General features: G+C 71.2%; 52 protein-coding genes (2 of these 52 cut by a window edge). 19 read left to right on the top strand and 33 right to left on the bottom strand.

The genetic code is table 11. From position 1 onward, the window contains the following. From rocD to ACFC1I_RS19875, 5 genes are all read right to left on the bottom strand, one after another. Positions 1-603 carry the start of an ornithine--oxo-acid transaminase gene (rocD, locus tag ACFC1I_RS19895; protein ID WP_376013520.1) on the bottom strand. The gene continues 624 nt to the left of window position 1, outside the view, so the window shows 603 of its 1,227 coding nt (coding positions 1-603); the start codon lies at positions 601-603; its stop codon lies off the left edge, out of view. 23 nt (positions 604-626) lie between these two features. Next, complete coding sequence (gene ddaH, locus ACFC1I_RS19890; protein ID WP_376013517.1) at positions 627-1,511, bottom strand: dimethylargininase; 885 nt, start codon at positions 1,509-1,511, stop codon at positions 627-629. A 139-nt stretch (positions 1,512-1,650) separates the two neighbouring features. Further along, complete coding sequence (locus ACFC1I_RS19885) at positions 1,651-2,715, bottom strand: NAD(P)-dependent alcohol dehydrogenase (protein ID WP_376013514.1); 1,065 nt, start codon at positions 2,713-2,715, stop codon at positions 1,651-1,653. 1 nt (position 2,716) lies between these two features. Then, positions 2,717-2,932 (bottom strand): helix-turn-helix transcriptional regulator, encoded by a 216-nt coding sequence (locus ACFC1I_RS19880; protein WP_341996274.1) that lies wholly within the window; start codon positions 2,930-2,932, stop codon positions 2,717-2,719. Continuing rightward, positions 2,932-3,366, bottom strand: coding sequence for a hypothetical protein (locus ACFC1I_RS19875; protein ID WP_376013511.1), 435 nt, complete (start codon positions 3,364-3,366; stop codon positions 2,932-2,934). Before ACFC1I_RS19875 ends, ACFC1I_RS19880 begins: the two co-directional genes overlap by 1 nt. A gap of 97 nt (positions 3,367-3,463) precedes the next feature. On the opposite strand from ACFC1I_RS19875, the gene ACFC1I_RS19870 reads away from it, so the two are divergent. After that, positions 3,464-4,129, top strand: coding sequence for a DUF4386 domain-containing protein (locus ACFC1I_RS19870; RefSeq protein ID WP_376013509.1), 666 nt, complete (start codon positions 3,464-3,466; stop codon positions 4,127-4,129). Between the two features lie 125 nt (positions 4,130-4,254). Continuing rightward, positions 4,255-5,271 (top strand): LacI family DNA-binding transcriptional regulator, encoded by a 1,017-nt coding sequence (locus ACFC1I_RS19865; protein ID WP_376013507.1) that lies wholly within the window; start codon positions 4,255-4,257, stop codon positions 5,269-5,271. Between the two features lie 3 nt (positions 5,272-5,274). On the opposite strand, the gene ACFC1I_RS19860 is transcribed toward ACFC1I_RS19865, so the two are convergent. The 8 genes from ACFC1I_RS19860 to ACFC1I_RS19825 form a co-directional block, all read right to left on the bottom strand. Then, positions 5,275-6,276, bottom strand: coding sequence for an arabinan endo-1,5-alpha-L-arabinosidase (locus ACFC1I_RS19860; protein WP_376013505.1), 1,002 nt, complete (start codon positions 6,274-6,276; stop codon positions 5,275-5,277). Next, on the bottom strand, positions 6,273-7,784 hold the full coding sequence (locus ACFC1I_RS19855; protein ID WP_376013503.1) for an alpha-N-arabinofuranosidase: 1,512 nt from the start codon (positions 7,782-7,784) through the stop codon (positions 6,273-6,275). The genes ACFC1I_RS19860 and ACFC1I_RS19855 overlap by 4 nt, the downstream gene beginning before the upstream one ends. An 89-nt stretch (positions 7,785-7,873) precedes the next feature. Then, positions 7,874-8,554: a YesL family protein gene (locus tag ACFC1I_RS19850; RefSeq protein WP_376013502.1), complete on the bottom strand. Its 681-nt coding sequence runs from the start codon at positions 8,552-8,554 to the stop codon at positions 7,874-7,876. Further along, a complete protein-coding gene (locus ACFC1I_RS19845; RefSeq protein ID WP_376013499.1) occupies positions 8,551-9,855 on the bottom strand; it encodes an arabinan endo-1,5-alpha-L-arabinosidase in 1,305 nt (434 codons plus the stop codon). Before ACFC1I_RS19845 ends, ACFC1I_RS19850 begins: the two co-directional genes overlap by 4 nt. 1 nt (position 9,856) lies before the next feature. Further along, a complete protein-coding gene (locus tag ACFC1I_RS19840; RefSeq protein WP_376013497.1) occupies positions 9,857-10,816 on the bottom strand; it encodes a carbohydrate ABC transporter permease in 960 nt (319 codons plus the stop codon). An 8-nt stretch (positions 10,817-10,824) separates the two neighbouring features. Next, positions 10,825-11,730: a carbohydrate ABC transporter permease gene (locus tag ACFC1I_RS19835; RefSeq protein WP_376013494.1), complete on the bottom strand. Its 906-nt coding sequence runs from the start codon at positions 11,728-11,730 to the stop codon at positions 10,825-10,827. A 119-nt stretch (positions 11,731-11,849) separates the two neighbouring features. Next, positions 11,850-13,181: an ABC transporter substrate-binding protein gene (locus ACFC1I_RS19830; protein WP_376013491.1), complete on the bottom strand. Its 1,332-nt coding sequence runs from the start codon at positions 13,179-13,181 to the stop codon at positions 11,850-11,852. A gap of 232 nt (positions 13,182-13,413) precedes the next feature. Then, the gene (locus ACFC1I_RS19825; RefSeq protein WP_376013489.1) at positions 13,414-17,169 is read right to left on the bottom strand and encodes a bifunctional proline dehydrogenase/L-glutamate gamma-semialdehyde dehydrogenase; all 3,756 of its coding nucleotides are present in this window, start codon (positions 17,167-17,169) and stop codon (positions 13,414-13,416) included. 164 nt (positions 17,170-17,333) lie between these two features. Between ACFC1I_RS19825 and ACFC1I_RS19820 the strand changes: the two genes are divergently transcribed. From ACFC1I_RS19820 to ACFC1I_RS19805, 4 genes are read left to right on the top strand one after another with little or no spacing between them, the layout of a single operon-like run. Then, complete coding sequence (locus tag ACFC1I_RS19820) at positions 17,334-18,239, top strand: LysR family transcriptional regulator (RefSeq protein WP_376013487.1); 906 nt, start codon at positions 17,334-17,336, stop codon at positions 18,237-18,239. A 9-nt stretch (positions 18,240-18,248) separates the two neighbouring features. After that, positions 18,249-18,914, top strand: coding sequence for a hypothetical protein (locus ACFC1I_RS19815; protein ID WP_376013484.1), 666 nt, complete (start codon positions 18,249-18,251; stop codon positions 18,912-18,914). After that, positions 18,904-19,473: a hypothetical protein gene (locus ACFC1I_RS19810; RefSeq protein WP_376013482.1), complete on the top strand. Its 570-nt coding sequence runs from the start codon at positions 18,904-18,906 to the stop codon at positions 19,471-19,473. The genes ACFC1I_RS19815 and ACFC1I_RS19810 overlap by 11 nt, the downstream gene beginning before the upstream one ends. After that, the gene (locus ACFC1I_RS19805; protein WP_376013479.1) at positions 19,458-19,982 is read left to right on the top strand and encodes a hypothetical protein; all 525 of its coding nucleotides are present in this window, start codon (positions 19,458-19,460) and stop codon (positions 19,980-19,982) included. Before ACFC1I_RS19810 ends, ACFC1I_RS19805 begins: the two co-directional genes overlap by 16 nt. On the opposite strand, the gene ACFC1I_RS19800 is transcribed toward ACFC1I_RS19805, so the two are convergent. Further along, the gene (locus ACFC1I_RS19800) at positions 19,886-21,244 is read right to left on the bottom strand and encodes a hypothetical protein (protein WP_376013477.1); all 1,359 of its coding nucleotides are present in this window, start codon (positions 21,242-21,244) and stop codon (positions 19,886-19,888) included. The genes ACFC1I_RS19805 and ACFC1I_RS19800 overlap by 97 nt on opposite strands. Before the next feature lie 111 nt (positions 21,245-21,355). Further along, positions 21,356-21,907 (bottom strand): hypothetical protein, encoded by a 552-nt coding sequence (locus ACFC1I_RS19795; RefSeq protein ID WP_376013474.1) that lies wholly within the window; start codon positions 21,905-21,907, stop codon positions 21,356-21,358. Positions 21,908-22,132: 225 nt separating this feature from the next. Here ACFC1I_RS19795 and ACFC1I_RS19790 point away from each other — a divergent pair, with 225 nt between their 5' ends. After that, positions 22,133-24,085, top strand: coding sequence for a diguanylate cyclase domain-containing protein (locus tag ACFC1I_RS19790; protein WP_376013471.1), 1,953 nt, complete (start codon positions 22,133-22,135; stop codon positions 24,083-24,085). On the opposite strand, the gene ACFC1I_RS19785 is transcribed toward ACFC1I_RS19790, so the two are convergent. Beyond that, positions 24,077-24,379, bottom strand: a complete 303-nt coding sequence (locus ACFC1I_RS19785; RefSeq protein ID WP_376013468.1) for a hypothetical protein — start codon at positions 24,377-24,379, stop codon at positions 24,077-24,079. The genes ACFC1I_RS19790 and ACFC1I_RS19785 overlap by 9 nt on opposite strands. A 43-nt stretch (positions 24,380-24,422) precedes the next feature. Between ACFC1I_RS19785 and ACFC1I_RS19780 the strand changes: the two genes are divergently transcribed. Further along, a complete protein-coding gene (locus ACFC1I_RS19780) occupies positions 24,423-24,680 on the top strand; it encodes a hypothetical protein (RefSeq protein WP_376013465.1) in 258 nt (85 codons plus the stop codon). 21 nt (positions 24,681-24,701) lie between these two features. Here ACFC1I_RS19780 and ACFC1I_RS19775 read toward each other — a convergent pair whose 3' ends face one another. Continuing rightward, a complete protein-coding gene (locus tag ACFC1I_RS19775) occupies positions 24,702-25,490 on the bottom strand; it encodes an EAL domain-containing protein (protein WP_376013462.1) in 789 nt (262 codons plus the stop codon). A 171-nt stretch (positions 25,491-25,661) separates the two neighbouring features. On the opposite strand from ACFC1I_RS19775, the gene ACFC1I_RS19770 reads away from it, so the two are divergent. Further along, positions 25,662-25,973 carry a hypothetical protein gene (locus ACFC1I_RS19770; RefSeq protein WP_056371885.1) on the top strand — a complete coding sequence of 104 codons (312 nt, stop codon included), beginning with the start codon at positions 25,662-25,664 and terminating at the stop codon, positions 25,971-25,973. A gap of 67 nt (positions 25,974-26,040) precedes the next feature. After that, entirely contained in the window at positions 26,041-26,349 is a 309-nt protein-coding gene (locus tag ACFC1I_RS19765; protein ID WP_376013459.1) for a hypothetical protein, read from the top strand. Positions 26,350-26,352: 3 nt separating this feature from the next. On the opposite strand, the gene ACFC1I_RS19760 is transcribed toward ACFC1I_RS19765, so the two are convergent. Then, complete coding sequence (locus ACFC1I_RS19760) at positions 26,353-26,913, bottom strand: acyl-CoA thioesterase (protein WP_376013456.1); 561 nt, start codon at positions 26,911-26,913, stop codon at positions 26,353-26,355. Positions 26,914-27,108: 195 nt separating this feature from the next. Between ACFC1I_RS19760 and ACFC1I_RS19755 the strand changes: the two genes are divergently transcribed. Both ACFC1I_RS19755 and cofE read left to right on the top strand, forming a co-directional pair. Beyond that, a complete protein-coding gene (locus tag ACFC1I_RS19755) occupies positions 27,109-27,615 on the top strand; it encodes a GNAT family N-acetyltransferase (RefSeq protein ID WP_045299709.1) in 507 nt (168 codons plus the stop codon). Positions 27,616-27,714: 99 nt separating this feature from the next. Then, on the top strand, positions 27,715-28,521 hold the full coding sequence (gene cofE, locus ACFC1I_RS19750; RefSeq protein WP_376013452.1) for a coenzyme F420-0:L-glutamate ligase: 807 nt from the start codon (positions 27,715-27,717) through the stop codon (positions 28,519-28,521). A 129-nt stretch (positions 28,522-28,650) separates the two neighbouring features. Here the strand turns inward: cofE and ACFC1I_RS19745 are convergent, their stop codons facing one another. The 3 genes from ACFC1I_RS19745 to ACFC1I_RS19735 are packed head-to-tail and all read right to left on the bottom strand — an operon-like array spanning position 28,651 to position 31,495. After that, on the bottom strand, positions 28,651-29,535 hold the full coding sequence (locus ACFC1I_RS19745; RefSeq protein WP_376013449.1) for a DUF4097 family beta strand repeat-containing protein: 885 nt from the start codon (positions 29,533-29,535) through the stop codon (positions 28,651-28,653). Further along, a complete protein-coding gene (locus ACFC1I_RS19740; protein WP_376013447.1) occupies positions 29,532-30,242 on the bottom strand; it encodes a LuxR C-terminal-related transcriptional regulator in 711 nt (236 codons plus the stop codon). The genes ACFC1I_RS19745 and ACFC1I_RS19740 overlap by 4 nt, the downstream gene beginning before the upstream one ends. After that, the gene (locus ACFC1I_RS19735; protein WP_376013444.1) at positions 30,230-31,495 is read right to left on the bottom strand and encodes a histidine kinase; all 1,266 of its coding nucleotides are present in this window, start codon (positions 31,493-31,495) and stop codon (positions 30,230-30,232) included. Before ACFC1I_RS19735 ends, ACFC1I_RS19740 begins: the two co-directional genes overlap by 13 nt. Positions 31,496-31,725: 230 nt before the next feature. Between ACFC1I_RS19735 and ACFC1I_RS19730 the strand changes: the two genes are divergently transcribed. Then, positions 31,726-32,406 carry a pentapeptide repeat-containing protein gene (locus ACFC1I_RS19730; protein ID WP_376013442.1) on the top strand — a complete coding sequence of 227 codons (681 nt, stop codon included), beginning with the start codon at positions 31,726-31,728 and terminating at the stop codon, positions 32,404-32,406. A gap of 36 nt (positions 32,407-32,442) precedes the next feature. Here the strand turns inward: ACFC1I_RS19730 and ACFC1I_RS19725 are convergent, their stop codons facing one another. Genes ACFC1I_RS19725 through ACFC1I_RS19715 form a run of 3 tightly spaced genes read right to left on the bottom strand, consistent with a single transcriptional unit; the run spans position 32,443 to position 36,057 of the window. Continuing rightward, positions 32,443-34,299: a cytochrome b/b6 domain-containing protein gene (locus ACFC1I_RS19725; protein WP_376013439.1), complete on the bottom strand. Its 1,857-nt coding sequence runs from the start codon at positions 34,297-34,299 to the stop codon at positions 32,443-32,445. A 5-nt stretch (positions 34,300-34,304) separates the two neighbouring features. Further along, positions 34,305-35,270, bottom strand: a complete 966-nt coding sequence (locus tag ACFC1I_RS19720; RefSeq protein WP_376013436.1) for an electron transfer flavoprotein subunit alpha/FixB family protein — start codon at positions 35,268-35,270, stop codon at positions 34,305-34,307. 10 nt (positions 35,271-35,280) lie between these two features. Then, entirely contained in the window at positions 35,281-36,057 is a 777-nt protein-coding gene (locus ACFC1I_RS19715; protein ID WP_376013433.1) for an electron transfer flavoprotein subunit beta/FixA family protein, read from the bottom strand. Positions 36,058-36,235: 178 nt separating this feature from the next. Between ACFC1I_RS19715 and ACFC1I_RS19710 the strand changes: the two genes are divergently transcribed. Further along, positions 36,236-36,772, top strand: coding sequence for a MarR family winged helix-turn-helix transcriptional regulator (locus ACFC1I_RS19710; protein WP_376013430.1), 537 nt, complete (start codon positions 36,236-36,238; stop codon positions 36,770-36,772). Positions 36,773-36,778: 6 nt separating this feature from the next. On the opposite strand, the gene ACFC1I_RS19705 is transcribed toward ACFC1I_RS19710, so the two are convergent. From ACFC1I_RS19705 to ACFC1I_RS19695, 3 genes are read right to left on the bottom strand one after another with little or no spacing between them, the layout of a single operon-like run. Then, positions 36,779-37,555, bottom strand: a complete 777-nt coding sequence (locus ACFC1I_RS19705; protein WP_376013427.1) for an enoyl-CoA hydratase-related protein — start codon at positions 37,553-37,555, stop codon at positions 36,779-36,781. Positions 37,556-37,575: 20 nt separating this feature from the next. Then, positions 37,576-38,475 (bottom strand): 3-hydroxyisobutyrate dehydrogenase, encoded by a 900-nt coding sequence (gene mmsB / locus ACFC1I_RS19700; RefSeq protein ID WP_376013424.1) that lies wholly within the window; start codon positions 38,473-38,475, stop codon positions 37,576-37,578. Between the two features lie 22 nt (positions 38,476-38,497). Next, complete coding sequence (locus ACFC1I_RS19695) at positions 38,498-39,670, bottom strand: acyl-CoA dehydrogenase family protein (RefSeq protein ID WP_376013421.1); 1,173 nt, start codon at positions 39,668-39,670, stop codon at positions 38,498-38,500. A gap of 208 nt (positions 39,671-39,878) precedes the next feature. On the opposite strand from ACFC1I_RS19695, the gene ACFC1I_RS19690 reads away from it, so the two are divergent. Next, positions 39,879-43,799: a choice-of-anchor I family protein gene (locus ACFC1I_RS19690; RefSeq protein ID WP_376013419.1), complete on the top strand. Its 3,921-nt coding sequence runs from the start codon at positions 39,879-39,881 to the stop codon at positions 43,797-43,799. Positions 43,800-43,857: 58 nt separating this feature from the next. On the opposite strand, the gene ACFC1I_RS19685 is transcribed toward ACFC1I_RS19690, so the two are convergent. Further along, the gene (locus ACFC1I_RS19685; RefSeq protein ID WP_045299682.1) at positions 43,858-44,190 is read right to left on the bottom strand and encodes a YciI family protein; all 333 of its coding nucleotides are present in this window, start codon (positions 44,188-44,190) and stop codon (positions 43,858-43,860) included. 181 nt (positions 44,191-44,371) lie between these two features. On the opposite strand from ACFC1I_RS19685, the gene ACFC1I_RS19680 reads away from it, so the two are divergent. Both ACFC1I_RS19680 and ACFC1I_RS19675 read left to right on the top strand, forming a co-directional pair. Further along, positions 44,372-44,551, top strand: a complete 180-nt coding sequence (locus ACFC1I_RS19680) for a hypothetical protein (protein WP_376013416.1) — start codon at positions 44,372-44,374, stop codon at positions 44,549-44,551. 39 nt (positions 44,552-44,590) lie between these two features. Then, complete coding sequence (locus tag ACFC1I_RS19675; protein WP_376013413.1) at positions 44,591-44,962, top strand: bleomycin resistance protein; 372 nt, start codon at positions 44,591-44,593, stop codon at positions 44,960-44,962. A gap of 56 nt (positions 44,963-45,018) precedes the next feature. Here ACFC1I_RS19675 and pulA read toward each other — a convergent pair whose 3' ends face one another. Then, positions 45,019-51,030 carry a pullulanase-type alpha-1,6-glucosidase gene (pulA, locus tag ACFC1I_RS19670; protein WP_376013411.1) on the bottom strand — a complete coding sequence of 2,004 codons (6,012 nt, stop codon included), beginning with the start codon at positions 51,028-51,030 and terminating at the stop codon, positions 45,019-45,021. 348 nt (positions 51,031-51,378) lie between these two features. Here pulA and ACFC1I_RS19665 point away from each other — a divergent pair, with 348 nt between their 5' ends. Continuing rightward, complete coding sequence (locus ACFC1I_RS19665) at positions 51,379-52,254, top strand: Ltp family lipoprotein (protein WP_376013408.1); 876 nt, start codon at positions 51,379-51,381, stop codon at positions 52,252-52,254. Positions 52,255-52,393: 139 nt separating this feature from the next. After that, positions 52,394-52,624 carry a DUF1232 domain-containing protein gene (locus ACFC1I_RS19660; protein WP_376013405.1) on the top strand — a complete coding sequence of 77 codons (231 nt, stop codon included), beginning with the start codon at positions 52,394-52,396 and terminating at the stop codon, positions 52,622-52,624. A gap of 3 nt (positions 52,625-52,627) precedes the next feature. Here ACFC1I_RS19660 and ACFC1I_RS19655 read toward each other — a convergent pair whose 3' ends face one another. The 4 genes from ACFC1I_RS19655 to ACFC1I_RS19640 all read right to left on the bottom strand — a co-directional run. Beyond that, on the bottom strand, positions 52,628-53,395 hold the full coding sequence (locus ACFC1I_RS19655) for a hypothetical protein (protein WP_376013402.1): 768 nt from the start codon (positions 53,393-53,395) through the stop codon (positions 52,628-52,630). A gap of 227 nt (positions 53,396-53,622) precedes the next feature. Then, the gene (locus ACFC1I_RS19650) at positions 53,623-54,801 is read right to left on the bottom strand and encodes a thiolase family protein (RefSeq protein ID WP_376013400.1); all 1,179 of its coding nucleotides are present in this window, start codon (positions 54,799-54,801) and stop codon (positions 53,623-53,625) included. 135 nt (positions 54,802-54,936) lie between these two features. Next, entirely contained in the window at positions 54,937-56,025 is a 1,089-nt protein-coding gene (locus ACFC1I_RS19645) for a phosphotransferase family protein (RefSeq protein WP_376013397.1), read from the bottom strand. Further along, a protein-coding gene (locus ACFC1I_RS19640; RefSeq protein ID WP_376013396.1) for an acyl-CoA dehydrogenase family protein crosses the window boundary here: on the bottom strand, positions 56,022-56,361 show its 3' portion. It continues 869 nt past the right edge of the window; 340 of the gene's 1,209 nt are visible here — the last part of the coding sequence; its start codon lies off the right edge, out of view — the gene reads right to left on this strand; its stop codon occupies positions 56,022-56,024. Before ACFC1I_RS19640 ends, ACFC1I_RS19645 begins: the two co-directional genes overlap by 4 nt.

Genomic DNA, 56,361 nt, shown 5'->3' with positions numbered 1-56,361 from the left:
CTCGATGAGCACGGCGACGGTGTCGGCCGTGATCGCGGCGTCGATCACCGCGGCGTCGCCGAACGGCACCGAGATGAACCCCGGCGTGAACGGGCCGAAGCCGTCACGCGCCTGCGGGTCGTCGCTGAAGCCGACGATCGTGGTGGTGCGTCCATGGAAGTTGCCGTGCGCGACGACGATCTTCGCCGCGTCCGGAGCCACGCCCTTCACCCGGTAGCCCCACGCGCGGGCGACCTTTATGCCGGTCTCGACGGCCTCGGCGCCGGTGTTCATCGGCAGCACGAGGTCCTTGCCGCAGAGCTCGGCGAGCGCGGCGGCGAAGGGGCCGAGGCGGTCGTTGTGGTACGCGCGGCTCGTGAGCGTGAGGCGGTTCAGCTGCTCCTGCGCGGCGGCGAGGATCGCCGGGTGCCCGTGCCCGAAGTTGAGGGCCGAGTAGGCCGAGAGCAGGTCGAGGTAGCGCTTGCCCTCGACATCGGTCACCCACGCCCCCTCGCCGCGCGAGATCACGACCGGCAGCGGGTGGTAGTTGTGGGCGACGTGCTCTTGTTCGGCGGCGATGATCTGGCCCATCGCGGCGTCGAGGGAGGTGGAGGCGGCGGTCATGATGTCTCCTCTTCGGTGATCGCTCAGCGTCGCAGCTCGAGCGTGCAGCACTTGATGCCGCCGCCGCCGAGCAGCAGCTCGGACAGGTCGACGAGCACGGGATTGTAGCCGCGCTCGCGCAACTGCGCCTCGAAGCCCGTCGCGCGCGGCGAGATGATGACGTTCAGGCCGTCGCTGGCCGAGTTGAGGCCGAACACGGCGCCGTCGGCGTCCGCGACGCGGATCGCGTCGGGGTAGCGCTCGGCGAGGATCGCCTGGCTGCGCTCGTCGAACGCGTGCTCGAGGTACGCGATGTTCGCCTTCTCGACGCCGCCCGGGCCCTGCACCGGATCGAGCACCGAGATGGCGGTGTCGAGGTGATAGAACCGCGGGTCGACGAGGGTGAGGCTCACGACCTCCTTGCCGAACACGTCGCCGAGCTCGCGATGGCTGTCGCCGGTCGAGCGGAAGCCGGTCCCGGCGAGGATCGTGTCGCCGACGAGCAGGAAGTCGCCCTCGCCCTCGTTGACCTCGACGGGCTCCGCGACCTCGAAGCCGTTGTCACGGAACCAGTCCATGAACGCGGGCCCCTCGGGCACGCGCTCCTGGAAACGGAACTTCGCGCCGTACGCGACGTTGTCGATGACGAAGCCGCCGTTGGCCGTGTAGACCATGTCGGGCAGGCCCTCGATCGGGTCGATGAGGTGAACCTCGTGGCCGAGCGCGACATAGGTGTCGTAGAGCGCCTGCCACTGGCGCACCGCGAGGGCGGTGTCGGTGGGGTTCGCCGGCTCCATCCACGGATTGATGGTGTAGCTGACCGTGAAGTGCTCGGGGCGGCACATCAGGTAGCGGCGGATCTGCTGGATCCGGCCGGAGGCGACCCCGGCGTCGGGGGCGGTGGCGGGCGCGGTGTTCTGCGTGGACATCTTGCTCCTGTAGAGGCGCGGCGGACGCTGTCCAGAGGCCCGGCGGAGCTGGAGAAGCCATCAACCGGGCACGCCTCGTCCATTGTCTCACGGTCGCTGTCCACGGCCTGGGAATGGGGACGTGGATGCCGCGGCCCGGTCACTCCGCGAGGACGACCACCTTGCCCGCCACGTGGCCGGCGGCGACGTGCGCGAGCGCGGCGCCCGCTTCGGCGAACGCGAAGGTGCGCTCGATGACAGGGCTCAGGCGCCCTGCGACGGCGAGCGCCATGAGCTCTGCGAGCACGTCGGCCTTGGCGACGGCGGCGAGCGGGCGCACCGGACGCTTCGCGCCGATGGAGAGGATGGATGCTGCGGCCAGCCGCCCGATCGGACCCAGCACGCGCCCGCCCTCGCCCGACACGAGCACCACGCGTCCACCGTCGCGCACGAGTCGCCGCAGCACCCGCAGCGGCGCGGTGCCGGCGATGTCGATCACCGCGTCGAACCGCCCCTCCCCGAGTTCGGGCGATCCCGGCTGCACGGCGCGGTAGTCGAAGGTGCGCGCCGCGCCGAGGCCCTCGACGAGCGCGCGGTTGCGCTCGCCGCACAGCGCCCAGACCTCGGCGCCGCGCCCGGCGGCGAGCTGCACCGTGAACGTGCCCACCCCGCCCGACGCCCCGATCACGAGCACCCGCTGCCGCGACGAACCCGGGGCAGAGGAACCACCCGGGGCCGAGGCATCCGCCACTCCCCCGAGGGCCAGCGCCTGCCACGCCGTTCCGCCCGCGATCGGCAGGGCCGCCGCGACCACGGGATCGAGCTCCGCAGGACGACGCACCAGGCGCGCGACCGGAGCGAGGGCGTAGCGCGCGAGCCCGCCGCCGGCGGGAAGCTCGCACACGACCTCGTCGCCGACCGCGGCCTCCGTCACGCCCGGGCCCAGCGCGACGACGGTGGCCGCAGCATCCATCCCCCTCACCGCCTGGCGCGGACGGCGGAGGCCGAAGGCGAGGCGCACGAGGAGCGGCTCGCCGCGCATCACGCGGATGTCGCCGTTGTTGAGGCCCGTCGCGCGCAGCCGGAGCAGCACCTGGCCGCGCCCGGGCGCCGGCACGTCGGCGGTCTCGAGGGCCACCGCGTCGGCCTCGCCGTAGCGATGCTGGCGCCACGCCGACATCGAATCGGCGCGGAGGGCCGCAGCCCCGGGAAGCGTCTCGGACATGTCATTCCTCCGGGTAGTCGAAGAGGTCGTCGAGCCCGACGCCGAAGGCGCGGGCGAGCTGGAAGGCGAGCTCGAGGGTCGGCGAATACCGGCCCTGCTCGATGGCGATGAGGGTCTGGCGGGTGACGCCCACCCGGCGCGCGAGCTCGGCCTGCGTGATCCCGGCCGCCTCGCGTACGGCGCGGATGGAGTTCTGGACCTTCGTGGGCTTCACCATCAGACGAGCCCCCGGCGGTAGGCGATGACGCTCGCGATGCCGCCGACGATCGACGACAGCGCGAAGCCGAAGTACATGGTGTTGGCGATCCAGAACCAGTCGGCCTCGAACGCGCACAGGACGAGCACGCCGAGCCCGGCGATGATGAGGAACGCCTGGCCGACGCGGGTCGACATGTGCGCGATGTCGCGGTCGCGCTGGTCGGATTTGCCCACCCCGTCGGGGTCGAACATGCCCGCGAGGATGCCCCACACGATGCTCAGGACGATGGCGCCGACGATGCTGGCGCCGATGATCCACAGCATGATCGGCACCCAGTCCACGTCGGTCAGCGGACCGCCGCCTGCCGCCTGCAGCACGAGGACGACGTAGACGATCGTGCCGATCACGCTGACGATCAGGCTCGCCCAGATGTTGCGCTCTTCGTAGACCATGGCCCCTCCCGGGGTGTGTAAAAGATTCTTGACACTGAAGATAGGGCGGGTCTACCGTGCGTGTCAAGAATCCTTTACATCTCCGGAAGGAACCGACATGCCCTCGCTCATCCGCACCGCCCGCTGGACCGGCGGCGCCTACCTCGCCCTCGCCGTGCTCGGCGGCCTCGGCTTCCTGCTCGTGCGACCACTCGCGACCGAGAGCCCCGGCTACGCGCAGCTTGGCATCGCGTTCGAGCTCGGCGTGGTGATCACCCAGTCGCTCGCGGCCGTCGGCTTCTTCGCGCTGTTTCGCGAGGACCGGCCCGTCGCCGCCTTCGCCGTCGCCGTGTTCGGCATGGGCAACGCGCTCGCGGTGCTGGGCAGCGCCGCCCTGCTCACGGCCGCGTTAGCGGTCTCACTCGACCCCTCGAGCGCGACGGGGACGAATGCTGCGCCCCTGCTGCGCGTCGTCGCCGATGCGTTCTGGACGGTCGGCGCGGTGTTCTTCGGCCTGTGGCTCGTTCCGATGGGCTGGTTCGCCGTGTCGACCCGGCGAATGCCCCGCATCCTCGGCTGGATCCTGGTCGCCGGCGGCGTCGGTTACGCCCTCAATGCGGTGCTGTCTGCCGCGCTCCCCGGCACGGCGGACGCCGTGGCGGATCTGATCGTCATCCCGGCCACCGTCGGAGAGCTGTGGATGGTGGGCTACCTGCTGATCATCGGCATCCGGCCCGTCCGCACCTCGACTCGGGCACGCGTCGCGCACGCCGTCGCCGGCTGACGCAGATGCCGATCGATTGATCCGGATGCCTCGACTCGGCCACAATGAGGGTCGCAGCGCGGTGGAGCGACTACAACGTTGTAGACTCGGAGCACGCCGGGATCTCGGCGAGGGGGGATGTGACGATGGCCGCCACACTGCACGATGTCGCTCGCCTCGCGGGCGTGTCGATCAAGACGGTGTCGAACGTCATCAACGACTACCCGCACATCCGCCCTACCACCAAGGAGCGCGTCGAGGCCGCGATCGCGGAGCTGGACTACACGCCCAACCTCACCGCCCGCAGCCTCCGCTCCGGCCGCACCGGCTCGATCGCCCTGGCTGTACCGGATCTCGCCCTCGCCTACTTCGCAGAGCTCGCCGCCGCGGTGATCGCCGCGGCCGAGGCATCCGGTCTCGTCGTCACCATCGAGCAGACGGGCAGCGGGGGCCGCCAGCGCGAGCTCGACCTCCTCACCAGCCCCCGGCGCAAGATGAGCGACGGCCTGATCTTCAGCCCGCTCGAGATGAGCCAGGACGACGTCGCCCACCTGGACGTCGACTACCCGCTGGTGCTCCTCGGCGAGCGCATCTTCGAGGGCCCCACCGACCACCTCACGATGCGCAACGTCGAAGCGGCCCGCGCGGCGACCGAGTACCTCATCGACTCCGGCCGCCGGCGCATCGCGATCGTCGGCGCGCACGAGGGCGAGCTGATCGGCTCGGCCGCGCTGCGTCTGCAGGGGTATCGCGAGGCGCTCGAGGCGCACGGCATCCCGTTCGACGGACGGCTGATCGGTCCGTCGATCGAGTGGCACCGCGCGAACGGCGCGCGATCGATGCGCGAGATCATCGAGCGCGACGTGCAGTTCGACGCCGTGTTCGCCCTCAACGACACCCTCGCATTCGGCGCGATGCGCGCCCTGCAGGAGGCCGGGCTGCGCGTACCCGACGACGTCGCGGTGATCGGCTTCGACGACATCGACGAGGCGCAGTACTCGATCCCCTCGCTCACCACCGTCGACCCCGGCAGCGACTGGATCGCGCGCACCGCGGTCGCGACGCTCATCGAGCGCATCGCGGGCCTCGACGCTCCGCCGCGACTGCTCCTCGCCGACTTCGAGATCGTGCAGCGCGAGTCCGCGCCCGCCGTCGCCCGCTGACCGTCAGTCCTGCGGCGGCCACGCCACGCTCGGCCAGCCGTCCCGCCACCTGAGCGGCAGCAGTCCGAGGCGGAACTGGCCGTCGAGGTCCGCGTCGTAGAAGTGGAAGGCGAGCCGCCCTCCCGAGACCGACTGGCCGCCCGGACCCACCCGCGTGCCGTCCGAGGCGAGCAACGGCGTGCCGCCGTCCTCGAGGAGCGGGACGCCGTCGGCGTCGACGTACGGCCCGGTCACCGATTCCGAGCGCCCGACCGCGATCGAATAGGTGCTGTCGACACCCTTGCAGCAGAAGTCCTTCGAGACGAACAGGTAGTAGAAGCCGTCGTGCGGCAGGATGTACGGCGCCTCGACGGCGTTGGGCGGCAGCTGACGATCGGCGATCCGCAGCGGTTCGGATTCGTCGGCCCGCAGGCCGGTCGGCCACTCCAGCGGCACCATGCGGATGCCGCTCCAGAACGAGCCGAACGCCATCCACGGGTCGCCGTGCGCGTCCTCGACGATGCCCGGGTCGATCGCGTTGAAGTCGGTGTCCCCCGACTCGATCACGACGCCCCGGTCCACCCACTCGTAGCCCGGGTCGTCGGGGTCGAGCGTCGTGTTCGTGGCGAGAGCGATGAGCGAGGTGTTCTTCCCGAACGTCGACGCCGAGTAATAGAGGTACCACGTGCCGTCGTGCTCGTAGAGCTCCGGCGCCCACAGGTTGTCGACGCCGGGCACCGCCTCGACGAGCCAGGCGGGCTTCTCGTCCCAGACGGTGCCGGCATCCTCCCAGTCGGCGCCGTCGACCGACCGGCGGATCTGGATGTTCCCGTCCCCGATCCGCCCGTTGCCCGTCGAGTACACGAACGACGGCTCGCCCTCCTCCCCCGCGACGTACGCGGGGTCGTGCACGAACGTGTCGCCTGTCGGCTCGGGCACGGCGGGCGCGCCCGCGCATCCGGTCGCGATCGCGAGAATCGCGAGGACGGATGCTGCGGCCGCCGCCCGCCGGGCCACCGGGGTCATGCGAGGGCGATGGCCGACCACGACACCGGCGGCAGCGTCATGGTCACGGTGCCGTCCTCGAGCACGACGCCGTCGAGGGTCTTGAGGCCCACGCGCTCCTGGTCGGCGAGCGTGTTCTTGGCGTACACGTCGTCGTCCCACAGCGTCACGGCCTCGGCGACCGTGCCGACGCCGAGCTCGGAGACGTCCACCGTGACCTCGACCGCGTCGGTCTGGCTGCGGTTCACGAGGAAGACCGCTGCGGCGCCCTCGTCGGCGGTGACCACCGCGTCGACGAGGGGTGCGTCGCCGTACACGGCCGTCTGGTAGGTGCCGGCGTCGATGCGGGGCTTCAGCACCTCGCCGCGCGCGAGGCGCGACGTCACCGAGAACGGGAAGAACGTCGTCTGGCGCCACGCCGCTCCGCCCGGCTCGGTCATGATCGGCGCGATGACGTTGACGAGCTGCGCGAGCGACGCCGACGCCACCCGGTCGTGGTTCTTCAGCAGCGTGATCATGAGGTTGCCGAGCACGACGGCATCCGCCACCGAGTAGACGTCTTCGAGCTGACGCGGGGCGATGCGCCACTCGTCGTTGACCTCGTCGGAGGCCTGGTGCTCATCGAGGTACCAGATGTTCCACTCGTCGAACGAGAGCTTGATCTTCTTCTTCGACTTGAGCTTGTTGCCCACGTGGTCGGCGGTAGAGACGACCGTCTCGATGAAGTACTGCATGTCGATCGACGAGGCGAGGTACGAGGCGAGGTCACCGCCGCGCTCCTGGTAGTACGCGTGGCACGAGATGAAGTCGACGTGCTCGTACGCGTGCTCGAGCACGGTGCGCTCCCAGTCGCCGAACGTCGGCATCGCCGAGCCCGACGACCCGCACACGACGAGCTCGAGGCTGCGATCGGCCGCCTTCATCGCCTGCGCGGTGCGTGCGGCGATCTTGCCGTAGTCGTCAGCCGTCATGTAGCCGGTCTGCCAGGGGCCGTCCATCTCGTTGCCGAGGCACCACATGCGGATGTCGTGCGGCTCGACGGTGCCGTTCGCGATGCGCTGGTCGCTGAGGGCCGTGCCGGACGGGTGGTTGCAGTACTCGAGCAGGTCGAGGGCCGCCTCGATGCCGCGCGTGCCGAGGTTGACAGCCATCATCAGCTCGGAGCCGGTGAGCTTGAGCCAGCGCGAGAACTCGTCGACGCCGACCTGGTTGGTCTCGAGCGAGTGCCATGCGAGGTCGCGGCGCACGGGGCGCTTCTCGCGGGGGCCGACGCTGTCCTCCCAGCGGAAGCCCGACACGAAGTTGCCGCCGGGGTAGCGGATCGTGGTCGAGCCGAGCTCGCGCACGAGGTCGACGACGTCGAGGCGGAAGCCGTCCTCGTTCGCGGTGGGGTGGCCGGGCTCGTAGATGCCGTCGTAGACGCAGCGGCCGAGGTGCTCGACGAACGAGCCGAAGATGCGGCGGTCGATCGGGGCGACGACCGCCTCGCGGTCGACCGAGATGCGGGCGGTGGTGGGTGACGTGGTCACGTTTCTCCTCCAGGGGCGGGCCGGCTGCGGGCAGCACGGCAGGGACGTTCCGGCGCGGGGCGCGCCGCAAGCGGTGGGGTGCGGGGCGGTCAGCGGGTGACGGATGCCCCGGCAACAGGCACGGGCTCACGCCGGCGGTCGCCGGCACGAGGGTGGTCGGGGTCGAGGGCGGCGAGGCGGTGGTCGACGAACCACCCCGCGACGAAGAGGAGCACGGCGAACCCGGCGAGCGGCACGAGCATCGGCAGGAGCGCGAGCGCGGCGCCGACCGCACCGAGGCTCACGAGCATGACGACGCTCATCATGGGAGAGGTGAACAGCAGCACCGCGGCGTAGCGCAGCACCGCGCCGGCGGTCTCGTCGTAGCGCACCGCGACCGTCAGGGCGCACGCGAACACGAGCGCGGCGACCGCCCCCGCGACCCAGGTGAATCCGGCGAGGGCTGCCGCGGCCACGCCGTCGAGCACCGGGAGCACGGCGGTGTCGGCGACCAGCAGCACCGCGACGATCCCGAACGGCAGGCCGATGAGGTTCGCGCGCCAGAATCCGGCGCGGTAGACGGCGGCGAACTCGCGCACGAGCCCGGTGTCCCCTTCGCCGTCGCGCAGCCGCGTGAGGCACGCGGTCGCGGCGAGCGCCGCCGGCGCGAGCCCGAGCACGACGAGACCGACCAGCGTGCCCGCGACGAAGAGCAGGTTCACGACGATGAGGGCGGCGACGACCCGCAGCCATGCCATGACGCGCCCGGTCCAGCCGTACTCCGCGATCATGACGCCACCGCCTTCGAGCCGGTCCAGACGACGCCGTCGGCATCGAGCCCCGCGAACGCGAGCACGGGCCGCTCGGCGACCGGGTCCCAGGCGCCGAAGACGACCGCGTCGAGCACGACATCGCCGCCGTCCGCCCGCACGATGAGCGGGGTCGTCACGGTCTGCCCGTCGGTGTGCGCGGCACCGACCACGCGCAGGGGGACGGATGCCTCGACCCCTCGCCGCGCGGGATCCAGGCGAACCACGTTCCATTCGCCGTCGACGCCCTCGGCGTCGGGCAGACGCTCGGCGTCGTACCCGGCGAACGGGTGCGGCGAGACCAGCGGCCAACCCGAGGCGGTGAGGTGGATGCGGCGGATCTGCGCCTCGTGCCGCGTCGGGTCGTCGGCCAGGCGCACGTGGTGCACGACGAACAGCCGCTCGCCGTCGCGGAACACGGAGTTGTGGCCAGGAGCGATCCAGGCCGTGCCGCCCGGGAACGCGTGACCGCCGAGGATCTTCGTGCCCACGGCATCCGGGGCATCGTCCGCGGTGTCGGTGAGGGCGCGGCCGTTCACGTCGACGTAGGGGCCGGTGACCTCGTCGGCCACCGCGACGCGCACGCTGTAGCTGTCGAACAGCGAGTCGTACGAGACGAACAGCACGTACCGGTCCTCTTCGGGGCGGTACACGATGTAGGCGCCCTCGACGGCGCCGTCGACGCTGGCGGGACGCCGGGCGATGAGCGTTCCGGTCTCGCCGGGGTGCTGGGCGAACCCGGTCTCGGGGTCGAGCGGGAGGATGTGGATGCCGCCGAAGAACGAGCCGTAGGTGAACCACGGGCGCCCGGCGCGGTCGAAGACGACGGCGGCGTCGATGGCGTTGTGCCCGTCGACGTCGTGGGTGGTCGTCACGACGGGACCGGCGTCCGTCCAGGGACCTGCCGGGGAGGCGGCCGTCGCGAGTCCGATGACGGACGTGCGGGAGCCGAACGTCGAGGCCGAGTAGTACATGTGCCAGCGGGGCGACCCGTCGGCCGTGGGCCAGCGCACGACCTCCGGCGCCCACAGGCCCTCGGCGCCGGTGTGCGCGAGCGCCGGCGCGGGCACGCCGTCGAGGGCGGTGCCCACGAACGTCCAGGCGACGAGGTCGGGCGACGTGCGCACGTGGACCCCCGCGGGGATGTCGTCGACGCCGACGGCGGCATCGGTCGAGAACATGTACCACTGGCCGTCGTCGCCCTGGACGACGGTGGGGTCGTGCGCGTTGCGCGCACCCCAGGTGGTGGGGTCGGCGGTCGCGGGTGCGGTCGGAAGCGACATGTCAGCCCTTCGCCCCGGTGAGAGCGACCGACTCGATGATCTGCCGCTGGAAGATGATGAACACGGCGAGCACCGGGATCAGCGCGATGAACGACGCCGCCATGATGAGCGGGTAGTCGGTCTGGCTCGCGTAGGTCGCGTTGAAGCTCGCGATGACGAGCTGCAGGGTCTGCTTCTCGGGCGAGTTCAGGTAGATGATCGGCGCGAGGTAGTCGTTCCACACCGCCATGAACCACAGGATGAACTGTGCGGCGATCGCCGGCCGGATGGCCGGGAAGATCAGCGTGAAGAAGATCCGCAGGTAGCCGGCGCCGTCGATCTTCGCCGCCTCGATGATCGAGTCGGGTACCGAGTCGAGATACTGGCGGATGAAGAAGACCATCACGATGTTGCCGAAGACGCCGGGGAGGATCAGCGGCCACAGGGTGTCGACCATGCCGAGGTCGGCGAAGAGCTTGAACTGCGGGATCATGATCGTCGGGAACGGGATCATGATCGCCGAGAGCAGCATCAGGAACAGCAGGTTCTTGGCGGGCAGGCGCAGCTTCGCGAACGCGAAGGCGGCGAGCATCGAGGTGACCGTGCCGATGATCGTGACCGTCGCCGACACGATGATCGAGTTCACGATGCCCGACAGCAGCGGACCGGCCGACCACACGCGCACGTAGTTCTCCCACACCACCGGATCGGGGATCCACTGCGGCGGCAGGGCGAAGACGGCCTCGCGGGTCTTGAGCGACGTCGAGAACGTCCACAGCAGCGGCGCGATCATCACGATGCCGCCGATCGCGAGCACGGCGATCAGCACGATGTTCACGAGGCGGCGCGAGGCGGACGCGCGGCGGGTGACGCCGGCGGTGTTGCCGGTCGGGCGCCCGAGGCGGCGCTTCGGGAGGCGGCGGCTCTTGCCGGTGACCTCCGCGTCGAGCGCGGACAGGGTGTCGGGAGTGGTGAGCGTCATGATGGGCCTCAGTCGATCGAGAACTGGAAGCGGCGGTTGAGCCGGAACTGGATCGCGGTCACGACGAAGACGAGGAGCCCGAGGACCACCGACATCGCTGTCGCGTAGCCCATCTGCAGGTAGTTGAACGCCTTCTGCCAGATGTACCAGACGATCGAGGCGGAGCTGAACTCCGGGCCGCCGGTGGGGGTCATGATGTTGATCTCGATGAAGATCTGCGCGCCGCCGATGATGCTCGTGACGACGAGGAAGAACGTGACGGGGTTGAGGAGCGGCACCGTGATGTGACGGAACTGCCCCCACGCGCCGGCGCCGTCGAGCGCGGCGGCCTCGTAGAGGTGGCGCGGCACCGACTGGAGCGCCGCGAGGTACAGGAGCATCGAGTAGCCGAGGCCCTTCCACACCGCCATGATGATGATCGCCGGCTTCACCGTCGCCGCGTTCTGCAGCCAGTTCGGGCCGTCGATGCCGAACAGCGCGAGCACCTGGTTCACGAGGCCGAAGTCGCCGTTGTAGGCCCACTGCCAGAGGATCGCGACGGCGGCCAGCGACGAGATCACCGGCACGTAGTAGACCGTGCGGAAGAAGGTGGTACCGCGCATCTTGCGGTTGAGCGCGAGGGCGAGCAGGAGCGACAGGATCAGTCCGATCGGGATGCCGATCATGTAGAAGATCGTGTTGCCCATGGCCTGCCAGAAGTACGGGTCGGCCACCATCTCGACGAAGTTGTCGAGCCCGTTGAACACCGGCTCGCTCAGGCCGTTCCACTTCGTGAACGACGCGTACACCGAGAACACGAGCGGGTAGCCGGTGAAGGCCAGGAACCCGATGACCGGGATCGCGACGAACGCGAGGGCGGCGCGGTGCTCGCGGCGGTGCAGCCGCGAGCGGCGTGCGGTTGTCGTCGTCGACATGAGAGACCTCGTTCTCTTCAGAAGCAGGAGAGGGACGGATGCTGCGCCCCGGCGCGGCCGGAGTGTGCGGCGCGGCGGCGGGCCGCAGCATCCGTTCCCGATATCAGGCTTCGGCCGGCTCAGCCGATTCCGGCGTCGGCGTTGGCCTTGTCGAGCATCTCCTGCATGCGCGGCTGGACTTCCTCGAGGTAGTCCGCTGCAGTCTGCTCGCCGTCCAGGACGGGCTGGATGTTCTTGAACAGCTCGTCGTACCACTCGGGCGAGTACGTGGTGTTCGCCGGGAGTGCGCGGCCGTAGTCCTGGACGATGTCGAGGAACTCCTGCTTGTTGTCGGGCGGGAGCGTCGAGGCGGTCACCCACTCGTTGGCCATGTCGATGAGGTTCGGGATCTGCACACCCGCGTCGACGAGCGACTGCTGCGCCGTCGGGTCGGTCGACAGGTAGATCGCGAGCTTCGCCGCGGTGTCGGGGTCCTTCGTGCTCTCGCTCACGGCGATGCCGAGGGTGCCCGTCCAGGTCGCCGTCTCACCGGTGGCGCCCACCGGGTACGGGATGAGGTCCCAGTCGAAGTCGAGCTTCTCGTACACGGGCACGTCCCACGGGCCCACCGGGAAGAAGCCGATCTGCCCCTGCATCCAGCGCTGGTAGGTGTCGAGCGTCTGGGCGTCGGCGGTCGACGGCGTGACGCCCTCGACGTTCGACAGGTCGGCGAACCACTGCAGCGCCTCGGCGAACTCGGGGCTGTCGACGGTGACCTCGGTGCGGTCCTCGTTCAGCCAGTCCCCGCCGTTGGACCACACGAACGGCTGCAGGTTCCACTGCACGTTGAGTCCGGTGCCCCACTGGTCGAGGGTGCCGTCGCCGTTGGTGTCCTGCGTGAGCTGCTTCGCCACGTCGACGAACTGGTCCCACGTGTACGGGGTGTCCTTGTCGGGGAGCGGGATGCCGGCCTTCTCGAACATCGTGCGGTTGTAGCCGAACGAGAACGGGCCGACGTCCTTGGGCATCGCGTAGATCGAGCCCTGGCCCATGAGCTTGCCGTCGAAACGGTAGCTGTCGACGCCGTACTGCCAGACGTTGTCGAGGTCGAGGTCCTCGTCGTTCTCGACGTAGTCGGTGATGTCCTTGATGATGCCGGTCTTGACGTAGGCCTGCACGCTGCCCGGGTCGATGTAGAAGACGTCGGGCACCTGCTTGCCGGTGATCGCCGCCTTGAGCTTCGTGCTGTACTCGTCGGCGGTCGTCATGATGATCTTGACGTCGACGTCGTTGTCCTTCTCGAACTGCTCGATCGCCGCGGTGTAGGCCGCCTTCTCGGCGTCGCTGCCGCGGAACATGAAGGTCAGCTGCTCGGTGCCGCCGCCGGAGCTGCCGGAGCAGCCGGACAGGATCAGACCGCCGGCGGCGAGCATCGCCGCTGCGGCGACGACCGACTTCCGTGACTTCGTCATCACGTTTCCTCTCGTAGTGCTGTGGTGACCAGCCTGCGGGATCCGAGGATCGATCGCCGCTGATCGGTGGGGGGCCTTCGTTGATTTACAACGTTGGAATTGCTTGGTGGAGAACAGTGTGCGCCGCGAGCCGAGGCGCTGTCAAGCCGAATGACGAAGAAACTTCTAACGTTGTAGAAACGCGACCCGGAAATCCGGATGCCGCGGGCCGCAGCATCCGGATTCCTTCGCGTCAGATGACGGATTCGCTCCAGGGGTCGGGGTTGCCGAAGCGGTGCGCGGTGATCGTCACCGACTGCTCGTGGAGGAACGGGAGCAGCTCGAGCCGGCCCGAGGTGGTCACCTCGTTGTCGTAGACGGCGAGGTCGGGGTCGCCGGCGAGCGCCTCTGCCACCCGGGTGTGCAGGGCAGAGACGGACGGGGAGGGGCCGATGAGCCGCACGCGCGCGGGCCGCGGCTCGGGGTCCGCGTCGGCGGCCGCCGCGACGATGTCGACCGCCGTGAGGCGCTCGAGCCACTGCTCGTCGGTCTCGACGAAGACGGGGACGTCCTCCTCGGCGAGCACGCGGCGCACGGCTGCGGGCAGGCCCACCGGCGCGCTCAGGGTCAGCCGCGATCCTGCCCGCAGGCCCGCGATCACGACGCGCAGCACGGCCTGCCACGACGCGTCCGAGGTGGCTCGCAGCGCGACCGACGGGATCGGGCGGTAGCGGAACAGGTTGCGCTCGACGCCGAGGCCCGAGACGTCCTTGACCTGGCCGAACTCGCGGTCCCACGCGATGGCGTCCGACAGGGCGCCGCGGCGGAGCCACTCGAACGCCTCGTAGTCCAGCGACGGCTGAGCCGCCTCGATGAGCGCGACGATGCGGGTGTCGAGGCCGCGCAGGTGCAGCGTCGCCGACGCGGGTGCGCCGGAGGTGGCGCGCCACCGACCGAGACCGACGAGGTAGTTCGGGCCGCCGGCCTTGGCTCCGGCACCGACCGACGAGCGCTTCCAGCCACCGAACGGCTGGCGCTGCACGATCGCGCCGGTGATGCCGCGGTTGACGTAGAGGTTCCCCGCCTCGACGCGGTCGAGCCACAGCGCGAGGTCGTCGGGGTTCTGCGTGTAGAGCCCCGCCGTCAGCCCGTAGGCGACGGCGTTCTGCAGCTCGATCGCGTGCGCCAGCGACGACGCGTGCATGATGCCGAGCACCGGGCCGAAGAACTCCTCGCGGTGGAACCGCGAGCCGGGCTGGACGCCGGTGCGGATGCCGGGGCTCCAGAGCCGCCCGTCGTACTCGGGCGCCGCGTCCACGCGCTTCGGCTCCACGAGCCACGACTCCCCCTCGTCGAGGGTGGTCAGCGCCCACTGGAGCTTGCCCCGCGGCACTTCGACGACCGGACCGACCTCGCTGAGGGGGTCGGACGGCGCGCCGACGCGGAGGGAGGTCGCAGCATCCGTCAGCTGACGCGCGAAGCGCTGCGAGTGGCCGACCGGACCCACGAGGATCGCGAGCGACGCGGCGGAGCACTTCTGGCCGGCGTGGCCGAACGCGCTCTTGATGAGATCGGATGCCGCGAGGTCGAGGTCGGCCGTTGGCATGACGATCATCGCGTTCTTGCCGCTGGTCTCGGCGAGGAGCGGCAGGTCGGGGCGCCAGGAGCGGAACAGGGCCGCCGTCTCCCACGCTCCGGTGAGGATCACCCGGTCGACGTCGGGGTGCGACAGCAGGGTCTGCCCGAGGCCGCCCTCGTCGATGTCGACGAGGGCGAGCACGTCGCGCGGCACGCCGGCCTCCCACAGCGCCTCGGCGACGACCGCGGCGCAGCGGCGGGCCTGCGGCGCGGGCTTGAAGACGACGCCGGATCCCGCGGCGAGCGCCGCCAGCACGCCACCCGCGGGGATCGCGATCGGGAAGTTCCACGGCGGGGTCACGACGGTGAGCCGAGCCGGCTCGAACACCGCACCGCTCACGCGGTCGAGCTCGCGCGCTGTCGCGGCGTAGTAGTTGGCGAAGTCGACGGCCTCGCTCACCTCGACATCGGCCTCGGCGAACACCTTGCCGGTCTCTGAGGCGGCGACCTCGATGAGTTCGCCGCGCCGGGCCTCGAGCGCGCGGGCGGCGGCGGTGAGCACGAGGCTCCGCTCGGCCGCCGGGAGCGCGCCCCACGCCGGTGCCGCGTCGCGCACGCGCGCCACGATGCCCTGCAGCGTCGGCTCGTCGGTCACGCGGGCCGCCTCGACGGTGGCGTCGCCGGCACGCGACGTCTCGATGCGGGACAGGATGCTGCGCGCCCACGCCCGATTGGCAGGCAGGGCGGGATCGCTGTCGGCGGTGTTGCGGAAGCCCGGGGCGCCGGCCGCACGCGGGCCGGCGGACTCGCGCGGCGCGAACACCGCGGTCTCGACGAACGCCTCGGCGCCGAACACCTGCTCGGGGACGGACCGCTCGAGGGGCGCCGTGTCGCCGGGAACGGTGGAGCGCGCGATGCCGATCACGGCCTGGGTGAGGCCGGACTCGTCGGTCGCCGCCGCAGCCCGGCGCAGGCGTGCCTGGGCCCGCGGCGACTCGTCGGCGACACCGGCCGCGCCGGGCTCCGCGGCCCCGCTCGCCTCGGACGCCTCGGCCGCGCGGTCCTGGGACCGGTTCGGCCCGGTCGCGAGGGCGGGATCGGCGGCGCGGGCGAGCGACGCGAGGAACCGGTCCCGCTCGCGGTCGAACATCGCCGGGTCGTCGGCGAGGTCGAAGGCGGCCGAGAGGAAGTTGTCGCTCGACGCGTTCTCCTCCAGGCGGCGCACGAGGTAGCTGATGGCGACGTCGAACTCGTCGGGGCGCACGACCGGCACGTACAGCAGCACGTGGCCGACTTCGCGGGTGACCGCCTCGACCTGGCCCTGCGCCATGCCGAGCAGCATCTCGAACTCGACGGCGTCGCGCACGCCGGCCTCACCGGCGAGCAGCCAGGCGTACGCGATGTCGAAGAGGTTGTGGCCCGCGACGCCGATCCGCACCGCGCGCGTGCGGGCGGGATCGAGCGCGAAGCGCAGGCACCGCACGTAGTTGGCGTCGGAGTCGACCTTCTCGCCGTAGGTCGCGAGGCTCCAGTCGTGCATGACAGCGTCGACGCGCTCCATCGCGAGATTCGCGCCCTTCACGAGGCGCACCTTGATGCGGGCGCCGCCGCCGTCGACGCGCTGCTGCGCCCACGCCGTGAGCTGAGCGAGGGCGGGCAGCGCGTCGGGCAGGTAGGCCTGCAGCACGATGCCGGCCTCGAGCTGACGCAGGCGCGGGTCTTCGAGCAGGCGGGTGAACACCGCGATCGTGAGATCGAGGTCGCGGTACTCCTCCATGTCGAGGTTGATGAAGGTGCCGTCCGAGGCAGCGGTCAGGTACAGCGGCCGCAGACGCTCGACGACCTTGTCGACGACCTCGTCGAACGCCCACATCGAGATGTGGCTGGCGATCGCCGAGACCTTGACCGACACGTAGTCGACATCGGGGCGGCGGATGAGCTCATGGATGCCCTCGAGCCGGCGCAGTGCCTCCTGCTCGCCGAGCACCGCCTCGCCGAGCAGGTTGAGGTTGAGGCGCGCGCCGCTGCCCCGGAGGGTCGCGATCGCGGGGCCGAGCTTGTCGGGGCGGGCGTCGACGACGAGGTGCCCGACTATCTCGCGCAGCACGCGGCGCGCGATCGGCACGACCGGCGACGGCAGCACCGGCGCGACCGCCCCACCCACCCGCACGGCGCCGCGCAGATACCACGGCAGGAACTCCGGCACGAGCGGCGCGACGCGGTGGAGATGCGATGCTGCGGCCGACAGGCTCTCGGGCCGCATCACGCCGTCGACGAACCCGATGGTGAACGGCAGGCCGTTCGGATCCTTGAGCACACCGGCCAGCCGCTCGGCAGCCGGATCGACCTCGACCTCGGCGCTCTCGGCGATCCACCGCTCTGCCAGGGCGACGGCCTCGCCGGCCCATCGCTCGTCGGATCGGTCTTCCATTCGCACTCCAGCCGTCACGTCGTGGGACTCCGTGCTCCCAGCCTGCACCTCATCGTGCGCCATCGGCTCCACCTGCTGCATGAGGTCAAGGGTGAGGCATCCCTTCATTCGTGAAAAGCGATCATCTACGATCTGTATCGTTCGGATTCTTCGATGGGATGCTGATGCTCGAGCTGCGTCGCCTCAGACTGCTCCACGAGCTCGCGCTGCGCGGCACGCTGGCCGCCGTCGCCGACGCGCTCTCGTACAGCCCGTCCACGATCTCGCAGCAGCTCGCGCAGCTCGAGAAGGAGGCGGGTGTACAGCTCCTGGAGCCGGAGGGCCGGCGCCTGCGGCTCACCGAGCACGGCCGGGTTCTCGCCGCACACGCGGCGCGCGCGCTCGACCTCGACGAGCAGGCGCGCGGCGAGCTCGAGTCGCTGCACCCCGGGCTCGCGCCGGTGCGCGTCGCGGTCATGCAGACGGCCGCGCTCGCGATCGTGCCCGCAGCGCTCGGGCTCCTCGCCGAGCGTGCACGCGATCTGCGGGTCGAACTCGTCGAGATGCCGCCCGAGAGCGGCCTGTTCGAGCTCTCGGCCCGCGGCGTCGACCTCGTGATCGCGGAGCAGTACCCCGGGCACACGCGCGCCCACGAGCCCGGCCTCGAGCGCGATCCACTCGGGACCGACCCGATTCGTCTGGCCGTGGCATCCACCGATCCGGCCCGCACGCTCGACGATCTGCGGGAGCGCCCGTGGGTGATGGAACCCGCAGGCACGGCCGCGCGCCTGTGGGCGGTGCAGCAGTGCCGCGCCGCGGGGTTCGAGCCCGACGTGCGGTACGAGCTCGCCGATCTGTCGGCGCATGCGCGTCTCGTCGCAGCAGGTCAGGCGGTCGCCGTGCTGCCCGACCTCTTGTGGGAGGGCTCGGCGATCCCGGTGTCGCTGCTCGACCTCCCAGGTCGGCCGGCGCGCGAGATCTTCACGGCGCAGCGCACCGCGTCCGCGGCCCGCGCAGGCATCCTCGAGGTGCGCCGAGCCCTGCACGACGCGTTCCCGTCACCACCGGGCCGCCTTCTCTCCTCCCCCTAGGCTGGGCTGGTGTCCGAGTCGCCCGATGCCACCCGCGCGCCCCGGCGCCGGTTCGCGTGGCTGCGGGCGGCGAGCGATCGAGTGCCGACGAAGTGGTTCGCGGGCATCGCCACGGGCGCATTCCTGCTCGCGACGGCCGCGTTCGGGGGCCTGGCGACGGCCGCGCCGGCCGACCTGTCGACGCTCGACCCGGGAGAGCCGCACGTCACCGACCAGCGGTCGCTGACCGTGCAGCGCGCCGTGCTGATCGACGCGCTGCCCGAAGCCGGGGTGTCCGTCGAAGACGGCGAGCGGGTGCTCGCACTCGTCGTGGAGGTCGAGAACGGGTGGGATGAGCCGCTGTCCTCGACCGGCCCGAAAGGAGTCGCCGGTTCATTCCGGGTCGCCGGCGTCGGCGCGGCTGAGCCCGCTGCGGCCCGCATGGACGACACCACCTCCTCCCCCGTGCTGCAGCCCGGCGTGCCCGCCGAGCTCGTGTACGCGTGGGCGGTCGATGCCGACGCCTTCGCAGACGGCCAAGACGTGGAGGTGACGCTGTACGACCTCTCGCTCTACACCGGCTCGTTCGTGACGACCGGGCGATGGTGGGACGACCCGGTCGCCGACGCCACGGTGACGGTGAGCGTGAACGATGTGGGAGCCGGCGTCGATGAGGACGGCGGCGATGGCAGCTGACCGGCGCCTGCCGCGCTGGGCGGCCTGGGCTCTCGCGGCGGCATTCCTCGTGACGGCGTGGTTCGTCGCGCTCGCGACGCCCGGCGAAGAGCAGGCGCAGTCTCCTTTCGTGGTGACGGCGGCCATCGACGAGCCGGCGACCGGCCGGAACCTCGAAGCCACGGTCGTCGACATCCGCCGCGCCGCCGAGGTCCGCGCGCACGACGGCCGCTGGGCCGCCGAAGGGAACTGGGTGGTCGTCGACCTCGAGGTGGCGGCGGTGACGACGGAGCGTTTCGCCCGCCTCGGCCACGCGATGCTCGAGATCGACGGCGTGCGCTACAGCGCGAGCGACCGGCCGGCCTCCCTCGTGCGGGCACAACTGGCAGCCGGCATCCCGCAGACGGGAAGCCTGGCGTTCGAGCTCCCGGCGGATCTCGACTCCGGTCACGCGGTGCTCGAACTGGCCCTCCGCAGCGACACCCGCCTGGACTCGATGATCGTCCTGCCCTTCGACGTGGCCGACGCGGCGCGCGTGGCGCGGGCCGAACTCGGCGAGACCGGATGGGCGAACCCGTGACCGGCTGGTGGCGCAGCAACGCCCTGGGCCTGGGGGCGCTCATCGTGCTGGTCCCCGCGCTGGCCGTGACGATCTGGTGGAACGAGACCGCCCCCGGCGTCGCGAACAGCCCGACGCGGGCGATCGCCCTCGCTCCCGGTGCAGCGACCGAGTACGCCGGCGCGGTGGTCGGCCCCGTCGCCGCCGAGTTCGCCGACCTTCCCCTCGCGCTACAGGAGACCCGCGTGGTGACCGTCGCCGTCGAGGTCGATCCTGGCGCGGCGCCCTTCGCGTGCACCCAGCCCGTGCTGCGCGAGGTCGGCGGTCGCGAGCGGCAGTGGAACGCGGCGAGCGACCTCGGCCGGGAGTGGGACCCCGACCGGCAGACCCTCTGCGATCCGGAGGCCACCGCCCCCTTCACGCTGGAGCTCGACTACCTCGTCCCCGAGGACGCCTCCGGCCCGTTCGTGCTCGAGGTCGCCTCGCCCGACGCGTACCCCGAGTTCGTCAGCGCCGTCGTCGAGCCCTGATCCTGGGCGGAAGCCTCTGTTGCGTCCTCGATGCGGGGCGGGCTCAGGGTGCCGACCACCGCGTCGTACCCGCCTGCGACGAGCGCGATGCGGACGGGCTCGATGAGCAGCGGCGCGATGAGGAAGATCAGCTGGTCGTAGACGAACCAGAAGTCGTTCACGTCCTGCGGCCCGACCACGCGCGGGACCGCCCACTCGAGCACGCCCTGCAGCCACAGCAGCAGCGTGTACAGCAGCACGAACCCGGTGATCAGCACCGGCCCGGCCCGCCACATGAGCACGAGCGCCCGGCCGATCGGGGTGAAGCGCGACACGAGATCGCTCCAGATGTCTGCGAGCCGAGCCCGCAGCCGCTGCGGCAGCGAGCGGTAGCGGGAGCGGATGCGGCGGCCGACCTCGCCGCCGAGCGCCTCGGTCGGGACGGGCGCCGGCGCCACCGCGCGGCCGTAGACGACACCGGCGATCGTGAGCCACGCGACAGGGAGCAGGATGAGGCCGCCGGCCTCACCGAGCACCCACTCCACGGCCTCCCACAGCCACGCGAGCGGCACGAACGCCGACGAGATCGCCTCGCGGAGGTCGGCGAGCCACACCATCCCCTGCCGCGACGAGATCCACGAGCCGATCGCGCCCAGCACGATCGAGATGACGACAGCCGCGAAGTAGACCCACACGGCTTCGAGGTACGCGGCGAAGACCCCGAACCACTTCGGCAGCCGCTCGCGGTAGCGCGTGAGGAGCCAGCGCAGCGCATAGGCCACGACGACGATCGCCACCGTGATCGGGGTGAGCGTGAGCTCCCCGGCGAGCCCGTCGCCCCCGGCGTCCCCGCCCAGCACCGCCGCTGCCAGGTCGCGCCCGGAGCTCTCCTCGAGCACGCGGGCGGAGTACGCCGCGGCGTCTTCACGGAGGTAGCCCCACGCCGCGTAGAAGGCGAAGAACGGCAGGATGCCGGCCATCAGCGCGGAGAAGAACTCCCGGCGCCGCGAGGGCCGATCCTCGGGAAGCGGTGCGATCGCGCGCAGCCGGCGCATGCCGTCCCGCAGGACCAGCAGCATGCCGACAAGGGCGACCAGGCGCACGAGGATCGCGACGGGCAGCAGCAGCGAGCCGGCGACCGCGCTGTACGAGCCGACCCACCCCGCGAACTCGATGACGACGTAGCGCGCGAGGATGGCGCCGACGTACAGCGCGAGCAGCACCGGCCAGTGGCGCCACAGCAGGCGGCCGGCGGTGCGCAGCACCTCGAGCACGTCGGTCACGCACCCACGCTAGCGGGAGCCCCGGCATTCTCGAGCGACGGATGCTGCGTCCCCCGGCGCCGTGCGACGCCGCGGCCCGCGCGGCGGCGGGTCGCAGCATCCGTCTCCCGTTCAGGTGCGCTCGGTGTGCTCGTGGCGTTCCGGCGGCGACGGCGGGCGTGTCTCGGCGTCCGCCTGCCGCTCGCGCTCGGTGCCTTCGAGCACCGTGTCGCGGTCGTCGCCGGCGTCGCCGGTGTAGGCGGCGTCCGACCGCACCGTGGCGTCGCGGCGCCCGGTGTCGTCGACGTAGGGGTCGACGTCGTCGGCCTTGCGCATCGCCTCCGCGTGCTGCTGGCGCAGGTCCTGCGCCTCGGCGCGGTAGTCGTCGACGCGTCCGGCGCGGCGTTCGGCGTCCATCGCCGCTTCGGCCGCGCGTGCCTTGGCGTCTTCCGCCGCTGCGGAGGCGGCGGCGGCGTCGGCGCTCGCCCGCGCCGCCTCGGCCTCGTGCTGGCGGGCCTGCAGCTCGGTGGCGCGCGCCTCCTCGCGCATCTTCTCGGCGCGATCGTGCTGGTGCTCGCGGCGACGCTCGCGGCGCCCGCGCGCGGTGAGCAGCAGGGCGACGACGACGATCGCGAGCACGATGACGACGGCGACGATGATCCAGATCAGGGTGGTCGTATCCACGGCTCCTCCTTCTCCCTCCGGCGCCGGCGGTATCGGCCGGCGCCACCACTGCCAGGCAACCTCCGCGTCCGGCGGGCGGCAAACCCGTTGCGTGCGAACGCGGGGTGCGCTAGGTCCTTCGGCGGACTGGGGACTCTTAGGTTCCTCGGGGCCGCCCGCATAGGATGAGGGCTCTCGCCGACGCTGTTCCCCCCACCCGCCATGCTCCGCCCGTTAGGACCCGCGTTGACCGATCTTCCTGCCCTCGTCTACGACCCGGACCGTCCCCGCGATGACGCCGAGACCCTCCGGTTGCAGGAATGCTCGCAGGAGCAGATCCGCACGATCGGGCGCATCCAGGCGCACGGCGCCCTCTTCGGCATCGACGAGGCGACCGGCGTCGTGGTCGTCGCGAGCGAGAACGTCGAGCACTGGCTCGGCCGTGACCTGCGCGAGGCCGGCAGCGACACCCTCTCGTGGGCGCTCAGCGAGGGGCTGGCCGTCGATCCGGTGCGGGCGGAGTTCGAGGGCTCGGCCTACGACGTCATCGCGCATCGCGGCACGGTGCCGCTCATCGTCGAGCTCGAGCCGGTCGTCCCCGAGCTCGAGTACGTCCGCACCGGAGTCGTCGGTGCGATCCAGCGCCTGGCCGGCGTCACCGACCCCGACGAGCTGCGCCGGCAGGCCGCGCGAGAGATCAAGCTCATCACCGGCTACGACCGGGTCATGTGCTACGAGTTCCACGACGACGGCCACGGGCAGGTCGTGGCCGACGAGCGCGAGCCCGACATGGAGCCCTACTTCGGGCTGCACTTCCCCGCGTCCGACATCCCCGCGCAGGCCCGCGCGCTGTACATCGAGAAGCGGTCACGGGTGATCGCCGACACCGAGGACCCGGGGCTCGCCCTCCACACGCTCCTGCCGGAGGACGCCCCGGTCGACCTCGGGGGCACCGAGCTGCGCGCCGTCTCGCCGCACCACCTCCAGTTCATGCGCAACATGGGGCAGGCGTCGACGGTGTCGTTCGGCCTCGTCATCGAGGACCGCCTCGTCGGCATGTTCACGTGTGCGCACCGCACCCCGCGGCGCATTCCGGTGCTGCTGCGGCGTGCCCTCGAGGTCATGGCGACCCAGGTTGTCACGCAGCTCGCGGCCGCCGAGCAGATCCGGCGCCTCCGCCGTCAGCTCGAGGCGCGCGAGCGCCGGATCGCCATCATCGCACCGCTCTACGGGCGTGGCGACGTCGGCGCCGTGCTGATGAGCGGCGAGCGCACCGTGCTCGATGTGGTTCCGGCCGACGGCGCGCTGCTGCGGCTGGGCGATGCCGTCCACACCGTGGGCGTCGTGCCGCCGCCGGCCCGTCTGTTCGCCGTGATCGACGAACTCGGCCCGGGACGGCTGCTGTGGGAGGCGCTCCCGGTCGAGCGCCCCGAGCTCGCGGTCGAGGTACCGGGCGTCACGGGCCTCCTCGTCGTCCCGCTCGGCGCCGACGGCGACGCGCTCGTGTTCGTGCGCAGCGAGGTCTCGCGCACCGTCGACTGGCTCGGCGATCAGCGGCCGGAGAACCGCGACACGCCGCTGTCGCCGCGCCGGTCGTTCTCCGCGTGGCGCGAGAGTGTCACGGGGCGCAGCCTCCCCTGGGGCGAGCACGCGCAGGACGCGTTCGACCTCGGCGAGGAGATCCGCTCGGCCATGGTCGCCCGCACTCAGGCGGAGCTCGCCGAGCTCGCGCTGCGCGATGCCCTCACCGGCCTGCACAATCGCCGCTTCCTCGACGACCGGCTCGACGACCTGCTGCACGGGTCGGAGGCCGCCGTGGCGGTCGTGTTCCTCGACCTCGACGACTTCAAGCTCGTCAACGACACCCACGGGCACGAGATGGGCGACGCCGTCCTGGCGGCGATCGGCCGGCGGCTGAGCGGTGTGGCCCGCACCTCGGACATCGTCGTGCGGCTGGGCGGCGACGAGTTCGTGATCGTGTGCGTCAACGCGGGACCGGAGGAGGCCGCCGCGATCGCCTCGAGGGCGCTGGCCGCGATCACCGAGCCGATCACCGTTCGAGGCGTGGAGGTCGCCGTGGGCGCCTCGGCAGGCGTCGTGGCGGCTGAGCGTGGGATCAGCCCCAGGGGGCTGCTGGATGCCGCGGACGCGGCGATGTACCGCGCGAAGCGGGACGGCGGCGGCCGCGTCTCAGCGTGACGGGAGCTCGGGCTCGGGGAGGACCCGGAGGCCGGCGGACGAGTTCGCGGCGTCGATGAGCTCCTGCAGCCACAGCCGGTTGATCTCGGGCATCGGGCCGGAGTACTCGAACCGCAACGGGGTGACGGACGAGATCCAGACGGCCTGACGCAGCGACGTGTCCTCATCGACGTGCGCGAACGAGAGGTTCTCCCGGCGCCGCAGCTTCGCCATGATCACCAGCTCGAGGTGAGCGAGGGTGCGATCGTCGATCGTGAAGGACGCCGGGGGTGCGCCGTAGTGAAGTATGCCCACGGATCGATCCTACGGGCGGGTGAGCGGCAGGTACGCTGGGGCGATGGCGATCGTGAACCGGCTCACCGTCGATGGACGCGACTACTTCCTGCCCGACCCCGTGTCGGAGCTGAAGACCAATATCCTCGAGGCGATCAAGGCGGGGGGCGGGTACGTGAACATCCCGCCGCTGCGCGGCGGACCGGGCGTCGACATCCTGTTCTCGCCGGGCATGCCGGTCACGTGGTCGCAGTTCGAGGTCGGGGAAGCCCCCGCGCCGATCGAAGACCCTGTCGACGACCTCGCCGACTACGAGCTCTGACGGCAGCGCGTCCCGGTCGTCTCAGACCGCGGCGAGCAGCGTGTCCATCTCCTCGGCGGGCATCGGCAGACCCCACAGGTAGCCCTGACCGCGGTGGCAGCCCCGCTGACGCGCGCGCTCGAGGTCGGCGGTCGTCTCGATGCCCTCTGCCAGCACGCGCCAGCCGTGCGCGGCGCTGCTCTCCACGACCGCGGCGATCGCGTCGTCGGCTTCGGCGTCGGTGCGCTGCGCGAGCGACCGGTCGATCTTGACCTCGTCGATCGGCAGCGCCTCGAGCATCGCCACGGTGGTGTCGCCGCCGGCGTAGTCGTCGACCGAGATCGAGATCCCCACCGACTGCAGCGTCTGCATCGCCGTGATCATCTCGGGACGCAGCTGCGGGGTGGGCGCTTCGGTGATCTCGATGGTGAGACCGGTCGGGTCGATGCCGAGCCCGTCCAGCCGGGACACGACCGTATCGGCATACCGCCGCGAGAAGTGGGCGGGAGAGGCGTTCACCGCGAGGCCGAGCGGGTGTCCTGAGTCGCGCCACCGCGTCACGTGCCCGGCCGCGCGGCCGAAGACCTGCAGGTCGAGCTCGTCGAGGAAGTGCCCGTGCTCGGCGAGCGGGATGAACGTGTCGGGAGGGACGGTACCGAGGAGGGCATGGTCCCAGCGGCAGAGGGCCTCGACCGAGACGGGATCGGTCGGCACCGCGGCATCGGCGGATCCCTCGGGCGCGAGCAGGTACTGCGGCTGGAAGGCGATCCACAGCTCCTCGGTCGAGAGCGCGGCGCGCAAGTCGCGAGTCAGCTGGGCAGTACGGGGCATGCGACCAGCGTCCAGGACGTTCGCACCGAGGCGCAACACCCGACAAACGCCGAGAATCGGCGTATAGTACGCTCCCGGCGCCGGCGCCGGCATGCGACCGCGGTCGCAGATCAGCGCATCGCCTCGGCTCGTGGGCTGAGATCGCGGGATCCCGGGGATAAGGTGGGGGCGATGGGCACGCTCACCTACGACACCCGCGTCACGACGTCGATCGACGACCGGATCCTCGCGCACCTGCAGGCGGTCATCTGGGCCAAGCTGCGACGCGGCGAGTCCTTCCCGTTCACGTGGAGCGACCCGACCCGCGCCGGCCTCGGACGCACGTCGGTGTGGCTGAGCCCGAACGTCTCTCTGGCGTTCGAGTACTTCGGCGGCCGTCAGCCGCGCCTCAACCCGGCGTGGGTGGATGCCCTCGCCAAGGCGGCGAATTCTCCCGCGGGCCTCACGATCGTGCCGGAGCCCGACAACCCGGCGGCGCCGTAAATAGACGGCGCCACGCACCGCTGTCAAGACCCGCAGCCGGGTGACAGCGCGTCCTTAGCGTGGACGCATGACACAGCACACCGAGGACCGGGTCGGTGAGATCCACTGGTCGACCCCCGAGCGCGGCTCCTGGGCTGCCGACCGCTTCGGACGCCAGGTCGGCGCGGTGAAGCGGGATCGACAGGGCTACGTGGCGACGCGCGGCGGCCGCACCGTCGGCCGCTACCGCTCACTCGACGCCGCTCTGGACGCCGTCGATCACCACAGCTGGACCCACCTTCAGCCGAGCCGGTTCTGGACGCTGCTGCTCGCCACCACGAACGTGGGCATCATCGCGGCGATGTCGCTGATAGCGACTGCCATCTTCCTCCGCTGACCGTCAGCTCCAGACGCTGGGCGCTTCCGCGCGCGTGGGAGGGAGAGCGGATGCTGCGGCCCAGTCATGCACCCACGCATCCACCTCGGGAACGCCCTCGGGCCGGCCGATGGCGGCGAAGAGCTCCTCGTGCGGCAGCGTCCCGCCGGAGCGCTTCATCATGCGGGCGCGGATGATCGCGCGGGCGTACACCTCGCCGCCGACCACGGCACGGTGCTCGAGATAGACGGCCTTGTCGTCGTGCCCGATCATGCGGGACTCGACGTCGAACTTCTGCCACAGGTTCAGCGACTTGCGGAACGTCACCGTCTCGCTCGACACGACCGCGTACCAGCCGTACGTCTTCATGACGTCCCACAGGCCGGTGCGCACGAGCAGGTCCCACCGGCCGAGATCGAACAGCGAGAGATAGCGCCCGTTGTTCATGTGACGCAGCAGGTCGATGTCGGTGAGCAGCGTCGTGAGCCGGATGCGGCTGATCTCGTTCGGGCCGAGCCGTCCGCCGCGGCGCAGCCGCCGCCGCGCGCTCACCATCACGAGCAGGGTCCGCCACATCACGTTCACGAGGTGCGATCGTAGCGATCCTCGACGGGAGTGCCGATTCGGTTGTCGGATCCCGACAGCCGCCCGTGCGTCCGCTCAGCTCTCGAGCCCGCGAGCTTCGGAGATCCGCCGGGCCGCAGCATCCGTTCGTCAGCCCTCGTTCACCGGGCGTTCGCTCGATTTCGGGTCTCGCGCCGACGCGCGTAGAGTCTGGCCATGGAAGCCGAAACCCAGACCGACATCGTCGTCCGTCCGGTCCGCGACGTCGATGCTGAGGCCCTCGGTCGCGTCCACGCGACCGCCTGGCACGAGACGTACGACCACCTCATCAGCAAGGCCGCCCTCGAGGCCGTCTCGCCCAAGCGCCTCGCCGAACTCTGGACGCACTGGGCCGTCCAGGGTCCCGAGTTCAAGATGTTCGCCGCGCTCGTGAACGGCGAGATCGTCGGCTTCGCCGGCTCCGGGCCTGCCCGCGACAAGGACGCCCCGCGGTTCCGGGAGCTGTACTTCATCTACCTGCTCGACGCCCACCACGGCACCGGCATCGGCCAGAAGCTGTTCGACGCCGTCGTCGAGCCCGCCGAGGGCCTCTACCTGTGGGTCGCCGACGACAACCCCCGCGCGCACCGGTTCTACACGCGCAACGGCTTCGCGCTCGACGGCGCCACGCACACCGAGCCCTTCCTCGGCGAGACCCTCACCGAGGTGCGCTTCGTGCGCTGATCCACCGCTGTTCGAGGGGCGTGTCCGGTTCGCCGGGCACGCCCCTCAGCCTTTCGTGAGGCGGACGCCGACCCGTCGCGCATCCGCGAGACTGGACGCATGCCGCCTCGCACCGCGCTCACCGTCTGGCCCCTCGAGGGCATCCCCGAGATCGAGGCGGGCGCCGACCTCGTCGACGTCATCGCCCGCGCAGCGGCCGATGACCTCACGGACGGCGACATCCTCGTCGTGACCTCGAAGATCGTCTCGAAGGCCGAGGGCCGGTTCGTCGTCGCCGACGACCGCGAAGACGCCATCACGTCCGAGACCGTGCGGGTCGTGGCATCCCGCAGCACCCCGACCGGGGCGACGACGCGCATCGTCCAGAACCGCCTCGGCATGGTGTCTGCGGCCGCGGGCGTCGACGCCTCGAACACCCCGGAGGGGACCGTGCTGCTGCTGCCGGTCGACCCCGACGCGTCCGCCCGCGCGATCGCCGGGGGCCTGCGAGAGCGCCTCGGCGTCGAGGTCGGCGTCATCGTGTCGGACACGCTCGGGCGCGCCTGGCGCGAGGGCCAGACCGACCACGCGATCGGCGCCGGCGGCGTGCACGTCTTCGAGGACCTTCGCGGGGGAACGGATGCTGAGGGCCGCCCGCTCGTCGTCACCATGCCGTGCGTCGGCGACGAACTCGCCGCGGCGGCGGATCTCGTCAAGGGCAAGGCCGCCCGCCGCCCCGTCGCCGTGGTCCGCGGGCGCGCCGACCTCGTCGGAGCCCTGGACCTCCCCGGCGCCCGCTCCATCGTGCGCCCGCTCGAACGCGACATGTTCCGCCTCGGCGCCGACGAGGCCTATGCCGAGGGCTTCGCCGCGGGGCTCGCGCGGGGCCGCGACGCCGAGTCCGAGGCGTTCAGCTCCGGGCCCTGACTGCGGCTCGGGCAGCCGCAGGCGCCGCTGCCGGCGCGCGGCGCCGGGGCGCAGCATCCGTCGCTCCCCGACACGCGGAACCGGCCCGCCGTCGCGGGGAGCGACGACGGGCCGGTGGGATGCTGCGGCTCAGCGTCCGGACTTCAGCACAGCCTGGCCGGCCGAGACCTGCACGTCGACCGTGCTCGAGGCGCCGGGCGTCGAGCCGATGCTGTTGTCGAACTGGCCGGCCGAGACCTCGGAGCGGACATCGTAGTCGCCCTCGGGCACGGTGAGCCGGAGCGAACCGGCGCTCACGTCGAGCTCGATGGAGTCGGGCTGCGCGCCCGTCAGCGTCGCGTCGAGGGAGCCCGCACTCACGGTGAGGTCGGCCTCGCGCACGCCGTCGAGCTCGATCGTGCCGCGGCCGGCGCTCACGTCGGCGCTGAGCGACTCGGCCGAACCCGACACGTTGAACGCGCCGGCCGCGAGCGACAGGTCGAGTTCGCCGAACTCGCCGTCGGTCACGAACTCGCCGGCCGCGAGCGACACGTCGGCGTCGAGGCCCTGGAGGGAGCTCGGCAGCCGCAGCACGGCGTCCGCTCCCCCGTCGCCGAACCAGCCGCGCCAGCCGAACCAGCCGGAGCGATCGGGCGACGAGAGCTGCAGCATGTCGCCGTCGCGTTCGAGCCGCCACGCATCGGCGTCCCACGAGCTGGTCACTTCGAGCTCGGCCTCCTGCACGTCCGAGAACTCGACGCGCAGCGTTCCGGCGGCGGCGTCGATGTCGAGCTCCTCGACACCGGCGGCATCGACCGTGCGGGCCGACGTGTGCACCGATGCCGAGGCGATCGTGCCGACGGCGGCCGAGATCCCGGCGCCGAGGAGCACGATGCCGCCCAGCACGATCACGACGATCGCGACGGCGCGCGATCCGCCGGAGGAGGGCCGCGGCGGCTCGACGGGGTTGCCGGCGCCGCCCGGGCCGCCGGGAGCGCCGGGCACCACGGGAGGAGGGGTCAGGGTCGTGCTCATCGGTTCGTTCCTGTCTGCGGCCCGCGGCCGCTCGGTGTCGTGGGAGCCGGCGGCGTCGGGCCGCCGTGCTCGAGGTGGGCGATCGCGGCGAGCACGCGCCGGTTGCCCGATTCGTCGGGTTCGAGGTCCAGCTTCTGGAAGACGGCGGTGATGTGCTTCTCGACGCTGCCCTCGCTCACGTGCAGGGTCTTCGCGATCGCCTGGTTCGAGCGTCCTTCCGCGATGAGGGCGAGCACCGAGGCTTCGCGTTCGGTGAGGCGCAGCATCCGTTCGTCCCTCGTCCTGCGGCTGAGGAGCTGCGCGACCACTTCGGGGTCGAGCACCGTGGCACCGGCCGCGATGCGATCGATCGCCTCGAGGAAGTCGGTGACGTCGGCGACGCGGTCCTTGAGGAGATAGCCGAGGGCTCCGCCGCTGGACGAGATGAGGTCGGCGGCGTAGCGCTCCTCGACGTACTGCGACAGCACGAGCACCGCGAGCTGGGGCAGGCGGGCCCTGAGCGACAGCGCCGCGCGGATGCCCTCGTCGACCCACGTCGGCGGCAGGCGCACATCGAGGATGCACAGCTCGGGCGCCGTCTCGTCGACCGCGGCGTCGAGGCCGGTCGCGTCGGGAAGGGCCGCGACCACCTCGTGGCCGGAGTCTTCGAGCACCCGCACCAGGCCCGCGCGCAGCAGCGCCGAGTCCTCGCAGATCAGGATGCGCACGGGATGCTCACCTCCACACTGGTGGGTCCGCCGGCGGGGCTGTCGATGCGCGCCTCGCCGCCGGCCGCGAGCACGCGGTTGACGATGCCGTCGAGGCCGCCGCCGGGGATGACCCGCGCGCCGCCCACGCCGTTGTCTTCGACGCGGGCCCAGAGCGTGCCGGGCTCGCGCAGCCGCGCGACCACGCGCACCTCGGTCGCCCGGGAGTGCTTGGCGGCGTTGGTGAGGGCCTCGGCGATCACGAAGTACGCGGCGGCCTCGGTGTCGCGGCTGCAGCGGCCGTCGAGCCGCACGTCGGTGTGCACGGGCACGACCGAGCGGGCGATGAGCGCCGAGATGGCGGCGTCGAGGCCGCGATCGTCAAGGACGGACGTGTGGATGCCTCGGGCCAGCTGCCGCAGCTCGGTGATGGCCGCCTTGGTCGAGGTGTGCGCCTCGGTGATCAGTTCCTTCGCGGCCTCGGGGTCGGCGTCGATCTTCTGCTGCGCGAGCCCGAGGGTCATGCCCACGGACACGAGCCGCGGCTGCACGCCGTCGTGGAGGTCGCGCTCGATGCGCGTGCGCTCGACGTCGGCGGCGCGCACCGCGCCGGCGTGCTGCTGGCTCGACGTGCGGGCCGCAGCGGCGAGCTGGGCCTCACGCGAGGGGACCATGATCGCCCGCGCGATGATGCCGTGGAGCACGCCGAGCCCGACGATCGCCGCGGCGGAGAAGAGCGCGGCGAAGATGCCGACGGGAACCGCCCACGCGAGCGGCACCTCGATGCCGGTGCGTGCGAGGCGCACGGCGTTCGCGTCGGCGAACAGTGGCGCGAAGGCGAGCACGGCGCCCGACACCATGAGGCCGGCGAGGGTCACGACGACCCAGCCGAGAATCGTGGCGATCGCGAGGTTCGCGATGGCGCGCCACGTGCCCGGGTCGATCGCCTGCTGCCAGAGCGTCCGCAGGAAGCCGCCGAATCCGGGGCGGCCGCTCGAGCGCAGACGCAGACGCGGCAGGCCGAAGCGGTACAGGCCGTCGACCCGCTCGGTCTCGAGCCAGCCGAGCGCGTAGAGCACGTAGACGAGGCCGACGAGCACGACGAGGCCGATGCCGATCACGAACACGAGGCCGATGCCCACGCCGAGCAAGGTGAAGAGGAGGGAGAAGGCCGCGGCGCCGATGACGCCGAGGGCGGCCAGCTGCGCGATGGCGCCCGCCACCTGGGCGGGCCGCGTCACCGGGCGGACGGGAGGAGAGTCCGAGGAGGTCATGTCACTTACGGTAGGCGCGCGGTGCCGCGGCGCGCGCCCGTGCCACCCGCACACTTCTCTTCGGGTTATCCCCCACCCCGGCGCCGTCGTTCCCCGACCTCAGGCGGGTTCGGGGCGCATTTCCTCCGTTGGGGCGGAGATTCTCCGCCCCAACGGAGAGATCGCGCCCCAAACCCGGGGGAACCGGGGGAACCGGCGGGACGTCGGCGGCACCGGCTAGGGTTGCCGCGATGCCAGCCGCACGATCCCGCAAGAGCGCGGGCACCCAGTCACCCTCCTTCGACTTCGACGAGTCGGCGCTCGGCGCACTCGACCCGGGCGATGACGACATGCTCGACGCCGGCCGCCTCGACGGCGTCGCGTACGCGGGCATCGCCCGCGACACCTGGCAGCTCGAGTCGGGCGCCACCGTCGAGGCCTGCCGGTTCGACGGCCTCGACCTCGGCACGTGGGCGCTGCGCGGCGCCCACCTCGTCGAATCCGTCTTCGCCGGGGCGAACGTGCCCGCCGTGTCGGCGGCGCGCACCGGGTGGCGCGACGTCGAGATCCGCGACAGCAGGCTCGGCTCACTCGAGGCGTTCGACTCGGCGTGGCGAGGCGTCCGTTTCACCCGGTGCAAGCTCGGCTACGTGAACCTCCGCGGAGCCGAGCTGCTCGACGTCGCCTTCGTGGACTGCACCATCGACGAGATGGACCTGTTGGATGCTGCGGCCCGCCGCGTCGCGTTCGACGGCGCCCGCATCGGCACACTGAACGCCAGCGGCGCCCGGCTGACCGACGTCGATCTGCGCGGCGCGGACGTCGGCCAGGTCATCGGGATGGATGGCCTCCGCGGTGCGACCATCTCACCCGAGCAGCTGCAGCTGATGGCCCCCGCCCTCGCGGAGCTCGCCGGCCTCGTGGTCGAGTAACCGCTGCGCCGGGCGCCCTTCGGCGCCCGGCGGATGTCAGCGGCCCGAGACCTTGCCGAACAGGCGCGCGATCGGCGCGAGCACGAGCGGCCGGGCGGCGACCCAGGCGGCGGCGATGACGACGAGCGATGCGACGAAGAACCAGAACCCGGTCCAGTTGTCGGCATACGCGTTCGGATCGACGCTGCCCTGCGCGGCGTACATGTGGTTCAGGTTGCGCAATGCACCCGTCGCGAACACCAGGAACACGTGCACAGCGATGAACACCACGAAGTACAGCATCACCGGGAAGTGCACGGCTCGCGCCCACTCCACCGGGTACGCCTTGTTGAGCCCCGCCGCGTTCTTCGGCCAGATGCCCGACATGCGCACACCCGTGATCGCAGCCAGCGGCGCCGCGATGAAGACGGTGGTGAAGTAGGCGAGCTGCTGCAGGCCGTTGTAGTTGACCCAGCCGTTCTCGGTGGGCCAGTCCAGCGAGACGTACTGCAGCCCGGCCGAGAGGGCGTTCGGGAAGACCTCCCACGAGGTGGGGACGATCCGCATCCACTGCCCGGTCACGAACAGCAGCACGACGAAGATCACGCCGTTGACCAGCCACAGGATGTCGAGCGACTGGTGGAACCACAGGTTCAGGCTGATCTTGCGCCGGTTGTTGTTGCGAGGCGACCAGAACGCGGTGGGCCGCTTCTCGGTGCGCACCGTGAGTCCGGTGCGGATGATCAGCACCATCAGGAACACGTTGAAGAAGTGCTGCCACCCGAGCCACGCCGGGAAGCCCACGGGGGCGCCTTCGGGCAGGTGGTACTCGCCGGGGTAGGCGGCGAGGAAGTCCACACCCCACGTGGTGCTCAGGAGCCAGCGCACCGCGAACACGGCCATCGCGGCGGCGTACAGCAGTCCGGCCCCGCCGACGATGACGGCTCCGGCCCACTGGGTGCGGGTGAACGGGCCGATCCGCTTCGGCTCGGCCTTGGCAGCCGGGCGGGTGTTCGCGGTCGCGCCCGCCCACACGGTGCGGGTGAACGGCAACGGCCGGTCGAGCGGCACGCCGGTGGCGGTCGCCGGCACGGCAGGAGGAACGGATGCTGCCACCTCTGCCGCGGGCACCGCCGGCGCCTCCGCGATCGGTGCGGACGCAGCATCCACCACCGCGGCCCCGGCCGCGACGGTCGCAGCAGGCGCGAACCCGGCCGGCGGCCACGGCTCACCGCCCGCCACGCGGGGCAGGCCCCGGCGCAACGCCTTCGCGCCCGCAGCAGGTGTCACCTGCTGCACGGCCGCCGCGGCCGGTGCGGCCGCCTTCGCGGCGGGCTGCGTCGACTCCGCCGTCGAGCCGGGCTGCTGCTGTTCCGCAGTCACCTGCGGTGCGTGATCCGTCGCGGCACCCGCCAGAACCGACTGCGGAACCACATGCGGGTCCGCGGGGGCGACAACAGGCGCGACGTTCGCGGCCGGGGCGACACCCGCGGGCGGCCACGGCTCGCCGCCGGGCACACGCGGCAGACCCCGGCGCACCGGCCGCGTCGCGGCGGCGCCCATCGGTTCCGCAGTCACCTTCGGCGCGTCATCGACCTGCGCACCCGCCACAGCCGACTGCGGAACAGCGTCGACGTCGGCCACCACGGCCTCAGGGGGCGCGACACCCGCGGGCGCAGCAACCACTCCCGCGGAATGCGCCGCCTCGGCGACCGGCGCCGCTGCGGACGCAGCACCGCCCGCGACCGGCGCCTGCGCGAGGGCCGCACCGCCGACGGCCACCGTGGCGACCAGGGCCTCTGCCGGCGCGGAGCCGTTGCCGTTGACCGCGGGCGCCTCACCCGCCGGGGGCCAGGGCTCGCCGCCGGGCACGCGCGGCAGCCCGCGCCGCACCGAGGAACCGAACGTCGCCATGCGGGTTACGCCTTCTTCGCCTCGAGCGCGGCGATCAGCTGCGGCACCACCGTGAACAGGTCGCCGACGACGCCGAAGTCCGCGATCTCGAAGATCGGGGCATCGCCGTCCTTGTTGATCGCGACGATCGTCTTGGCGGTCTGCATACCGGCCTTGTGCTGGATCGCACCCGAGATGCCGAGCGCCACGTACAGCTGCGGCGACACCGACACACCGGTCTGCCCGACCTGGTACGAGTACGGCACGTACCCTGCGTCGACGGCGGCGCGCGACGCGCCGATCGCGGCGCCGAGCGCGTCGGCCAGCTGCTCGACGAGCGCGAACTTCTCGCCCGACCCGAGCCCGCGGCCGCCCGACACGACCTTCGCCGCACCACGCAGCTCCGGGCGCGTCGACGACACGACGGCCTCGTCGACCGAGGTCACGGTCGCGGCACGACGGCCCGAGGCTCGAACCTCGAGCGGCTCCGCCTCGACCCCGGCGACCGCGTCGGCGCGAGCGTCGATCGAGCCCTGACGGATGGTGATGACCGGCGCGCCCCACGTGACGGCCGAGTCGACGTTGTACGCGCCGCCGTAGACGGAGTGGTGCGCGACCACGCCCTCCGCGTCGCGCGAGACGCCGATCGCGTCCACGGCGACGGCCGAACGCGTGCGGGCGGCGTACCGGCCGGCGACCTCGCGGCCCTCCACCGAGTTCGCGACGAGGATGGCGTCGGGGCGCACCAGGTCGGCGGCCTCCGTCAGCGCATCCACGCGCGGAACCGTCAGCCCCTCACCGGCCGGCGCGACCAGCACCGACGCGGCGCCGAGGGCCGCAGCATCCGCCGCCAGCGCGGCGTCGCCGACGATGAGCGCGACCGGCGTGCCCACCGAGGCCGCGGCGCCCAGCAGTTCGGCCGCCGTCTTGGCGAGCGCGCCCGAGGGCGTCGTGTCGAGGAGGACCAGGATCGAGTCTTCTGCAAACGTCATCGGAGCACCCTCACGCGAGCCGGTTCTGGATGAGGAAGTCCGCGAGCTTCTGCCCCGCGTCTCCCTCGTCGACGATCTTGACGCCGGCTTCGCGCGGCGGCTTCTCGCTGAGCGAGATCACGATCGACCGCGACGCGGCGGGGTCGTGCGGGTCGATCTCGAGCTCGGCGAGCGACAGGGTCTCGAACGGCTTCTTCTTCGCCGCCATGATGCCCTTGAAGTTGGGGAAGCGCGCGTCGGGCAGCGCCTCAGTGATCGAGATCACCGCCGGGAGCGCCGCCGTCACCTGCAGCGTCGCACCGTCGGACGCCCGCGTGCCGAGCACCTCGCCCTCGCGGATCTCGACCGCGCTCAGGTACGTCGCCGCCGGCACGTCGAGGATCTCGGCCACCATGGCGGGGATGAGGCCGCCGGTCCCGTCGGTCGAGAGGTTGCCGCCGATGACCAGGTCGAACCCGGTGCGCTGCAGCGCGGCGGCGAGCACCTCCGCGGTCAGCCCCAGGTCGGCGCCGAGCAGCCCCTCGTCGACGACCTGCACGGCCGACGCGGCGCCCATCGCGAGGCCCTTGCGCACCGTCGCCGACGCCGACTCGGGCGTCATCGACAACACGACGACCTCAGTGCCCGGCGTCTTGTCGGCGTACGAGAGCGCCACCTCGAGCGAACGCTCACCGATCTCGTCGAGCACCGTCTCGCTCGCGCCGCGATCGGCGAGGCCGGTCTCCAGCGACAGCTTGCGGTCCCCATAGGTATCCGGGACTTCCTTGACCAGGACGACGATCTTCATTCGATCTCCTCACGCTGCGCACGAGTCTATGGCTCGCAGCGCAATGTACCCAATCCCGCGAAATGAACCGGCGATGACCGACCCCTGACGGGCCGTGTGTATACATAAACGCCGATTCGGAGCATCCATCGTCCGTCCATCCCGGTCTCGACCGGTACGGTGGAGCGAGGAGGTCGTCATGGCAGCACCCAAGCGTCTTCCGGTCGACCCGATCGCCGAGGCCAAGCGCCAGTGGATCGCCCATGGTTGGGAATCGGCCGCCGGCGGCATGACCGCCGTGACGTCGATCATCCGGGCGCAGCAGCTCCTGTTCGCGCGCATCGACACCGCCCTACGTCCGTTCGGCCTCTCGTTCGCCCGGTACGAGATGCTGCGCCTGCTCGGCTTCACCCGAGAGGGACGGATGCCGATGGCCAGTGCCATCGCCCGCCTGCAGGTGCACCCGACGAGCGTCACGAACACCGTCGACCGCCTCGCCCGCGACGGCCTGGTCTCGCGGGAGCCGCACCCCGGCGACGGACGCGCGGCGATGCTCGTGCTCACGGCCTCGGGGCGCGAGCTCGTGGAGCGGGCCACCACGGCGCTCAACACCGAGGTCTTCGAGGATCCGGGGCTCACCGACGCCGACACGACCGAGCTCGTGCGCATCATCGCGCGCTTCCGCAAGGACGCCGGCGACTTCACCGAGCCGCGCCCGGTACCCGACCCTCTCTGATCCAGGTCACCGCCCCGTGAACTCGGGGGCGCGCTTCTCGCGGAAGGCGGCCATGCCCTCCTTCTGGTCGGCGGTGTCGAACAGGGCCGCGAACACGTGCTTCTCGAGGCGCAGGCCTTCGGTGAGCGAGGTCTCGAGCGCGGCGTCCAGCACGGCCTTCGCGGCGTACAGCGACGGCAGGCTCTTCGACGCGATGGTCTCGGCGGTCTGCTGCGCCTCGGCGAGCAGGTCGGCGGCGGGAACGACGCGCGAGACGAGTCCGGCACGCTCGGCTTCCGCAGCATCCATCATCCGTCCCGTGAGGATGAGCTCGGCGGCCTTGTAGTAGCCCACCGCGCGGATGAGGCGCTGCGAGCCGCCTATGCCGGGGATGACGCCGAGGTTGATCTCGGGCTGCCCGAACTTCGCGGAGTCGGCGGCGAGGATGATGTCGCACATCATCGCGAGCTCGCACCCGCCGCCCAGGGCGTAGCCCGAGACGGCCGCGATCACCGGCGTGCGCACGGCGGCGAAGTCGGCCCAGCCGCCGAAGTGGTCGCCCATCAGCATCTCGAGCCCGTTCTTGGACTCCATCTCCTTGATGTCGGCGCCGGCCGCGAACGCGCGCTCCGAGCCGGTCACGACGATCGCGCCGATCCCGTCGTCGGCATCGAAGATGGATGCTGCGGCCACCACGTCGCGGCACACCTGCGAGTTCAGCGCGTTCAGCGCCTCGGGACGGTTGAGGGTGATCCACCCGACCCGCCCGCGCGTCTCGACGAGGATCGTCTCGTAGTCGGTCATGTGTTCGTCGATCCTCCAGGTCAGTCCGAGAACTCGCGGATGGAGTTGATGATGCCGGAGAAGTCCTGGCCGGCGCCGGGGCCGTCGGCGTAGTGGGCGTAGATCTCGCGCGCGAGCATGCCCATGCGGGCGTCGACTCCGGTGAGCTGCACGGCCTGCTCGGCGAGGCCGAGGTCCTTGTTCATGAGCGCCCCGGCGAAGCCGGGCTGGTAGTCGCGGTTCGCCGGACTCGTCGGCACCGGCCCCGGCACGGGGCAGTTCGTCGTGAGCGCCCAGCACTGGCCCGACGCGTTCGAGGCCACGTCGAAGAGGGCCTGGTGCGACAGCCCCAGCCGCTCCCCCAGCACGAACGCCTCGGCGACGGCGATCTGCGACACCGCGAGGATCATGTTGTTGCACACCTTCGCGGCCTGACCGAGACCGGCGCCGCCGCAGTGCACGACGCGCCGGCCCATCGCCTCGAGGAGCGGCCGTGCCGCCTCGAAGTCGTCGTCCGCGCCACCCACCATGAACGCGAGCGTGGCGTTCTCGGCTCCGACCACCCCGCCCGAGACGGGGGCGTCGAGCGCGCGGTGCCCGGCCGCCTCGGCGAGCGCGTGCGCGGCGCGCGCCTCGTCCACGGCGATCGTCGAGCAGTCGATGAACAGTGCTCCGGATGCTGCGACTCCGAGGAGGCCCGCTTCCCCGCCGGAACCCCGATAGGCCTCGAGCACCTGCGCGCCGGTCTGGAACATCGTGATGACGACGTCAGCGGCGGTGGCAGCATCCATTCCGGAATCCGCCACGGCGAGCCCCGCCTCACGCGCCGCGTCGACCGCGGCCGGGAAGACGTCGAAGCCGATGACCTCGTGGCCGCTGCCGGCGAGATTCCGCGCCATGGGCAGGCCCATGTGGCCGAGTCCCAGGAATGCGATCTTCATGTCGGACCTCCTCGTCCTGGCCTCAGCGCGCGAGCAGCTGGCGGCCGATGATCACCCGCATGATCTCATTGGTGCCCTCGAGGATCTGATGCACACGCAGATCGCGCACCACCTTCTCGATGCCGTAGTCGTGGAGGTAGCCGTAGCCGCCGTGCAGCTGCAGCGCCTGGTTCGCCACGGTGAAGCCCGCGTCCGTCGCGAAGCGCTTGGCCATCGCGCACTGCATCGACGCGTCGGGCGCCTTCGCGTCGAGGGCCGCGGCGGCGTCGCGCACGAGGGCGCGCGCCGCGCGCAGCTCGGTGGCCATGTCGGCGAGCGCGAACACGACGGCCTGCTTCTCGGCGAGGGGCTCGCCGAAGGTGAAGCGCTCGTGCACGTAGGTGACGGCGCGGTCGAGGGCCCACTGCGCGCCGCCGAGCGAGCACGCGGCGATGTTGATGCGACCCCCGTCGAGCGCCGCCATCGCGATCTTGAACCCGTCGCCGTCGCCGCCCAGGACGTTGGCCGCGGGAACCCGCACCTCGTCGAGGATCACCTGACGGGTCGGCTGCGCGTTCCACCCCATCTTGTGCTCGAGCTGGCCGAACGACAGTCCGGGGGTGTCGGCCGGTACCAGGAAAGCGGTGATGCCGCGCGCGCCGGCGTCGGCATCGGTGCGTGCCATGACGACATAGACGGATGCCTCGCCCCCGCCCGAGATGAACTGCTTGACCCCGGTCAGCACATACTCGTCGCCCGACCTGATCGCGCTCGTCGCGATCGCCGCGGCGTCGGAGCCGGCACCGGGCTCGGTCAGGCAGTAGCTGCCGAAGCCCTGCATCGACGTCAGGAGCGGAAGCCACTCGTGCCGCTGCGCGCCGCTGCCGTAGGTGTCGATCATCCACGCCACCATGTTGTGGATCGAGATGTACGCGGCAATGGCGGGGTCGCCCTTCGCCAGCTCCTCGAAGATCGCGGCCGCGTCGGAGCGCGAGAGCCCCGACCCGCCGACGTCCTCGCGGACGTAGATGCCGCCGAGACCGAGCTCGCCGCCGAGTTGCAGCGTCTCGCGGGGGAAGTGCGACGTCGCGTCCCACTCCAGCGCGTGCGGCGCGAGTTCGGACTGCGCGAAGTCGCGCACGGCTTCGATGATGGCTGCGCGCTCGTCTTCGCTGGTGGCGACGGGAGCGAGCACGGGGACAGGGGTGGCGTCCATTCGTCTCTCCGGTGAGTCAGGGTGACGGCTTCGTCACGACTTCCAGAATACTAGGACATCCATGTAGTTGCTCGGAAACCCGTGCACCCGAGTCGTCTCGTGCCGTTCACCCTGGGGTCACCTTCGCTAGAGAGGCTCGAACCGATTCGGTCTGGCCGCTGGGTTCCATGCCGTGTCGCACCCGCCACCCCCTTCACCGAGGACACGCATGCCTTCGCAACTCTTCCGCCGCGCCGTCGCGTTCACCGCGACGGCCGCGGCAGTCTGCGCACTCGCGCTGACCAGCAGCACAGCGGCATCCGCCGCGATCGTCGACCCCTCCTTCAGCGACTCCGCCCCGAACGCGGCACTCGCGCTGACCCCGCTCGGCACCCACGAGGCCGGCGTCTACGGCAAGTCCGCCGCCGAGATCGTGCAGGCCTACCGCGACCGCCTGTTCGTGGTCAATGCAGAGGCCGGCACGGTGGTCGTGCTCGACAACACCGACCCGACGAAGCCGACCGCGCTGTTCTCGATCACCTCGGACGGCGTCGCGAACTCGCTCGCCGTCCGCGACGACGGCCTCGGCGTGGTCGCCTTCGAGGCGCCCGACAAGACGTCGACGGGCCACCTCGTGTTCTTCGACGCGAACGCGGAGCGCGAGGAAGCGGCGACGCTCGGCTCGGTGGACGTCGGCGCCCTGCCCGACATGGTCACCGTGTCGAAGGACGGCAAGTACGCGGTCGTCGCGAACGAGGGCGAGCCCGCCGATGACTTCTCGGTCGACCCCGAGGGATCGATCAGCGTCGTGACGCTGCCGGCAGGCGTGGCCGCGCCCGCCCAGAGCGCGGTCAAGACCGCGGGCTTCGGCGCGTTCGAGGCGGGCGGCACTAAGACGCTCGACCCGAAGGTGCGGGTCTTCGGCCCCGACGTCGCCGCTCCCGACCAGGGCGACAAGCCGCTCGAGGCGAACCGCGTGAGCCGCAACCTCGAGCCCGAGTACGTCACGGTCGACGGCACCACCGCCTACGTGGCGCTGCAGGAGGCCAACTCGATCGCGGTCGTCGACCTCACCAAGCCCGAGGTCACCTCGATCCTGCCGCTCGGCTACAAGGACTACGGAATCGAAGGCAACGGACTCGACGCGAGCGACCGCGACCCGCAGGGTTCGCCCACCGTCAACATCGCGACGTACCCCGGCCTCAAGGGCCTGTACATGCCCGACGGCATCCAGTCGTTCCAGGCGACGATCGACGGCAAGACCGCGACGTACCTCGTCACCGCGAACGAGGGCGACGCCCGCGAGTGGGGCGTGGAAGACACCGATTCGTACTTCATCGACGAGGCCCGCGTGAAGGATTTCGGCAAGGGCGACCTCGCCGGCATCTGCACGACCGGCCCCCTCTCGCAGATCTCGGACATCCAGAAGGACGAGGTGCTCGGCCGCCTCAAGGTCGTCACCGACCTCGGCAAGGCGGATGGCGCCGACTGCTACAGCGAGCTCTACGCCTACGGCGGCCGCTCGTTCTCGATCTGGGACACGAAGGGCAATCTGGTCTTCGACTCGGGCGACGACTTCGAGCAGATCACCGCGAAGATCCCCGGCCTGGTCTTCAACGCCAGCAACGACAACAACAACAGCAACGACCGCAGCGACGACAAGGGCCCCGAGCCCGAGAACGTCACGATCGGCGTCGTCGGCGGCAAGACCTATGCCTTCGTCGGCCTCGAGCGCGTCGGCGGCGTGATGGTCTACGACATCACCGACCCGACGGCGGCCGAGTACGTCACCTACGTCAACAACCGTGACTTCACGAAGGACGTCACGACGCCCGAGGCCGGCGACCTCGGCCCCGAGGGCATCCAGTTCATCTCGGCGCTGCGCTCGTCGACCGGCACCCCGCAGCTCGTCGTGGGCAGCGAGGTCTCCGGCACCACCACGGTGTGGGACGTCGAGCAGCTGAACACCGCGCAGCCCGATGTGCGCGTGCTGACGATCAACGACTTCCACGGCCGCCTCGTGCAGGAGACCGGCGGCGTCGCGGGCGCGGCGGTGCTCGCCGGCGCCGTCGACAAGTACCGTCAGCAGAACCCGAACACGCTGTTCGTCTCGGCGGGCGACAACATCGGCGCCTCGGCGTTCGAGTCGTTCATCGACGACGACGACCCGACGATCGACGCACTCGTCGCGGCCGGTCTCGACGCGAGCGCAGTGGGCAACCACGAGTTCGACCAGGGTTTCGACGACCTCGTCAACGATGTCATCCCGAGCTTCGAGGGTGACCAGAACGCGGACGCGATGAGCGACTTCGCGCTCGGGGCGAACGTGTTCACCAAGGGCACCGACGAGCACGCGCTGAAGCCGTACACGATCCTCGAGAAGAACGGCGCGAAGATCGCGTTCGTCGGTGTCGTCACGACGCAGACGGCCGGCATGGTCAGCCCTGACGGCATCGCCGGCATCGAGTTCCGCGACCTGGTCGACTCGGCCAACGACGCGGCAGCGGATGCTGTGGCTGAAGGCGCCGACGTCGTCATCCTGCTCGCCCACGAGGGTGCCGCAAGCTCGGCGATCGAGGCCAGCCAGGCCGACGACGCGTTCGGCGACCTGGTCGATAACGCCTCCGACGACATCGACGCCATCGTGTCGGCGCACACGCACCAGCGGTACGCGCACGTCATCGGCGGCCGCCCCGTCATCCAGGCGCACCAGTACGGCACCGCGCTCGGCACGCTCGACATCGAGCTGACCGAGGCCGGCGCGCTCGAGTCCATCACCGGCGGCACCGTGTCGCTGTACGACCCGATCGTGGGCCAGCACGTCGCGTACCCGCAGACCGAGACGAAGGCCGTCGTCGACCAGGCAGTGACGGTCGCGAACGAGAAGGGCCAGGTGCAGGTCGGCTCCATCACCGCCGACATCCTGCGGGGCAAGACCTCGACCGGCAGCGAGGACCGCGGCGTGCACTCGACGCTCGGCAACACCGTCGCCGACGTCTACCTGTGGGCGACGAGCGCGAACCCGGGCTACGGCGGCGAGGACGCGCAGATCGCGTTCATGAACCCCGGCGGACTCCGCAACGATCTGCTGTTCGGCGACGACAACGGCGCGATGTCGTACCGCGAGGTCGCGAACGTGCAGCCGTTCGGCAACACCCTGGTCACGCTCGACCTCACGGGCGCGCAGATCAAGGAGATCCTCGAGCAGCAGTGGCAGCCCGACGGCGCGTCGCGCCCGAAGCTCGCCCTGGGCGTCTCGAAGGGCTTCACGTTCGAGTACGACCCGGCCGCAGCCCGCGGTGCGCACGTCGTGTCGATGCAGTACCAGGGTGAGGAGGTCGACCCGGCCGACACGTTCCGCGTCGTGACGAACTCGTTCCTGTCGGCCGGTGGAGACAACTTCTTCTCCTTCGCCGACGGCACGAACGTGCTCGATTCCGGCCAGATCGACCTGCAGGCGACGGTGGACTTCTTCGCCGCAGCCGGCGGCCCGGTCGCCCCGTCGCCCGCGAACCGCGCGTACCTGCTCGGCGAGCAGCCCCCGGTCGAGGGCACGGACCCCGGCACGGATCCGGGCACCGACCCCGGAACGGACCCGGGCACCGACCCCGGCACCGACCCCGGCACCGACCCCGGAACGGACCCGGGCACCGACCCCGGCACCGACCCCGGCACCGACCCCGGCACCACGACCCCGCCGACTCCCGTGAACCCCGGCGGCAACCCGCCGGCAGCGGGCGAGCAGCGCGGTGGCGACTGGGCGAAGGTCGACGTGGGCTCCGGCCGTGTCGAGCAGGGCGGCACGCTGCGCGTCGCACTCTCGGGCCTGAAGCCGGGTCAGGCGGTCGCCGCGACCCTGTTCAGCGACCCGGTCGTCGTCACGGGCATCCCCGCCGCCGACGCGCAGGGCGATGTGAGCTTCACGGTCGCGATCCCGTCGGACCTCGCGCTCGGCGACCACCGTCTGGTGATCACATCGGCGGGTCTCGACCCGATCGAGGTGGGCGTCACGGTCGTGGCTCCGGGTGCCCTGGCCGCCACCGGCTCCGAGTTCCCCTGGGGAATCGCGGTCGGCGGCGCAGCGCTGCTGATGGTGGCCGGTGCGGCGCTCTTCGTGATCCGCAAGCGCCGCGAGACCACCGCGGACTGACGGACACCACCGCACGAAGAGGCGGCCCTCACCTTCGGGTGGGGGCCGCCTCTTCGTGTCACTGGTCCCAGACCATGAACGGCCGCAGCTCCAGCTGCCCGTTGCGGGCCATCGGATGCCGCGACGCGATCTCGATCGCCTCCTCCAGGTCCTCGACCTCGAGGATGTCGAACCCGCAGATCACCTCGGCTGTCTCGACATACGGCCCGCGGCTCGTCAGCACCTTGCCGCCGCGCACCTTGACGACGGTGGAGTCGGCCTGCGGCGCGAGCACCTCGCCGATGACGCGCTTGCCACTGGCGTCGAGCGGGTCGACCCACAGGTCGACATCGGACTCGTCGGTCTCGGCATCGGGCTCGAGCGACGTGACGACGAACATCATGTACTTCATGGGGTGATCCTTCCGGTTGCGGGCTGTCATCCGCCAGCCTCACTCGGGTCGTCGCACGACCGGCGACGATGTCGACACTTCGCCGCTGCGAGTTTCCTCCGCCCGGATCATCCTCCGGGTGGACCCGGAATGAGACTGCGGACGGATGCCTCGGCCCGGCGCGCTCCGTAGCGTCGAAGACATGGCCAGCACCACGTCCACGATCCCGCTCCCCCGCCACCGCGAGCTGTCCACCGCCGCCGCACTGCTGCTCACGATCGGCGGCAACATCCTCGTCATCACGATCGCCGCGCTCGGGGCGGCGGGCGTCGCCGCGGCCGCCGTCGCGGTGTTCGGACCGCAGCTGATGGAGATGCTCTAGCCCTGTCGCCGCGGCCACGCGCCGCGCTACCCTGCGCGTGTGACCGAGCGCGCCGTCCCCATCCTCCTCAGCCGCGATCTCGCCGAGACGCTCGCGTTCTACGAGCGGCTGGGATTCGAGAACCGTGGCGCTCCGCCCGAGGAATGGCAGTACCTCATCATCGGGCGCGGCACGGCCGAACTTCACTTCAGCGAAGACCCCGCCGTCGACCCGCTGAGCACCGCGTCGATGTGCTATCTCTACGTCGACGATGCCCGCCGCCTCCACGCCGAGTGGGCCGGTCTCGTCGACCCCGATCCGCCGACGGGCAGCCGCATCGTCGCCCCCGTCGACACCGACTACGGCATGTGCGAGTTCGTGGTCGTCGATCGCAACGGCAATCTGCTGCGCATCGGAAGCCCCCTCGCCTAGCGCGCAGTCCGGACCGACGCCTCCGCCGGGTGGGATGCGCCCACCCGGCGGAGCCGTCAGTACACGAGCACGGGAACCGGGATCGCGGCCCGCGAGTCCTCGTAGTCGCCGGCGCCGGTGAACGTGGTGCGGATGAGGTGCACGCCCCGGCCCGCGAGCTTCACGTCGACCCCGACCCGCCCCTTGGCCGCGGCGGTGAGCTCGACGGTCGCAACCACCTTGCCGTTGTCGGTGACGGTCACCGTGCCGACGGCCGCCGAACCGTCGGCGGTGACGATCTTGCCCGCGACGGTCACGGCGCTCCCCGACTTGACCAGCAGCTTCGTCGGCGCGACGAGCGTCGTCGTGGCCACCGGCTCACGGTCGACCAGCACCACCGCGGACCGCGCGGGCACCGTCACGGTGCCGGTCGCGGCATCCCACGTGGTCGTCTTCACGACCGCGTCCGAGCCGTTCGCGAGCGCCGGCGTCAGCGAGAACGAGCGGCCGGCGAGCGACGAGATCGTCTGGGTGGTCGGTTCGACTCCCGCGTTGAACACGACCAGCGCGCCCTCGAGCTCGGGGTCGACATCCTCGCCGACCAGGTCGTCGATGAGCATCGTGAGCACGCCGGGTGCAGCATCCGGCCCGCTGTTCGGGAACGTGACCTTCTCGCCGATCAGCTCGGCAGACCCGAGACGCAGCAGCCCGACCTCTTCCCGCACGCGCAGAAGATCGAGAGCGGATGCCTCGGCCGTGGCGATGTCGGACGCCGCCGGCTTGTTCGCCGGGTTCGCCAGCAGCGGCTGTTTGATCGCCCACGACTCTTCGTTGTCGGCCGACCGCGGCAGGCCCGACCCGAAGGTCGACTCCTGGCCGGTCCAGTCGATGCGGTTGAACCAGTCGCCCGAGTTGTAGCTGTTGCGGTCGAGCGACTTCGAGCGCAGCAGCTCGGTGCCGGCGTGCCAGAACGACGGGGTCTGCCCGAACGCCGTGGTCGCGAGCGACAGCGTGTTCATGCGGACGCGATCGGCCATCGTCGTGTCGGCGGGGAGCTTCAGCACCGACAGGTCGTACAGCGTCTCGTTGTCGTGCGCGTCGACGTACGTGATGATCTCGTCGGGCTGGTCGGCGTAGCCGGCCGGCGAGCCGCGGTAGTCGAGCTCGTCGCCCGCCTTCACCGCGCCCGTGTGATCGGTCAGCGTGTAATCGCGCAGGTTGCCCGCGAGTCCCAGCTTCACGAGGTCGGTCTGGTGCGCGAGGTCCGCGAGGGCCTGCTCGGTCGTGCCGTTGATCGGTGCGCCGTTGGGGTCGGTGCCGAGGCCGGTGCCGAAGCCCTGCTGCTGGATCGTCTCGCCGGCGACGGGGCTGCCGCCGTGCACGGCGTCGCGCAGCCGGTCGCTGAACGTGCCGATGCCGGTGCCGCCGAGCTGGCCCTGCGTGGCCTGTTCGAAGAGGGCGTTGTTCGCGACCTCGCCGAAGTTCCAGCCCTCGCCGTAGAGATAAATCGCCGTGCCGTCGACGCCGTCACCCTTGAGCGTGAGCTCGTCGAGCGCCGCCCGGATCGCGAGCATGTTCTCCTTCGAGTGGTGGCCCATCAGGTCGAAGCGGAAGCCGTCGACCTTGTAGTCGCGAGCCCAGGTCACGACGGAGTCGACCATCAGCTTCTGCGCCACCTCGTGCTCGGTCGCCACGTTCTGGCAGCACGTCGAGGTCTCGACGCCGCCCGCGAGGTTGAGGCGCTGGTAGTAGCCGGGCACCACCTGGTCCAGCACCGACGTCGGCGCCTGACCCGACGCAGACGTGTGGTTGAACACCTGGTCGAGCACGACCTGCAGGCCCATGCCGTGCAGCGCGCCGACCATCTCACGGAACTCGCCCACGCGCGACCCGCCCTCGGGGTCGACGGCGTACGAGCCCTCGGGTGTCGTGTAGTGGAACGGGTCGTAGCCCCAGTTGAAGCCGTCGGCGTCGACGATCTGCTCGATGCACGCCTGCTGCTCGGTGCTGTCGGCCGCGTACGACGCCAGGTCGCAGTCGGGCACGGCCTGCTTCGAGCGGTCCTCCTCGATCGTGGCGATGTCGAAGGTCGGCAGCAGGTGCACCGTGTTGATGCCGGCGTCGGCCAGCTGGCGCAGCTGCTTCGTGCCCGCACTGTCACGGGTGAAGGCGCGATACGTGCCGCGCTCGGCCTCGGGCACTGACTGATCGGTGATCGAGAAGTCGCGCACGTGCAGCTCGTAGATCGCACGGTCGACCGGGCGGTCGATCGCGGGCGCCTTCGTCTTCTCCCAGCCCTTGGGGCGCCACTGCTTGTCGGCGAGGTCGATCGCGACGGAGCGCTCGGAGTTCGTCGTGAGCGCGACCGAGTACGGGTCGGTGACCTGGTTGGTCTCGATCGCACCGGTGGTCGGCGCGTAGACGACGACCTCCCACAGGTACTCGTCGCCCTTCAGCGCCTTCGTGCCCGCGACGGTCCAGATTCCGGATGCCGCGTCCCACGCCGCCTCGTGGCGCACGGGTTCGCCGCCGGCGCCCGCGTCCCACGTGAGAAGGGTCGCACTCTGGGCGGTGGGCGCCCACAGGCGGAACGTCGGCTTGTTGGCCGTGAAGCTCACGCCGAGCGCCGCATCGGCCACGGCGTCCGCGTAGAGGTCGTCGAGCACACCCGGGATCTGCATGCCGGTGAAGCCCGAGAGCACGCCCTCGGCGTCGCGCTGCGACACCGCGAGCTGACCGCGGACGAGGGCGGCAGCATCCGTCCCGTCCGGCACGCGCAGCGCGACGAAGTTCGCGAGAGCCGGGAAGTCGGCCTTCTGCTCGGCGGTGAGGCCGCCATCGACGACCGTGAGGTCGATCGCGTCGCCGCCGGTGACCTCGCCGTCCACGAGGGCGATCGTCGCATCGGCCGAGGCGTGCAGCTGCCACGAGGCGTCGGCGGGCACGGCTCCGAGGTCGGCCGGCCACGCGATCGTGCGGGCGTCGATCCAGTGCGCGCGCTGCTCGCCCACGCCGGCCAGCGGCGGGTCGGTGACCTCGATCTCGAGCACGTGGGTGGCGAGGGTGTAGCGGAAGACGATCAGCTTGCCGTCGCTCGCGCTGAACGAGTAGTTCGCGCCGCCCGGGGCTCCGCCCACGCCGTAGTTCTCGTTCCAGCTGAGGCCGTGCGCGACCTTGATCTCGTACGCACCCGCGGGGATCTTGTCGGTCGAGAACTCGTAGACGCCGTCCTTGTCGCCGTCGGCCATGAGGGTCGCGAGGCAGTCGGGTGCCCAGTCGCCCGCGCAGCCCAGCTCGCTCTGCGCCGAACCCGGGAGGGTGACGATGGGGCCCTCCGCCGTCGACTGCACGATGTTCGAGCGCGGGTCGAAGTAGAACGTGATCGGGCCGCCGGTGTGCGAGATGGTGATGTTCCCGCCGCCCGGGGCGCCGTTCGCGCCGTAGTTGACGTCCCACGTGCCGTTGATCGCGACCTTGTACTCGTAGTCGCCCGCAGGGAGGTCGAACGTGCCCGCCCAGATGCCGTCGGCGCGGAGCGCGAGCTTCGCCGCCTCGCAGCCGGGCGTCCAGTCGCCGGCGCAGCCCATCTCGGAGTTGAGGCTGCCGGGCACGGTCACCATGTCGATCGGCGACTCGGGCTCCTCCTCGACGACGAGCGACACGGCGTTGCCGACCGACGCGTACGTCGAGGCGGCGGCGTGGTGCCCGGCGGCGTCGGTCGTGACCGCGCGGTACTCGACGAGGGTGCCGTCCGCGAGGCCCTTCACCGTGTGGAAGACGCGCGGGTCGGTGTCTTCGGCGGTGCCGAGCGCGTGCCACTCTTCGGAACCGGCGACGCGCCACGAGAAGCTCGTCTCCTGCCACGTCGCGTCGTCCACGTCCGCGCTGACGGCGACCGAACCGCTGAGGGCAGCACCTGCGCCCGGTGCGTTCACCGAGATCGCGAGGGGCGAATCGGGAGCCGACACCGTGGCCCCGGCGCGATAGACGACGGCCGACAGAGCCGGAACGGTGACGGATGCTGCGGCCGCAGCATCCGTCGACATCCCCGTCGTCGTGCCGTAGACGGGCGCGAACGACGCGCTCGCGGTGAGCGTCGTCAGGTTCACCGTCTTGTCGGCCGGGGTGTTGTTGAGCGCGACCAGGTACTCGACCTTCTCGTCGCGGTCGACGCGGGAGAAGGCGTAGACGCCGGCGCCGTTGTCGGCGTAGCGCTCGATCTGCGCGCCGGTGACGAGCGCGGGGTGCGCCTCGCGGAGGGCGGCGAGGTCGGCGATGCGCTGGTAGACCGGTGCGTTCGTGTCGTAGCGGTCGACGGATCCGGCGGTCGTGCCGTCGATGAGCTTCTGGTTCTGGTACTCGGCGACCTCGGTCGCGAAGAGCGTCTGGCGGGAGTCCTTGTCGCCGCCGGTTCCCGCGAAGCCCTGCTCGTCGCCGTAGTAGACCACGGGCTGGCCGCGGCCGAGGAACATCAGGTCGTGCGCCAACAGGTCGCGCTCGAGGGGGTTCGCGGTGGACTGCAGCATGTAGCCGACACGGCCCATGTCGTGGTTGCCGAGGAAGGTCGGCAGCGCGGTCGCCGACGTGTCCGTCGTCGTGTACCAGTCGTCGCCCGCGTACAGCGACTGCAGTCCCTTCGCGCTGTTGCCCGCGGCGTAGCTGACGGCCGAGGACTGGAAGGTGAAGTCGAGCACCGAGTTCATGTCGGTGTCGCGGACGTACGGCGACAGCTTCACCGGTTCGGCGTCGTAGACCTCGCCGAACATGAAGAAGTCGTCCTTGCCGAGCGCGTGCGCGTAGTCGAGCACCTCGGTGGTCCAGGTCTGCCAGAACTCGAAGTTCACGTGCTTGGCGGTGTCGATCCGGAAGCCGTCGATGCCGAGGTCGATCCACTTCTCGTAGACGTCGACGAACCCGTTGACGACGGTCGGGTGCTCGGTCATCAGGTCGTCGAGCCCCGAGAAGTCGCCGTACGTCACCGACTCGCCCGACCAGGTCGAGTCACCGCGGTTGTGGTACAGCGTGGGGTCGTTCAGCCACGCCGGCACCTTCGCGGTCGCGTCGTTCACGACGGGCGTGTAGGGGAACGAGGTCGCGGCGTCCAGCTCGGGGAAGGTGTCGGTGCCCGCGTAGTCGGCCGGATCGAACGGCGTGCCCGAGGCGTCCTTGTACGGGCGGGTCGCCTGGTCGATGTACGAGTACTGGCCCTGTTCGTTCGAGATCAGGTCGGCGGTGTGGTTCGTGATGATGTCGAAGTAGACCTTGATGCCCTTGGCGTGCGCTTCGGCGATGAGCGCTTCGAGCTCGGCGTTGGTGCCGAGGTGCGGGTCGATCTGCGTGAAGTCGGTGATCCAGTACCCGTGGTAGCCGGCGCTCGCGTTCGCGCCCTCGCCCTGCACGGGGTTGTTCTTGAAGCTCGGGGTCAGCCAGATCGCGGTCGTGCCGAGGCCGTCGATGTAGTCGAGCTTCTCGCGCAGGCCCGCGATGTCACCCCCGTGGTAGAAGCCCTTGTCGGTCGGGTCGAAGCCGGTGGTGAGACGGTCGCCGGCGAGCCCGCCCTGGTCGTTCGCGGTGTCGCCGTTCGCGAAACGGTCGGTCATCAGGAAGTAGAACTGCTCCTGGCTTCCCGGCTGCCGCACCGGAGCCGCGACGAGCGCGTCGTCGTCGGCGGTGTAGCCGGCGCGCAGGCTCGTCGCCTCGAGGCCCACGCGGTGGGTGTTGTCGTCGAACACGAAGCGCAGCGTCGACGGGCCGCCGAGCGTCAGCGGGATGTTGTCGCCCCCGCCATTGAGTCCGTACGACTCGTCCCACGCGTCGTTGACGGCCACCTTGTACTCGTACGAGCCTGCCGGCACGTCGAACTCGGCGGCGTAGACGCCCGCGGTGTCGGTCGCGGCGAGCTCGGTCGCCGCGCAGTCGGGCTTCCAGTCGTCGGCGCAGCCGACTTCGGACTGCAGGCTGCCGACGAGCGCGAACGTGCGCTCGGCCGCGGCCGCGGGGGCTGTCGCCATCACTCCCCCCGACACGATGAGTGCCGCCGCGGCAAGGCTGGCGATGATGCGGGCACGTCCTGAGGTCGACTTCGACACGGGGGAGCTCCTGGGGTGGGGCGGTGGGCACGCCGACGTGCCCGCGGTGCAGTTGTGCGGCCGACACTAACAGCGGCTTCGCGCGGATTGCAAGCGCTTACAGGATGAGAAGCCCTTAATCGAGCGGATGCTGCGGGCCGAGGCATCCGTTCTCCTGCCGTTCACGCAACCGCTTGCAGGGCTGTTGGCCACCTTGATGCGGGCGGGGAGTCGGCTGGAAGAGCACTGAGAGCATCTTTACTCCCAACATAGGAGCCACATAGAATCCTGATAGAGAGCAAACGCCTCTTGCCATCTGGGGGGAGGGCGAGGCGGGCTCGGCACACGTCACCGCGAAAGGCATCACTCATGTCTTCCACCACATCCACCACCGCATCGGCCGGCTGGTACGCCGCAGGTGTGGAGGGCCAGGAACGCTACTGGGACGGCGCGCAGTGGACCGAGATGTTCCGGCAGGCGCCGGCGTCGGCGATGGCTGCCGCACCCGACGCGGCGGTGGCCGATGCGTCGGTCACGGGCATGCTGCCGGACGCCGCGGCCCCGGAGAAGCGGTGGTCCGCTCGCAAGAAGTGGGTCGCCTGGGGCTCGGTCGCCGCCGGCGTCCTGGTGTTCGGCATGATCGGCAGCGCGATCGGCGCGGGCGGTTCCGGCGATGCGACCGCGGACTCGGCCACGCAGGCCCAGCAGGAGCAGCCCGCGGCGGATGAGGTCAAGGACACCACGGTCGCTGTCCCGGACGTGGTGGGCAAGTCCATCGCAGACGCACGCACGGCTCTCGAAGCGGCGGGCTTCACGACCGTGATCGCCGAGGGCAACGCCGACGACTGGACCGTCGTCTCGCAGGGGCCGGTCGGCGGACAGCAGACGGAGCCCGGCGCGGAGATCTCCCTCATCGCCGAGGCGCCCCAGCCGGTGTACTCGCTCGAGCAGCAGAACGCCCTCCGCTCGGCCGAGTCGTACCTCGACTTCAAGGGGTTCTCACGCGCCGGACTCATCCGGCAGCTGTCGAGCGAATACGGCGAGGGATACCCGCTGGAGGTCGCGACGTGGGCGGCCGACACCGTCGGCGCCGACTGGAACGCCGAGGCGGCGCAGTCCGCCCAGTCGTACCTCGACTTCCAGGCCTTCAGCCGCGACGGGCTCTACGAGCAGCTGACCAGCGAGTACGGCGAGGGCTTCACGCCGGACCAGGCGAACTACGCCCTCAGCCAGGTCGGCTACTGACGCGCGATCGATGCACGGGCCCCGGCTGCGGCCGGGGCCTGTGCCGTGCCGGCGGCGTCGCCGGTGGCGTCACGTGCCGAAGGTCACAAGTTGATACCGCCCGGCCCTCTGGCATCTCGCGCGTCGCACACTGGACTGCATGTGGTGGAGGTTCCTCAAGGCGCTCAAGGGCGGTGAGCATCGCGTCGCGCCGACGACGTGGCTCGCCGCGACCGCCGCGGTCGTCTACGCCGTCTCGCCCATCGACCTGATCCCCGAGCTCGTCCTCGGTCCGCTCGGATTCACCGACGACCTCGGTGTCTGGAGCATCCTCGCCCTGCTCGTGGTGCGCGAGCACCGGCGATGGCAGTCAGGGCTGCAGGCGCCGTAGGCGTCAGCCGCCCGCGACCGCGCACGCGCTCTGGATGCTCAGGTGGAGGAGCCCGTCGATCGTGGTCTTGTCGCGGATGCTCAGGCGCTCGACCGGAAGGGTCGTGCTGTAGCGGATGTCTTCCTGCATCGCACGGTCGGGGAGGTAGCCGGCGGCGCCCCACGCGGCGAGTATCGCGACGAGCGAGGCCGCGTTGTCGGCGGTCGCCAGCTCCGTGGTGAATGCCATGCGGGAGCCGACCCCGCCGCACGGCGCGGCCTGCAGCTGCGCGGGGTCCACGAGCGGCGGCGAGCCGTCGGATGTGGTGACGGGCGCCGCCGCGGCGCCGATCGTCGTGGAGAGCATCACGAGCACCTCCTCGCGGGCGTCGTCGACGGTGAGCATCTCGGGCGCGGGAGACGGTGACGGGATCGGCGCCACCGCAGGGACGTTCCCGACCGCCGATGTGGCACGGGCGACGAGGGACTCGACCTGGCCACTCACGCTCACGCTGACGACGGAAAGCGCCAGGAGCGCACTGCAGACGACACCGATCACGGTCCAGCTTGTGCGCCGTGCGAAAGCGCCGGCCACGGCGATCAGGCACGTCACCACGAGCGCGACCGCGAGCGCCCCTGCCGCGAACATCACGGCCGCCCGGTCGATCGCCTGCATCCATTCCACCGCGGTGCGGGGCTCGCTGTAGCCGGTGTCGTCGGCGAGCACGCCGACGAGGAACGCCCCCGCACACAGCACGAGCGTGCCACCGACGACCGCGACGGCAAGGAGCACCCCGAGGATCCGCCCCAGCGTGCGCAGAACCCGACGCCTGCGGCCTGTGCTTCGACATATCGTTTCTCGATCGGAAGCCATCGAATAACGATAGGCGAGAACGCGGCGCCGAGGGAAGAAATCGGGCTCGATCGACGAGACAGGAGATCGGCGCCGACACCCAGGGCGATGTCCCCGGTCTCGGCGGAAATCCCTTGCCTCGACGAATCGGCGCCGGCGCGTGCGCCCTAGAGACGCTCGATGATCGTCGCGTTGGCCATGCCGCCGCCCTCGCACATCGTTTGCAGGCCGTAGCGGCCACCGGTCGCCTCGAGGTACGACACCAGCGTGCCGAGCAGGCGGGTGCCGGATGCGCCGACGGCGTGGCCGAGCGCGATGGCGCCGCCCCACGGGTTGAGCTTGGCCGGGTCGGCGTCGAGGTCGTGCTGCCACGCGAGCGGCACCGACGCGAACGCCTCGTTCACCTCGTACGCATCGAGGTCGTCGAGCGACAGGCCGCTGCGCTCGAGAACGCGCCGGGTCGCGGGGATGGGTCCGGTCAGCATCATCATCGGGTCGTCGCCGACCACGGCGAACGCGTGGAAGCGCGCCCGAGGCGTGAGGCCGAGTTCGGCCGCCTTCTCCTCGCTCATGATCAGGACGGCGGATGCCGCATCCGTGAGCGGCGACGAATTGCCCGCCGTGATGCGCCAGTCGAGGTCGGGGAACCGCGCGGCGAGCTCGTCGGTGCGGAAGGCGGGCTTCAGCCCGGCCAGTGACTCCACGGTCGTGCCGGCGCGCACAGTCTCGTCGAACGCGACAGCCTCGGCGCCGCCGCCGAGCACGGGGACCACCTGCGCGTCGAACGCGCCGCGGCTCCAGGCATCCGCAGCCCGCCGATGAGACTCGGCGGAGTACGCGTCGAGCTGCTCTCGGCTGAAGCCCCACTTGTGCGCGATGAGCTCGGCAGACACGCCCTGGTTCACGAGGCCCTCGGGGTAGCGGTGCGCGACGCCCCGCGACACCGTGCCGCCGTGCGCCGACGAGCCGAGCGGCACGCGGCTCATCGACTCGACGCCGGCCGCGATCACGATGTCGTAGGCCCCGGCGATCACGCCCTGCGCCGCGAAGTGCGCGGCCTGCTGGCTCGATCCGCACTGGCGGTCGATCGTCACCGCCGGCACGGTCTCGTCGAACCCCGCCGCCAGCACCGCCTGCCGCGCGATGTTGAGCGACTGGTCGGCGACCTGGCTGACGCATCCCATCAGCACGTCGTCGATCTGCCGGGACTCGAGGCCGCTGCGCTCGAGCAGGGCCGTGAGCGTGCCGGCGACGAGATCGACGGGGTGCACCGCGCTCAGGGAGCCCCCGGGCTTGCCGCGCCCCGACGGGGTGCGGACCACATCGACGATGACGGCGTGGGGCATGAGAGACCTCCTTCTTCGAGCCTAGGCCGGAGTCCGCGCCCCGGCGCCGGCCGCCACAACATCGGAGATCCCCACGCACTCGGAGGTTCTGCGGCCCTCGGTCCGATTCCGGCAAGATCTCCGACCTCGCGCGGTTCAGCCTCGCAGCACCGCCGCCCGCTCCTGCGCCGCTTCGAGCAGCCGCGGCACCCCCGCCTCGAGCGTCGGACCGAACGTGTCGCCCGGGCGCTGGCCGTCGAGCCAGCGCGTGTACAGCGCTTCGCAGAACACGGCAGCCTTGAAGAACGCGAGCGCCTCGTACCAGGGCAGCATCGAAAGATCGAGTGGATGCTGCGCCGCATACCTCGCGACGAGCTCCGAGGTCTCGGGGAACCCGTCGAGCCTCGTGACCGGCGTCAGCTCGAGGGGTGTCGGTACCGAGCCCGGCCGCGCGTACGTCGCCGTGAAGTACCCGAGGTCGGCGAGCGGGTCGCCGAGGGTCGCCATCTCCCAGTCGAGGATCGCCGCCACCCGCGCCGGGTCGCCCGCCGCGTACATGAGGTTGCCGATGCGGAAGTCGCCGTGCACCACCGACGCACGCTGGGTCTCGGGCATCCGCTCCGACAGCCACGCCGCGAGCTCGGCGACCGCGGGGAACGAGCGCCGCGAGTTGACCTCCCACAGCGCGGCGAAGCGGCCGACCTGCCGGGCGAGGTAGCCGTCGGGCCTCCCGAGCGCCGCGACCTCGCCGGCGTCGACCGGCACCGCGTGCAGCTCGGCGAGCGCGTCGACGGCGGCGAAGCCGATCCCCCGCCGGCCCGCGGCGTCGTCGAGCGCGGGAGGCACGGCATCCGTGATCACGTCCCCGCCGACCCGCCCCATGACGTAGAACGGCACGCCCACCACGGCAGGGTCGTCGCACTCGGCGACGATCGCGGGCACCGGCACGCCGGCGGCCCCGAGCACCCGCTGCACCCTGGCCTCGCGGGCCATGTCGTGCGTCGACGGCGGATGCGGCGGGCGCGGCCCGCGCCGCAGCACGAGGTCGCGCCCGGCGTACGACACCGCGTACGTGACGTTCGACTGCCCCTCGCCGATGCGCTCCCACGCGAGCGCGCCGTCGCTGAGCCCGAGACCGCGGAGGTACTCCTCGACCGCGTCGACCACCAGCAGCGGCGGTCGCTCGAGCCCCTTCGCGTCGGCCCAGGTCGCCACCACCTCGACGCCGTCCGGCACCGCGATCACGGGGCCACCTCATCGAGCCGGGTCGCGCCCGCCTCGATCTCGCGGGAGCGGGCGGATGCTGCGCGCCGCGCGATCGCCCAGCGATGGGTCTCGCTCGACCCGTCGTAGATCCGGAACGGGCGCACCTCGTTGAGGTACTGGATGAGCGGCAGCGCGTCGGTGACGCCGTCGCCGCCGCACAGCTGCACGGACCGGTCGATCACGCGGAACACGGCCTCGGAGCAGTGCACCTTGGCGACCGACGACAGCGCCTCGCCGGCGCGGGGGTCGGCGCGCAGCACCCGTGCCGCCTTGTCGATGATCGCGTCGGAGGTCTCGAGGTCGATGACGCTGTCG

It is taken from the genome of Microbacterium sp. NPDC056044, assembly GCF_042267145.1.
Lineage (GTDB): Bacteria > Actinomycetota > Actinomycetes > Actinomycetales > Microbacteriaceae > Microbacterium.
This window is presented reverse-complemented; position numbering and strand designations above follow the sequence as displayed.

Excerpts from the sequence above, each read along its gene's own strand:
- ddaH (WP_376013517.1), bottom strand. The coding sequence starts at position 1,511 with ATGTCCACGCAGAACACCGCGCCCGCCACCGCCCCCGACGCCGGGGTC.
- ACFC1I_RS19885 (WP_376013514.1), bottom strand. The coding sequence starts at position 2,715 with ATGTCCGAGACGCTTCCCGGGGCTGCGGCCCTCCGCGCCGATTCGATG.
- ACFC1I_RS19880 (WP_341996274.1), bottom strand. The coding sequence starts at position 2,932 with ATGGTGAAGCCCACGAAGGTCCAGAACTCCATCCGCGCCGTACGCGAG.
- ACFC1I_RS19875 (WP_376013511.1), bottom strand. The coding sequence starts at position 3,366 with ATGGTCTACGAAGAGCGCAACATCTGGGCGAGCCTGATCGTCAGCGTG.
- ACFC1I_RS19870 (WP_376013509.1), top strand. The coding sequence starts at position 3,464 with ATGCCCTCGCTCATCCGCACCGCCCGCTGGACCGGCGGCGCCTACCTC.
- ACFC1I_RS19865 (WP_376013507.1), top strand. The coding sequence starts at position 4,255 with ATGGCCGCCACACTGCACGATGTCGCTCGCCTCGCGGGCGTGTCGATC.
- ACFC1I_RS19860 (WP_376013505.1), bottom strand. The coding sequence starts at position 6,276 with ATGACCCCGGTGGCCCGGCGGGCGGCGGCCGCAGCATCCGTCCTCGCG.
- ACFC1I_RS19850 (WP_376013502.1), bottom strand. The coding sequence starts at position 8,554 with ATGATCGCGGAGTACGGCTGGACCGGGCGCGTCATGGCATGGCTGCGG.
- ACFC1I_RS19845 (WP_376013499.1), bottom strand. The coding sequence starts at position 9,855 with ATGTCGCTTCCGACCGCACCCGCGACCGCCGACCCCACCACCTGGGGT.
- ACFC1I_RS19840 (WP_376013497.1), bottom strand. The coding sequence starts at position 10,816 with ATGACGCTCACCACTCCCGACACCCTGTCCGCGCTCGACGCGGAGGTC.
- ACFC1I_RS19835 (WP_376013494.1), bottom strand. The coding sequence starts at position 11,730 with ATGTCGACGACGACAACCGCACGCCGCTCGCGGCTGCACCGCCGCGAG.
- ACFC1I_RS19830 (WP_376013491.1), bottom strand. The coding sequence starts at position 13,181 with ATGACGAAGTCACGGAAGTCGGTCGTCGCCGCAGCGGCGATGCTCGCC.
- ACFC1I_RS19825 (WP_376013489.1), bottom strand. The coding sequence starts at position 17,169 with ATGGAAGACCGATCCGACGAGCGATGGGCCGGCGAGGCCGTCGCCCTG.
- ACFC1I_RS19820 (WP_376013487.1), top strand. The coding sequence starts at position 17,334 with ATGCTCGAGCTGCGTCGCCTCAGACTGCTCCACGAGCTCGCGCTGCGC.
- ACFC1I_RS19810 (WP_376013482.1), top strand. The coding sequence starts at position 18,904 with ATGGCAGCTGACCGGCGCCTGCCGCGCTGGGCGGCCTGGGCTCTCGCG.
- ACFC1I_RS19805 (WP_376013479.1), top strand. The coding sequence starts at position 19,458 with ATGGGCGAACCCGTGACCGGCTGGTGGCGCAGCAACGCCCTGGGCCTG.
- ACFC1I_RS19780 (WP_376013465.1), top strand. The coding sequence starts at position 24,423 with ATGGCGATCGTGAACCGGCTCACCGTCGATGGACGCGACTACTTCCTG.
- ACFC1I_RS19775 (WP_376013462.1), bottom strand. The coding sequence starts at position 25,490 with ATGCCCCGTACTGCCCAGCTGACTCGCGACTTGCGCGCCGCGCTCTCG.
- ACFC1I_RS19770 (WP_056371885.1), top strand. The coding sequence starts at position 25,662 with ATGGGCACGCTCACCTACGACACCCGCGTCACGACGTCGATCGACGAC.
- ACFC1I_RS19765 (WP_376013459.1), top strand. The coding sequence starts at position 26,041 with ATGACACAGCACACCGAGGACCGGGTCGGTGAGATCCACTGGTCGACC.
- ACFC1I_RS19755 (WP_045299709.1), top strand. The coding sequence starts at position 27,109 with ATGGAAGCCGAAACCCAGACCGACATCGTCGTCCGTCCGGTCCGCGAC.
- cofE (WP_376013452.1), top strand. The coding sequence starts at position 27,715 with ATGCCGCCTCGCACCGCGCTCACCGTCTGGCCCCTCGAGGGCATCCCC.
- ACFC1I_RS19745 (WP_376013449.1), bottom strand. The coding sequence starts at position 29,535 with ATGAGCACGACCCTGACCCCTCCTCCCGTGGTGCCCGGCGCTCCCGGC.
- ACFC1I_RS19735 (WP_376013444.1), bottom strand. The coding sequence starts at position 31,495 with ATGACCTCCTCGGACTCTCCTCCCGTCCGCCCGGTGACGCGGCCCGCC.
- ACFC1I_RS19730 (WP_376013442.1), top strand. The coding sequence starts at position 31,726 with ATGCCAGCCGCACGATCCCGCAAGAGCGCGGGCACCCAGTCACCCTCC.
- ACFC1I_RS19725 (WP_376013439.1), bottom strand. The coding sequence starts at position 34,299 with ATGGCGACGTTCGGTTCCTCGGTGCGGCGCGGGCTGCCGCGCGTGCCC.
- ACFC1I_RS19720 (WP_376013436.1), bottom strand. The coding sequence starts at position 35,270 with ATGACGTTTGCAGAAGACTCGATCCTGGTCCTCCTCGACACGACGCCC.
- ACFC1I_RS19715 (WP_376013433.1), bottom strand. The coding sequence starts at position 36,057 with ATGAAGATCGTCGTCCTGGTCAAGGAAGTCCCGGATACCTATGGGGAC.
- ACFC1I_RS19710 (WP_376013430.1), top strand. The coding sequence starts at position 36,236 with ATGGCAGCACCCAAGCGTCTTCCGGTCGACCCGATCGCCGAGGCCAAG.
- ACFC1I_RS19705 (WP_376013427.1), bottom strand. The coding sequence starts at position 37,555 with ATGACCGACTACGAGACGATCCTCGTCGAGACGCGCGGGCGGGTCGGG.
- mmsB (WP_376013424.1), bottom strand. The coding sequence starts at position 38,475 with ATGAAGATCGCATTCCTGGGACTCGGCCACATGGGCCTGCCCATGGCG.
- ACFC1I_RS19695 (WP_376013421.1), bottom strand. The coding sequence starts at position 39,670 with ATGGACGCCACCCCTGTCCCCGTGCTCGCTCCCGTCGCCACCAGCGAA.
- ACFC1I_RS19690 (WP_376013419.1), top strand. The coding sequence starts at position 39,879 with ATGCCTTCGCAACTCTTCCGCCGCGCCGTCGCGTTCACCGCGACGGCC.
- ACFC1I_RS19685 (WP_045299682.1), bottom strand. The coding sequence starts at position 44,190 with ATGAAGTACATGATGTTCGTCGTCACGTCGCTCGAGCCCGATGCCGAG.
- ACFC1I_RS19680 (WP_376013416.1), top strand. The coding sequence starts at position 44,372 with ATGGCCAGCACCACGTCCACGATCCCGCTCCCCCGCCACCGCGAGCTG.
- ACFC1I_RS19665 (WP_376013408.1), top strand. The coding sequence starts at position 51,379 with ATGTCTTCCACCACATCCACCACCGCATCGGCCGGCTGGTACGCCGCA.
- ACFC1I_RS19660 (WP_376013405.1), top strand. The coding sequence starts at position 52,394 with ATGTGGTGGAGGTTCCTCAAGGCGCTCAAGGGCGGTGAGCATCGCGTC.
- ACFC1I_RS19650 (WP_376013400.1), bottom strand. The coding sequence starts at position 54,801 with ATGCCCCACGCCGTCATCGTCGATGTGGTCCGCACCCCGTCGGGGCGC.